At 56.9% G+C, this 57,671-nt stretch carries 50 protein-coding genes (2 of these 50 cut by a window edge); 22 read left to right on the top strand and 28 right to left on the bottom strand.

From position 1 onward, the window contains the following. The 8 genes from FHS27_RS10245 to FHS27_RS10210 form a co-directional block, all read right to left on the bottom strand. Nucleotides 1-520, bottom strand: partial view of an ADP-ribosylglycohydrolase family protein gene (locus FHS27_RS10245; RefSeq protein WP_184304834.1) — the start only. Its footprint begins 635 nt before the window's first position; the window shows 520 of its 1,155 coding nt (coding positions 1-520); it begins with the start codon at nt 518-520; its stop codon lies off the left edge, out of view. Continuing rightward, nucleotides 517-1,179 (bottom strand): dual specificity protein phosphatase family protein, encoded by a 663-nt coding sequence (locus FHS27_RS10240; RefSeq protein ID WP_184304832.1) that lies wholly within the window; start codon nt 1,177-1,179, stop codon nt 517-519. Before FHS27_RS10240 ends, FHS27_RS10245 begins: the two co-directional genes overlap by 4 nt. Further along, a complete protein-coding gene (locus FHS27_RS10235) occupies nt 1,176-2,570 on the bottom strand; it encodes a reverse transcriptase family protein (RefSeq protein ID WP_184304830.1) in 1,395 nt (464 codons plus the stop codon). The genes FHS27_RS10240 and FHS27_RS10235 overlap by 4 nt, the downstream gene beginning before the upstream one ends. A 344-nt stretch (nt 2,571-2,914) precedes the next feature. Then, on the bottom strand, nt 2,915-3,232 hold the full coding sequence (locus tag FHS27_RS10230) for a carboxymuconolactone decarboxylase family protein (protein WP_246419403.1): 318 nt from the start codon (nt 3,230-3,232) through the stop codon (nt 2,915-2,917). Between the two features lie 70 nt (nt 3,233-3,302). Further along, nucleotides 3,303-4,166 (bottom strand): branched-chain-amino-acid transaminase, encoded by an 864-nt coding sequence (gene ilvE, locus FHS27_RS10225; protein WP_184304828.1) that lies wholly within the window; start codon nt 4,164-4,166, stop codon nt 3,303-3,305. 61 nt (nt 4,167-4,227) lie between these two features. Further along, nucleotides 4,228-5,037 carry an enoyl-ACP reductase FabI gene (locus FHS27_RS10220; RefSeq protein ID WP_184305022.1) on the bottom strand — a complete coding sequence of 270 codons (810 nt, stop codon included), beginning with the start codon at nt 5,035-5,037 and terminating at the stop codon, nt 4,228-4,230. A gap of 26 nt (nt 5,038-5,063) precedes the next feature. Next, the gene (locus FHS27_RS10215; protein ID WP_044253472.1) at nt 5,064-5,555 is read right to left on the bottom strand and encodes a 3-hydroxyacyl-ACP dehydratase FabZ family protein; all 492 of its coding nucleotides are present in this window, start codon (nt 5,553-5,555) and stop codon (nt 5,064-5,066) included. Nucleotides 5,556-5,998: 443 nt separating this feature from the next. Then, on the bottom strand, nt 5,999-6,949 hold the full coding sequence (locus tag FHS27_RS10210) for a ThuA domain-containing protein (RefSeq protein WP_184304826.1): 951 nt from the start codon (nt 6,947-6,949) through the stop codon (nt 5,999-6,001). A 389-nt stretch (nt 6,950-7,338) separates the two neighbouring features. Between FHS27_RS10210 and FHS27_RS10205 the strand changes: the two genes are divergently transcribed. Further along, nucleotides 7,339-8,517 (top strand): DUF1571 domain-containing protein, encoded by a 1,179-nt coding sequence (locus tag FHS27_RS10205; protein WP_315854516.1) that lies wholly within the window; start codon nt 7,339-7,341, stop codon nt 8,515-8,517. 16 nt (nt 8,518-8,533) lie between these two features. Beyond that, nucleotides 8,534-9,562 (top strand): hypothetical protein, encoded by a 1,029-nt coding sequence (locus FHS27_RS10200; protein ID WP_184304824.1) that lies wholly within the window; start codon nt 8,534-8,536, stop codon nt 9,560-9,562. Between the two features lie 64 nt (nt 9,563-9,626). On the opposite strand, the gene FHS27_RS10195 is transcribed toward FHS27_RS10200, so the two are convergent. After that, nucleotides 9,627-10,055, bottom strand: a complete 429-nt coding sequence (locus tag FHS27_RS10195; RefSeq protein ID WP_184304822.1) for a hypothetical protein — start codon at nt 10,053-10,055, stop codon at nt 9,627-9,629. Next, nucleotides 10,052-10,654 carry an HNH endonuclease gene (locus FHS27_RS10190; protein WP_184304820.1) on the bottom strand — a complete coding sequence of 201 codons (603 nt, stop codon included), beginning with the start codon at nt 10,652-10,654 and terminating at the stop codon, nt 10,052-10,054. The genes FHS27_RS10195 and FHS27_RS10190 overlap by 4 nt, the downstream gene beginning before the upstream one ends. 190 nt (nt 10,655-10,844) lie before the next feature. On the opposite strand from FHS27_RS10190, the gene FHS27_RS10185 reads away from it, so the two are divergent. From FHS27_RS10185 to FHS27_RS10165, 5 genes are all read left to right on the top strand, one after another. Beyond that, nucleotides 10,845-11,498 carry a DUF456 domain-containing protein gene (locus FHS27_RS10185; RefSeq protein WP_184304818.1) on the top strand — a complete coding sequence of 218 codons (654 nt, stop codon included), beginning with the start codon at nt 10,845-10,847 and terminating at the stop codon, nt 11,496-11,498. Nucleotides 11,499-11,922: 424 nt separating this feature from the next. Beyond that, nucleotides 11,923-15,501, top strand: coding sequence for a chromosome segregation protein SMC (gene smc / locus FHS27_RS10180; protein ID WP_184304816.1), 3,579 nt, complete (start codon nt 11,923-11,925; stop codon nt 15,499-15,501). Between the two features lie 244 nt (nt 15,502-15,745). Continuing rightward, nucleotides 15,746-16,723 carry a glycerophosphodiester phosphodiesterase gene (glpQ, locus tag FHS27_RS10175; protein ID WP_184304813.1) on the top strand — a complete coding sequence of 326 codons (978 nt, stop codon included), beginning with the start codon at nt 15,746-15,748 and terminating at the stop codon, nt 16,721-16,723. Next, nucleotides 16,720-18,216: a glycerol kinase GlpK gene (gene glpK, locus FHS27_RS10170; protein ID WP_184304811.1), complete on the top strand. Its 1,497-nt coding sequence runs from the start codon at nt 16,720-16,722 to the stop codon at nt 18,214-18,216. The genes glpQ and glpK overlap by 4 nt, the downstream gene beginning before the upstream one ends. After that, nucleotides 18,206-19,771 carry a glycerol-3-phosphate dehydrogenase/oxidase gene (locus FHS27_RS10165; RefSeq protein ID WP_184304809.1) on the top strand — a complete coding sequence of 522 codons (1,566 nt, stop codon included), beginning with the start codon at nt 18,206-18,208 and terminating at the stop codon, nt 19,769-19,771. The genes glpK and FHS27_RS10165 overlap by 11 nt, the downstream gene beginning before the upstream one ends. 127 nt (nt 19,772-19,898) lie before the next feature. Here the strand turns inward: FHS27_RS10165 and FHS27_RS10160 are convergent, their stop codons facing one another. Both FHS27_RS10160 and FHS27_RS10155 read right to left on the bottom strand, forming a co-directional pair. After that, entirely contained in the window at nt 19,899-22,037 is a 2,139-nt protein-coding gene (locus FHS27_RS10160) for a mu-protocadherin (RefSeq protein ID WP_246419400.1), read from the bottom strand. Between the two features lie 296 nt (nt 22,038-22,333). Next, nucleotides 22,334-23,035, bottom strand: coding sequence for a glycine zipper domain-containing protein (locus FHS27_RS10155; RefSeq protein ID WP_246419398.1), 702 nt, complete (start codon nt 23,033-23,035; stop codon nt 22,334-22,336). A 372-nt stretch (nt 23,036-23,407) separates the two neighbouring features. Here FHS27_RS10155 and FHS27_RS10150 point away from each other — a divergent pair, with 372 nt between their 5' ends. Further along, nucleotides 23,408-24,169, top strand: coding sequence for an OB-fold-containig protein (locus tag FHS27_RS10150; RefSeq protein ID WP_221225023.1), 762 nt, complete (start codon nt 23,408-23,410; stop codon nt 24,167-24,169). A gap of 28 nt (nt 24,170-24,197) precedes the next feature. Here FHS27_RS10150 and FHS27_RS10145 read toward each other — a convergent pair whose 3' ends face one another. From FHS27_RS10145 to FHS27_RS10130, 4 genes are all read right to left on the bottom strand, one after another. Next, nucleotides 24,198-24,716, bottom strand: a complete 519-nt coding sequence (locus FHS27_RS10145; protein WP_184304803.1) for a glycine cleavage system protein H — start codon at nt 24,714-24,716, stop codon at nt 24,198-24,200. After that, on the bottom strand, nt 24,709-25,713 hold the full coding sequence (thiL, locus tag FHS27_RS10140; RefSeq protein WP_184304801.1) for a thiamine-phosphate kinase: 1,005 nt from the start codon (nt 25,711-25,713) through the stop codon (nt 24,709-24,711). Before thiL ends, FHS27_RS10145 begins: the two co-directional genes overlap by 8 nt. Before the next feature lie 15 nt (nt 25,714-25,728). After that, entirely contained in the window at nt 25,729-26,178 is a 450-nt protein-coding gene (gene ribH, locus FHS27_RS10135) for a 6,7-dimethyl-8-ribityllumazine synthase (protein WP_184305019.1), read from the bottom strand. Nucleotides 26,179-26,464: 286 nt separating this feature from the next. Beyond that, nucleotides 26,465-27,202: an SDR family NAD(P)-dependent oxidoreductase gene (locus FHS27_RS10130; RefSeq protein WP_184304799.1), complete on the bottom strand. Its 738-nt coding sequence runs from the start codon at nt 27,200-27,202 to the stop codon at nt 26,465-26,467. Nucleotides 27,203-27,456: 254 nt separating this feature from the next. Here FHS27_RS10130 and FHS27_RS10125 point away from each other — a divergent pair, with 254 nt between their 5' ends. The 3 genes from FHS27_RS10125 (at nt 27,457) to FHS27_RS10115 (ending at nt 30,326) form a co-directional block, all read left to right on the top strand. Next, complete coding sequence (locus tag FHS27_RS10125) at nt 27,457-27,783, top strand: hypothetical protein (protein ID WP_009097684.1); 327 nt, start codon at nt 27,457-27,459, stop codon at nt 27,781-27,783. A 435-nt stretch (nt 27,784-28,218) separates the two neighbouring features. Further along, nucleotides 28,219-28,908: a ceramidase domain-containing protein gene (locus tag FHS27_RS10120; protein WP_184304797.1), complete on the top strand. Its 690-nt coding sequence runs from the start codon at nt 28,219-28,221 to the stop codon at nt 28,906-28,908. Between the two features lie 140 nt (nt 28,909-29,048). Then, on the top strand, nt 29,049-30,326 hold the full coding sequence (locus FHS27_RS10115; RefSeq protein ID WP_184304795.1) for an NAD(P)/FAD-dependent oxidoreductase: 1,278 nt from the start codon (nt 29,049-29,051) through the stop codon (nt 30,324-30,326). A 77-nt stretch (nt 30,327-30,403) separates the two neighbouring features. Here FHS27_RS10115 and FHS27_RS10110 read toward each other — a convergent pair whose 3' ends face one another. The 5 genes from FHS27_RS10110 to FHS27_RS10090 form a co-directional block, all read right to left on the bottom strand. Beyond that, complete coding sequence (locus tag FHS27_RS10110; RefSeq protein ID WP_184304793.1) at nt 30,404-32,038, bottom strand: flagellar M-ring protein FliF C-terminal domain-containing protein; 1,635 nt, start codon at nt 32,036-32,038, stop codon at nt 30,404-30,406. Between the two features lie 6 nt (nt 32,039-32,044). Next, nucleotides 32,045-32,365, bottom strand: coding sequence for a flagellar hook-basal body complex protein FliE (fliE, locus tag FHS27_RS10105; protein ID WP_246419396.1), 321 nt, complete (start codon nt 32,363-32,365; stop codon nt 32,045-32,047). Between the two features lie 79 nt (nt 32,366-32,444). Then, on the bottom strand, nt 32,445-32,864 hold the full coding sequence (flgC, locus tag FHS27_RS10100; RefSeq protein ID WP_009097673.1) for a flagellar basal body rod protein FlgC: 420 nt from the start codon (nt 32,862-32,864) through the stop codon (nt 32,445-32,447). Nucleotides 32,865-32,866: 2 nt separating this feature from the next. Then, the gene (locus tag FHS27_RS10095) at nt 32,867-33,397 is read right to left on the bottom strand and encodes a flagellar basal body rod protein FlgB (protein WP_246419394.1); all 531 of its coding nucleotides are present in this window, start codon (nt 33,395-33,397) and stop codon (nt 32,867-32,869) included. 13 nt (nt 33,398-33,410) lie between these two features. After that, nucleotides 33,411-33,833 carry a HAMP domain-containing histidine kinase gene (locus tag FHS27_RS10090; protein WP_184304787.1) on the bottom strand — a complete coding sequence of 141 codons (423 nt, stop codon included), beginning with the start codon at nt 33,831-33,833 and terminating at the stop codon, nt 33,411-33,413. Between the two features lie 189 nt (nt 33,834-34,022). On the opposite strand from FHS27_RS10090, the gene FHS27_RS10085 reads away from it, so the two are divergent. After that, entirely contained in the window at nt 34,023-35,498 is a 1,476-nt protein-coding gene (locus FHS27_RS10085) for a S26 family signal peptidase (protein ID WP_184304785.1), read from the top strand. Nucleotides 35,499-35,698: 200 nt separating this feature from the next. Next, the gene (locus FHS27_RS10080) at nt 35,699-36,577 is read left to right on the top strand and encodes a cysteine peptidase family C39 domain-containing protein (RefSeq protein WP_184304783.1); all 879 of its coding nucleotides are present in this window, start codon (nt 35,699-35,701) and stop codon (nt 36,575-36,577) included. A gap of 137 nt (nt 36,578-36,714) precedes the next feature. On the opposite strand, the gene trpA is transcribed toward FHS27_RS10080, so the two are convergent. From trpA to FHS27_RS10065, 3 genes are all read right to left on the bottom strand, one after another. Next, a complete protein-coding gene (trpA, locus tag FHS27_RS10075; protein WP_184304781.1) occupies nt 36,715-37,566 on the bottom strand; it encodes a tryptophan synthase subunit alpha in 852 nt (283 codons plus the stop codon). A 117-nt stretch (nt 37,567-37,683) separates the two neighbouring features. Next, nucleotides 37,684-38,709, bottom strand: a complete 1,026-nt coding sequence (locus FHS27_RS10070; protein ID WP_184305018.1) for a polysaccharide biosynthesis/export family protein — start codon at nt 38,707-38,709, stop codon at nt 37,684-37,686. Between the two features lie 276 nt (nt 38,710-38,985). Continuing rightward, on the bottom strand, nt 38,986-41,016 hold the full coding sequence (locus FHS27_RS10065; RefSeq protein WP_246419390.1) for a hypothetical protein: 2,031 nt from the start codon (nt 41,014-41,016) through the stop codon (nt 38,986-38,988). A 247-nt stretch (nt 41,017-41,263) separates the two neighbouring features. Between FHS27_RS10065 and FHS27_RS10060 the strand changes: the two genes are divergently transcribed. Then, nucleotides 41,264-41,932: a PilZ domain-containing protein gene (locus FHS27_RS10060; RefSeq protein WP_184304776.1), complete on the top strand. Its 669-nt coding sequence runs from the start codon at nt 41,264-41,266 to the stop codon at nt 41,930-41,932. Nucleotides 41,933-41,984: 52 nt separating this feature from the next. Here FHS27_RS10060 and FHS27_RS10055 read toward each other — a convergent pair whose 3' ends face one another. Next, complete coding sequence (locus FHS27_RS10055) at nt 41,985-43,454, bottom strand: EF-hand domain-containing protein (protein ID WP_184304756.1); 1,470 nt, start codon at nt 43,452-43,454, stop codon at nt 41,985-41,987. Between the two features lie 322 nt (nt 43,455-43,776). On the opposite strand from FHS27_RS10055, the gene thrS reads away from it, so the two are divergent. Together thrS and FHS27_RS10045 are read left to right on the top strand one after the other, a co-directional pair. After that, nucleotides 43,777-45,984, top strand: coding sequence for a threonine--tRNA ligase (gene thrS / locus FHS27_RS10050; protein ID WP_184304754.1), 2,208 nt, complete (start codon nt 43,777-43,779; stop codon nt 45,982-45,984). Between the two features lie 1,172 nt (nt 45,985-47,156). After that, nucleotides 47,157-47,813 (top strand): transposase, encoded by a 657-nt coding sequence (locus tag FHS27_RS10045; RefSeq protein WP_184304752.1) that lies wholly within the window; start codon nt 47,157-47,159, stop codon nt 47,811-47,813. Between the two features lie 463 nt (nt 47,814-48,276). Here FHS27_RS10045 and FHS27_RS10040 read toward each other — a convergent pair whose 3' ends face one another. Beyond that, the gene (locus FHS27_RS10040) at nt 48,277-48,747 is read right to left on the bottom strand and encodes a hypothetical protein (RefSeq protein WP_184304750.1); all 471 of its coding nucleotides are present in this window, start codon (nt 48,745-48,747) and stop codon (nt 48,277-48,279) included. 80 nt (nt 48,748-48,827) lie between these two features. Further along, a complete protein-coding gene (locus FHS27_RS10035; RefSeq protein WP_184304749.1) occupies nt 48,828-49,436 on the bottom strand; it encodes a peptidylprolyl isomerase in 609 nt (202 codons plus the stop codon). A 184-nt stretch (nt 49,437-49,620) separates the two neighbouring features. On the opposite strand from FHS27_RS10035, the gene FHS27_RS10030 reads away from it, so the two are divergent. The 5 genes from FHS27_RS10030 to FHS27_RS10010 are packed head-to-tail and all read left to right on the top strand — an operon-like array spanning nt 49,621 to nt 55,952. Beyond that, on the top strand, nt 49,621-50,628 hold the full coding sequence (locus FHS27_RS10030) for an AAA family ATPase (RefSeq protein WP_184304747.1): 1,008 nt from the start codon (nt 49,621-49,623) through the stop codon (nt 50,626-50,628). Then, nucleotides 50,625-51,560, top strand: coding sequence for a DUF58 domain-containing protein (locus FHS27_RS10025; RefSeq protein ID WP_184304745.1), 936 nt, complete (start codon nt 50,625-50,627; stop codon nt 51,558-51,560). Before FHS27_RS10030 ends, FHS27_RS10025 begins: the two co-directional genes overlap by 4 nt. Further along, nucleotides 51,557-52,594 carry a hypothetical protein gene (locus tag FHS27_RS10020; RefSeq protein ID WP_184304743.1) on the top strand — a complete coding sequence of 346 codons (1,038 nt, stop codon included), beginning with the start codon at nt 51,557-51,559 and terminating at the stop codon, nt 52,592-52,594. Before FHS27_RS10025 ends, FHS27_RS10020 begins: the two co-directional genes overlap by 4 nt. Next, the gene (locus FHS27_RS10015; RefSeq protein WP_184304741.1) at nt 52,594-53,676 is read left to right on the top strand and encodes a VWA domain-containing protein; all 1,083 of its coding nucleotides are present in this window, start codon (nt 52,594-52,596) and stop codon (nt 53,674-53,676) included. The genes FHS27_RS10020 and FHS27_RS10015 overlap by 1 nt, the downstream gene beginning before the upstream one ends. Further along, nucleotides 53,676-55,952, top strand: a complete 2,277-nt coding sequence (locus FHS27_RS10010) for a vWA domain-containing protein (RefSeq protein WP_184304739.1) — start codon at nt 53,676-53,678, stop codon at nt 55,950-55,952. The genes FHS27_RS10015 and FHS27_RS10010 overlap by 1 nt, the downstream gene beginning before the upstream one ends. Before the next feature lie 33 nt (nt 55,953-55,985). Here the strand turns inward: FHS27_RS10010 and FHS27_RS10005 are convergent, their stop codons facing one another. Next, nucleotides 55,986-57,512, bottom strand: a complete 1,527-nt coding sequence (locus FHS27_RS10005) for a DUF58 domain-containing protein (RefSeq protein WP_246419388.1) — start codon at nt 57,510-57,512, stop codon at nt 55,986-55,988. 156 nt (nt 57,513-57,668) lie between these two features. Between FHS27_RS10005 and FHS27_RS10000 the strand changes: the two genes are divergently transcribed. Then, a protein-coding gene (locus tag FHS27_RS10000) for a tRNA pseudouridine synthase A (RefSeq protein WP_184304737.1) crosses the window boundary here: on the top strand, nt 57,669-57,671 show its beginning. Its footprint extends 1,113 nt past the window's final position; only the first 3 of its 1,116 coding nucleotides appear in the window; its start codon is at nt 57,669-57,671; the stop codon falls past the right edge of the window.

Below are 57,671 nucleotides of genomic sequence, written 5' to 3'. Positions count from 1 at the left end.
TTAATCGGGTCGATACTCGGACAAATCGGAGCATCAATTCTAGGTCGTCGAAGGCTGCGCCAAAGATCGCCGCTCGCATGGCGGGACCGTTGCCGGCAGAGAACACACCGCATGACCCTTTCGTCGAACGCGTGGCATCTCGTTGTGGGGAAGCGTCGGTGCCATCGTGCTCTGGATCGATTGGATCGTATGGCAGTTTCGCACCCAGCCAGAGACGCATGCCACTGAGCGCGGTTGCTTTGCCGACGCCTGCGGGAAATGCGAGCATCCACCACCGGATTCTCTTCGCGAATTGACGTGCGAATTCATTGACGTCATTGCCCGATTCAATGAGTGATTGAGCCACCATGCAGGTATGCTCGGTGTCATCGGAAATCATTCCGCGGGTGAAAAAGAAACGGTGGCGACTCGGAGTGCCCAGCATTCGTCGGGCACGTCCGCGTGATAAACCCTCATAGGGAAGCCCCAGCGCGTCACCCACTGCGGTGCCTAAAACGCATCCGATGATTGAGTCCGTCATGCCGCGACTTTTTTGAGGGTTTGCAGTTGCTCGTGATTTAGCTTGACTCCTGGACGGACTGATCTGATAAGAGCAATCGCGTCGGAAGGTGTGACGACGTATTTTGAAACGACCAAAAATGCGGCTGCGACAAGTCCAGTTCGTCCATGCCCTTGAGCACAATGGATCAGAACAGGATTGGGAAGTGACTCGATGGTGATCGCGAGTTCTCGTAATTCCTCTGCAGTTCGGACGGATGCATCTAGCATTGGAAACGAAATGTAGTTTTCGGAGTGACGCAAGCGAATTGGTTCAATGAATTCGCAAGTGAGATCAACCACGCTAGCTACTTCTCGAGGGAGTTCTCGGTTTAAAAGGCGTCGAGATAAAATGAGGTCATCGGTAACTTGGTTCAATTTGGGTTCCGATGAAAACAATCGAACCGTGTGCCAGATTAGCCATGAAACCAAAAGGTAGGGTGCTAAGAGGATAAGGAGCACGAATGACATTTGGCCGTCGCTGCGTTTGCCGAACACGCAGGAGCCTGCACCCAAGTAAGCAAAAGTAACTAACGCGAAACTGATTGCGGGGTAAATCAAGAGCCAGTAAGTGTTGCCACGGAGGAACGCGATTGCGAACAGGCTGATGGTGACGAGTGAGAATAGGAGGCCGTGTTTCATGGGTCAGGCTTGTCTGGAGATGGGCGGCTCGGCTGCGTTTCGTTCCAGGCGATCTCATGGAACAAACGCATCAAACGTTGGCCTCGATTGGGATTGCACTGTAACGTCTGTGCGATCCGTCCGCGGAGATGGTCGGCGAAGTTCGGGTGGTTTTCCCGGTTTTGGGATTCCCATCCGTGTCTAACGCAGTTCGTTAGGATTGCCTTGAGTTGTTCGTACTGCTGACGGTGACTATTGAGTTTTTCGTTAGCGGTCAAACCGAGCAGTTGTTGGCGATGCCCGCTAAACATTTTCCGTGTTTTTCGGTGAGCTACCGTGAAGCCCTCTTCCATCGCGATCACGGCAACCGTGGTGGCGAATCGGTCGATGCGAGATGCGAAGCCACGGTCACCACTGAAGAACAGGTCGTCAGCGTACCGTGTGTAGTTGGCACCGACGGCGTTTGCCAATCCAAGCAGTCGACGGTCCAATTGAAAGGCGATCGCATTGGCCAATGTCGGTGACGTGGGAGCACCTTGTGGGAGATGCGCCGGCATTCGCACCGCATTCAAATTGCCGCCGCTGTTGGCGGACCCACTATTTATGAGATTCACCTGCACGAAGCCCTTGCCCGTCTGGGGTGAGACCACAGAAACCGGTGGCGCGGTGCACAGTCGTCCGAGTGTGAGGGCGATCGGTCGGGGGAATCCGCAGCGTCGGAACTGCGCCGCGATACGGCGGAGCGTGATCGTCCCGAAGAAGTTTTGAAGATCCATCTTCAGCACCGCTTGATGTCCCACGTGCGGGGCGGCACACGTGAAGATGGAGCGTTCGCCGCGGTACGCGTGGGCGACGTCATGGATGACAACGTCAACCAAAACTTCTGAATGGATTAATCGTTGAATGCGTTTGAGTAGAGGGCGTGGTTCTTCAATCAGCCGTGTTGTGCCGTCGCGCCGCCGAAGCACGCGGCGGGTGTAGTGATCGACTTGGGTTTGCCGTCGGAAGTGAGGGACCAGTAACCAATCGAGTACAGTCAGCGATGGCAGTTGTAAGAAATCAACGAGTTGATCGTCGGTCTCGATCGTGGGAAAAAGTGAAGATGTGGGCTGCGTCGTTGACAGGACGGGGACGTTGAACGACTTCTTTTTCTTTCGTGCGTTTCGCAGGTGTGGTTCGTTACGAAGGCTACGCAGCAGTTGGATGCGTGTGGCGTGACCCGTTTTACCGAATTGTTGGGTCACGGACGTCGCCAACGTACGCACCCACTTCGCACGACTGCCCGTCAGTTTGCTGATTTGACGTGTCACTTCGTCGACGTCACCCAACCAACGCGTCGCCAGTTCGCTTGCAATGAGATCTGCCAACTGCGATGCCGTGACAGTGCGTTTGGCGACTGAGGGAGGGGCCATCGCGGGGACCGGCAAGAGAAAAGTCCGGCGAACAATCGGTTCGTCGTTAATCGAAAGAGCTCGAGGCGTGCCGGCACCAACCGGTCCGAGTGTTGCGTGAGCTATTATCCGACGGGAGTCGGATGCTCGCTCATGCTTTCAATGCTCTGATGTGACTATCCCACGAGGTAACCTCGCGTGAGACATCCATCGCCTTTCTCAACAGGTTGAGAGCGAACGAAAGACGTCTGACTTGGTCCATCGGCAACGCCTCGAGCAAAAGGCATGATGATGGGCGAGGTTGCCTGCGTCAAATACTCCGTGCGATGTCGGTCTCACATTGACGCATCGCGACCGTGATCGGATCAAACGTCAGATCGTTTCTGCAAGACATCCTCGACCCAGCTTTTGGCTCGCATCATCGTCGGAAATCCGATGGTGGGTGCGGTCAACATGGCGACGTGTCGCAGGTCATCATCACTGCATCCCGCCGCGAGTGCTTTTCGCGTGTGCGAGTGAGAACCGCCTTCGAGTCCTGCGGTGATGGAGATCGCGAGTTTCACCAATGCGACCTCGCGATCTGAGAGTGGACCCGCTTCTCGGGTTGCCTTTCCCATCGCCTCGTACGCTTGCATGAACTCTGGATAGTTCTCATGCATCTTCTGGTAACTTTTGGGAATCATGGCGTCCTCGCACGGGTGAAAGATGAATGGACGGTGCGTACCATCGTTGCACGCACCGTTTGTCTTCAGTTTAGCCGCCGGCGGAAACGTGTGCGCGGAACAGTTCGTTGAGCTGGCGGGTGATCGGTCCGACTTTCCCGTCCGCGATCAGACGTCCATCGAGCCGTACGGCAGGAATCACCTCGGCGGCACTTCCGGTGAGGAAGCATTCATCGGCAATGAACAGATCGTGACGCGTCAACGTTTCTTCGGCGACTTCGATACCCGCTTCTCGTGCCAGATCCATCACGGTGTTTCGCGTGATGCCTTCGAGAATGCCGGCGTGAATCGGAGGTGTGAGGAGCCGTCCGCGTCGCACGATAAAAAGATTATCTCCGGTGCACTCGGCGACCTCACCTTTGTGGTTAAGCATCACCGCTTCGATGCAGCCGGCTCGGATGGCTTCGATTTTAGCCATGATGTTGTTGAGGTAGTTGAGCGATTTGATTCTCGGACTCAACGCCGCCGGGTGGTTGCGGATTGTCGAGGCGGTGATCAGATCCAAACCTTCGGTGTAGAACTTTTCCGGATACAGCGAAATTTTGTCAACGATGATGATGACTTGAGGATCTTCGCATTTGTACGGATCGAGCCCCAATTGATTTCCGCCACGTGTGCAAACCAAACGCACGTACGCTTCGGCCAATCCGTTCTTTTTGACGGTTTCCTCGACAGCGGTACGCATCGCGTCGATATCGATCGGGATTTCGAGAGCGATCGCGCGAGCCGATTCGTAGAGGCGGACGAGGTGATCTTCGAGTGCGAAGACTTTGCTGTTGTAGATCCGCATGCCTTCAAACACACCGTCGCCGTACAACAGGCCGTGGTCATAAACGCTGATTTTGGCGTCTTCACGAGAGAAGTATTCGCCGTTGATGTAGATCGCTTGAGGCATGAGAACAAAGGAATGGAAAGAGAGACGAAGAAAGAAGTTGCGATGGAAGCAGGAGATACGGTTAATCGACCGAGGCGGCCGTGACCGCGCCGACGATGCCCGCATCAAAGTAGTTGATCGACATGCCAGCATCGACGACCAAAGATTGAGCCGTGATGCCGCTGGAACGGTGCGACAACAAGAACGCCGCCGTGGAGGCGACTTCATCCGTTTCGACGGCACGTCCGCGAGGGATGACTTTCTCGGCATAGAGATACGAATCAACGTAGCCCGGGATACCTGCCGAGGCACTCGTTTTCAACAAACCTGCTGCAACGCTGTTGAAGCGGACTTCGCTGAAACGGCTGAACGATTTCGTTAAGAAAGCGAGCGAGGATTCTAACGCTGCTTTTATCGGAGCCATGAACCCATAGCTTTCGCTGGCCATCCGCGTGGTGCTGATGCCGATGGTGACCACCGAAGCGTCATTGGCGAATCGTTCACGCAGGGCGTTGCAAACCGCCGTCAACGAAAACGCAGAGATGTCGATCGCCTGCAGAAATTGTTTGCGGGTGGTTTCGTGGAACGGTCGCATTCCCTCGCTGTAATCAGCAAACGCGATTGCGTGGACCAATCCGGCGAGTTCGGTTTCGTCTTGGGCGAGGGTTTCGGCGAGTGCATCGATTTGAGATTGGTCTTCGACATCGCACACGATCACGCGTCGACCGGCGAGCAGTTTCGCGGTGCTCTCGCGGCGTGCTTCACTGCGAACGGTGTAGATCACTTCGCCGCCGGAGCTTTCGATCATGCGGGCGATCGCCCACGCGACGCTCTTGCGGTTGGCCACGCCCATGACCAAGTACTTCTTGCCGGAAAATCCGAGAAAATCCATCGTTGGCGTCGTCGTCTCGTTGGCGCTCACGACGCATCACCTCCGGGTTTGGTGATGCTGCATGCGAATTCGAGACGAGTGGTCGTCTTTCCATTGAGCAGCATTTTGCCCGTCAAGAAGAACGCGTTGGCGAGTCGCTCTTTGAGGGTGACGTGAATGTCAACGGTATCGCCAGGGCGAACCATGTTTTTGAACTTCACGCTGTCCATCCGGGTTGCGACGGGAACGAACTCACCGACTTCCGGGGTGTGCTCACGCAACAGAATGGCGCCGGCTTGCAGGCAGCATTCGCACTGGATCACGCCCGGTACCAGTGGGTAGCCCGGGAAATGCCCTTGTACAAAGAAGTCGTCCGCGGCGAACGTTTTTCGAGCATGCAGGGTCGATTCAGTCATCTCAACGACTTCATCGAGCAGCCGCATCGGGGCACGGTGCGGGATCATTGCCTCAATCTGGTCGGCTCCCATAACGGAAGTCGCGGATGGAGGTGTGTCGTTCGGAGACGTTTCTGAAGGCATGTGATCGATGGGATGTCGTAGAAATCGGGCAACCGGCATATGAGACGCCATACCCTCGATTCTCGTCAAGGGAGCCCGCTAGCGAAACGGTGGTGGTCCGGGGGCGTCTACCCTTGGGGCAATCCGTCGGTGAATGTGCCACCAGTTACCTGCCGTCGCTCTGATCGAGGCTGCGGCGGCGGTCGCCGCGATTGACGCCGTTGCCATCAGAGAGCGGCCGACCGGGAGCGAGGTTCCCTGCAAAACAGGCGAACGAGAATCCGATTTTCAAACGTACGCGGATTCCGAGCACTTTCCAAAATGATGGCGCTGATCTCGTCCGTATTCGGTGGCCTGAATGTTGGCCGATCCAGCGATTGTGAGTGGGCACGTCATTATTTGAAATGCTTTCACGGCGGAATTTGAGCGTTCGTCAGTATTCATCAATGGCGAACTGCGTCGGTTTAGGAAGACGCTTTCCGGGCAGGTTTGGGTTCGTCTTGGTTGGCCTCGAGTTCATCCTGAGTCGGATTGGCGGTCGTGACTCCGTTTTCGGGGACCTCACCATGAGCGGTCCAGACGATCGCGTTGAGCATCACCTTGCGAAAGTTTTCATCCGCCCAATTCCAGTGAAAGTGTCCGCCGGTGAACCCGAATCCGCGTCCACCGCCTTCGCGATCGGCGGCCCACGCGAGGTGTTGGATTTCGCCCGCAGCGACCGCTTTTCGAACATGCGGGTTGCCACTGTGTGGACCATCGGCGCGTCGCATGGTCGTTTCGGGTGGGTGAGCGGAGAGGATCGGAGTGACTCCCTTCATCTCGTCGCGGAATCGCATATGAAAGTACCATTCGTCGTTGGTCTTGAAGGGCTGGACTCCACGGCTAACGGGATGGTCAGGAAAGGTTTCAAATTCGGCTTCCCAGTGAGGATTGACGGACCAATCGGCTTCGAAATAGCCGCCCATCCAGTCCAAAAAGGCGTCGCCGGTTTTGCCTTTGGGAGTTTCGACGCCGTAGTGGATGCAGACGAGTCCGGTTCCCGACTTCATCACGGTGTCAAACTCATCGATGTGAGGGTTGAGTAAATGTCGTGGCCCACCGTCGCAGTAAACCACTACCGAATCGGCATCGGAAAGAGCCTCGGCGCCTTCCTCAGGCCATCCGTTCTTAATCACGGTGACGTCGTAACCGGGCATCGATTCCTTCAGCGACTCGGCCAGCAATCGGCAACCGGCGTAATGTTCGTGGGCGCCGTAACCGTGGCTTGGACGACCCGCGATGAAGACGATTTTTTTCGTTTCAGTATCGCTGTCGGTATTCGAGTCAGAGGCAATCGCGAGATCGCCCGCGACCGAGGTGACGATCAGGGTGGCGAGAAGTACGAGTATCTGATGGGCACTGAATCGACGTTTCATTCGAATCTCTTAGGGAAGCAGGATTGGCAATCGCGTTAGACCGATTGTGGGGAAGCTTGGCGAGTCGGCGGAGGCAAACAGGTCGGGTGCGTCGGCGAGCCGAGACGCGTCAGACAAGTCGAAAGCGTCGACCCCGAGTGGACCCCGCGCGGTAGCGATTCGAGGTGGGAGGGGAAGGTGGGTAAGTGGTGCAGGATTATAACCCATTCTTTCCGCAAATTTGGTAGTGTTCGCAAAAACCAACCCGGCGACCTGCGGTGACGAGTCGCTGGACGTGTCCAAGTTAACGGTTTTGCCAGAAGACCCGGTGTTCGCTTGGTTTTGTCGCGATCGGCTCGACGCGGCGCCTTGATCGAATCCCCCGATTAACGACACTAGGAAGGTTCACCGTGTTTCCTCAGCCCGCCCATCTCCACTTGTCCCAGCCCGAGCGAATGATCTCAGCGAATTGTCCTAACGCGAGTAGTGATCCCGCTGCTGACCAAAACACAACCATCGCGGCCATTGGCGGCGACGAAACGCGTCCGTCTGTGCAAACTCGAAGTGGTGTTCACCGATTCAGGTGTGTGGGACTCCGCTCGGTGGCGTTTGCAGTGTTCGCCCATTTGTTCGTAATTGGCGGGCAGGCATTCGTGGGAGGTCTCGCAACCGCGGCGGACGACCGAAACATCGAAGACTCATCGGTGAGCAATTCTGCGAAAGTGAATCCGACAACGAGTCTTTCGGCGAACGTTGATTTGAAGAAGGAGATGGAGGACGAAATTGCGTCGCTCGATGATGACGACGACAGTTCGGTGCAACCGGTCGACTCGATCGGACCGGGGAAGCAACCGCCCGCCTCCCTTCAGCCCCTGATCGAATTGGCCGAACAGGCCAAAAAGAAATTCGAAACTGAAGTGGACGGATACACCTGTTTGCTCGTCAAACGCGAAACGATTGATGGGAAACTGGAGTCGACGAAGTACATTAGATTGAAGATCCGCGAGCGGCGGACCAGCGGGGAGCAGTTGATCCAACCGCAGTGCATTTACGGCAAATTTCTGAAGCCCAAAGACGTTGCGGGCCGCGAAGTGTTGTACGTGGAGAATGAACGTGACGGCGACGTATTGGTACGCCGCGGAGGAACACGCCTGCCTAACCTGACGTTGGAAATTAATCCCGAAGGACGATTGGCGAAACAGGAAAGCAATTATTCGTTCGTCCAAACGGGGATCCGTCCGATGATCGAGCAGATCCTTGATCGCATGCAATCACAGATTGAACCTTCCAACGTGAAGATTCGTTTTTATGCCGATGCCAAAGTCGACGGCAGACCTTGCCAACACATTGAGGTGAATCAGATTGAACGTCGCCCTGATTCGACGTACCAAGTCGCCAAGGTTTATGTCGACGAAGAATTGAAACTGCCGGTCTTCTTTTCTTCCTATGCGTGGCCGGACGAACCCGGTGAAGATCCGGTCTTGCAGGAACAGTATGCGATCACCCAAATCAACCTGACGCCAAAATTGACGGATCTCGATTTCGATCGAACCAACCCCGAATACAAATTCCACAACGAAGAAGAATAACGAAAGAGAAATCACCATGTTCCAGTCGACCCGTTTTCACCGCATCGCTGTTCGACCAGGACAGGTGACCGCATTAAGGTCCAAACTGGTGCTGCTGTTTGCCGTCATTGTCTCGGCAGCGGGCAGTTGCTCGGTCGCGACGGCGCAGTACTTTGGCATGCCAGGATTTGGATACGCACCTCCCGTCTCGGTCACGATCGGACCAGGACCAGGGTTCGGTTGGGCTCGTCCAGGCGCCTATGTCGGTCCCGCGTATTACCCTTCACCGATGGCCGTCATGGCCGATCACATGGCACGCCGCCGTTTTGAAATGGCGGAACGTTTTGCGGCCCGGTATGGATACCCGTATGGTCCGGCCTACGCAGCCGTGGCGCCGATTGTGGAGGTCGCTCCCGTTTTGCCTATGGAGCCCGCCATGCCGCTGGATCCAGCGGACCCGTACGGTGATTACGACGGATCCGGATTGGAACCGCAATACGGTTACGACCCTTCGCTGGACGTCGTGCCAGATTCAGGGGCATTCGCTCGAGCAGCGGAACGCCTCACCTCGGCATTGTCGCAGATGGAAAACGGCGAAGTTTGGATCGAGTATTTGGAATCCAATCTGTTGGCTCAAATGGCCAGTCGTGGGCAATTGTTGAGTGAGTCAGCAATGCGAAATTTGGCCGCACGCTATCAAGGCGTTGTTGCCAATCCGGATCTCAACTGGTTGCGAGACCTCGACGGGTTTGATGACGTGATGGCGGGATTGATTGCCATTACGGGAGGAGGTCAAGAAATCGGTTTCGCTCCTCGCCAACCTGCCCGTGATGATGTGCACTCCTCGCGACGAACCGGACAACCGACCGTTGCACCGGAGGTTGATGCCGCACGAGGCAATTCGCCTGCGGAGATGGAACAGGGGGCGGCAGAATCAACAGAAGCGGATTCGCAGAACGGTACTACGCAAACCGGGCAATCCGACAAAGGCGATTCGGTGTTGACGAACGAGGACGGGGGCGGATCGATCGAAGTGTTGCCGGAACCTGCGACGACCTCGCTGTAGAGCACGGCCTCGCCGTCGTGTGCGTTCACGCAGCGACGCGAGGTGCGGACCCGATTTACGCCGGCTATCGAAGATGTCCGGCGCTGGTTTGGAACATCCGTCGCCGGCGGGTGGCGGACTCCTGTTCGTTGATCATCGCTTGGTTCAAATCGTCATGGTTTGCGTTGCAAACACGACAATCAATTTCGGATAAATGAAAGCGGATGTATTCGGCGCCCTCGCGGTCGAGTTCACCGAGTAAAAACTTCCGCAGGGTTTCCCGGTCTGGGCAACTCAGTCGCTCCTGTCGCCAAATCGCTCCGATTGTGTGCAGGCCCGCGAGATTTTGTCCTCGCAATTGAGTCAGCCGCGCACGCAGCGTCTCGTTATCGCGGATCGCGGCTTCGATCGTTGCCGAAAGTTCAGCGCCGAGTTGCTCGTCTAAGAAGGCGAGCAACTCGACATCGCTGAACTCATTTCGGTCCGCAGTATCGCGTGAATTCGGTACGGTCATGAGGTTTGCAAAAAGGTTTTCCAAGATTCGTACCGAGGGTCATCGATCGAATGCGTCATTAACGGGTTGAATCGAGGTTTTGCCGGATTCGTCAATAACTTCATTCTCGCTTGTTGCGGCGTCCGTCCACCCTTGCGACTGTTGCACCGCAAGCAACTGCAAACGATGTTTTCCCAAGTCGTTGCCCCGCCATGCGAACGCGGAACGACGTGGTCCAAACTGAGCTTGTTCAAGGGTTCGACTTTACCGCAGTACTGACATCGGTATTCGTCACGCGCGAAAAGGTTTCGTCGATTGAAACGGACGGTTTGTGCCGGCATCCGATCAAACCGAGTTAAGCGGGCGATCCGTGGGACTTTGACTTCGAAGTCAACGGCTTTGAGAAACTCTTCACCGGGTTGTTTGTCAGCGGCGGCCAATTGGCTCAACTCGCACCAGGATCCGAAATCGTAGCTGACGTATTGGCCGTCATCGCAGTCGATCACTTCAGCACACTCTCGATAGAGTAGTGTTAAAGCACGACGCACGTTAACCACTCGAATCGGCATGTAGAAGCGATTCAAAACCAACACGTTGGTATCTAAAACCCTCGCGTTCATGGATACTACTGTCCTTTCGCTGAGCGAAGCCGGGGTCAGGTTGTAGGTCGCCTATCTAATGGTAGCGATTTGCGAAGTCTCGTTCTACTTCGATCACCACCATTCTCGGCCGCTTCATCAATGAGATTTCCCTTTTGAGACGGAATTCAGGACACTCGGGTTCACTCAGCAATGGAGACTTCATCAAACCATGATTGAATCTTTGGGGTTATCTGCGATGTTCGCTGACGCATTTGCGACGATTCTCGCCGACGGAGAGGGCTGGTTTGCCGGATTCAAGGAGTCGGCTCAGGCCGTGATGCTGTCCGGGGGGGCGGTCGTGATTGCGGTTCTGTTGGTGCTGGTTTGCGTCGCCGCGTGGTTGTTGAATTTGATCGCCTTGCCAGGCAATTGGTTGGCCATTTTGGCGATGGGGATCTACGCGTGGTTGGGGCCGGAGACGGGGCGAGGGCACGTCGGGGTGGTCGCCGTCGGGGCGGCATTTTTGGCCGGAGTCGTTGGCGAGTTAGTGGAATTTGCCGCCGGGGCGGTCGGCGCCAGTCGTGCCGGAGCGAGTCGCCGAGGGACGATCATGGCGATCGCAGGGTCGGTCGTTGGGGCGATTCTCGGTGGAATCATTGGGTTGCCGATCCCGGTGCTCGGGCCGGTTCTGGCTGCGTTGCTGTTCGGCGGAATCGGAGCTACCGCGGGGGCGATGTTGTCGGAATGGCAGGATGGCAAATCGTGGCGAGAGAATTGGCGAATTGGCCGTGCGGCGTTCTGGGGAAGAACGACCGGCGTCGTCGGCAAGATGATCGCCGGAGTGGTGATCGTGCTGATTTGCGTGATCGCAGTCCTGTTTTAAGTCCCCACAATCAGAGCCAGGGGGGGCGACGCAGGGCCAGCTTTTTAGTTCGTGACCCGGAGGGAAAATGGCAGAGAGCGGGGAAATGCCAGAGAATTGCCGCGGGCGGAAACGGCGAATTTTGTCCGGGGAATCGATTCTGGCATGCTGAATGCAGCCTCCTGAAATGTCCGGGGAGGCCCCTACACTGCCCAAATCGCCACTTTGCCTGCTTTCAAACGCGTTTTGCCGGCCTCGGAGACGGATTCAACTAGGATTTCCCAGGCGTTTTGTCTAATCTTGTAAGTCGAGCGGGCACCCTGCCCTGCCCCGCGTTGTTCGTTTTGACACGACGCGTGTATTCGGTTTATCGCTCGTCGTCTGTTTGACGGGCGATTTTGTTTTCCTGTTCCCATTCCACGTCCGGCCCGCAGCCCAACCCCCTATGCTCAAAGCACTCGAGCTGGCCGGATTCAAAAGCTTTGCGGATCGAACCCGCTTTGATTTTCCCGATGGAATCACGGTGGTGGTCGGTCCCAACGGATCGGGGAAATCCAACATCGTCGACGCGATGAAATGGGTCTTAGGCAGCCAGAGTGCCAAGAGTCTTCGCGGGAAAGACATGTCGGACGTGATCTTCAAAGGATCACAGACCCGGGGGCCCGCCGGCGCGGCCGAAGCCACAATCATCTTTGACAATTCCGAAGGCCAACTGCCTGTCGACGCGCCGGAGGTCCATGTCACCCGCCGTGTCTATCGCAGTGGCGAAGGCGAATACCTGATCAACAATCAGGCCGTGCGGTTGAAGGATGTGAAGGCCTTGATTCGCGGAACAGGGATCGGCATCGACGCCTACAGTTTGATCGAACAGGGCAAAGTCGATCGCATGTTGCAGGCGAATGCGAAAGATCGACGGGCGATTTTCGAAGAGGCAGCCGGCATCAGTCGATTTAAAGCGAAGAAGGTCGAGGCCGAGCGGAGACTCGCACGTGTCCAACAAAACCTGACACGTCTCGGTGACATCGTCGACGAAGTCGCCACGCGATTGAAGACCCTCAAAAGCCAAGCCGGAAAAGCAGAGCGGTATCGCCAAGCGTCGGATCGATTGAAGGAACTGCGGACAGTGGTGGCGTGGAACGATTGGTTCTCGCTATGCACCGAACTCGATTCCGCGCAACAAAAATTGGTGGAAGCGACCGCCTCCCATGAGGCTAGCGAAACGCTACGGGAATCGCTCGAGGAAGAACGCCAAGCCGCCGACATGCGGTTGCAGGCGATCGCCGAAGAGGCTCGCGACGCAGAACGAACTCGCGGGGAATTGTCCGGCGAGGTCGCACGGTTGCAGGGACGACGTGAGTCAGACCAAACCACACTCGCCGAACAACGTCGTACCTTGGCCGGTCACTACCGACGACTGCGCGTCACGCGGACGGCTGCAGGCAGCGCCACGGCGGATTTGCAAAAAGCGATTGCCGATTTGGAAATCGCTCAGGCTCAAGCGGCCGAAGTCGTGCGGCGAAAACAGACGATCACGGAAGACCGAGACCGTCTGCAGAAAGAAGTCAACGCGATTCAAAATCGGCGTGACGAATCGCAGCGTGACCATCTCGCTGCGGTTCGACGTGTCGCCGACCATGAAGCCAACCGGCAACGCGTCGCTCAGCAAATGATCGAGGCGACGCGAGCGATTGCGGAAACCCAGCGAAACCTAGAAACCGCCGAAGCGAATTTATTGACCGCCCGCGGTGAGCACGAAGCCGCGACGACGGAAGTGGCAAGGCTCGAAAGCGAGATCGCGGCGTCACAGAAACTCGTTGAAATCGCAGACGCGAAGTTATCCGAGACACGCCGACTGTTTGAGCGCCGCCGCGAAGAAATCGGATCGTTGAAGATTCGCCTGCAAGGAATTTCCGAGCGTGCCAAGGTGCTCGGCGAACTGGAAAAACGACAAGAAGGGGTCAGTGGTGGTGTTCGTGAAATCCTCCGGCTACCCGACGGCGACCTTCGTAAACAGTTGGTCGGTTTGGTCGCGGAGTGTTTTAACGTCGATCGACAAGTCGCACCGCTGATCGATGCCGCTCTCGGGCCGAGGACTCAGTACGTGATCGTTCGCGGACCGGCGATCGGCGACGCCATCGCGGCCGGCGAAATCAAAATCGCTAGCCGTGTGGGGATCATCCGATTGGACGAACTTCCCGCGCGGCGGCCGGGCGACCGAATTCGGTTAGACGGTCTCGCGGGAGTGATCGGCCGCGCCGACCGGATGGTGGACTGCGACGACCATCTTCAACCGCTGGTACGTCACTTACTCGGCAACACGTGGTTGGTCGATTCACTCGGTACCGCTCTCGGGCTGCGGAAGCTTTCAGGTGCGGGTCTGCGGTTCGTTACCGCATCGGGTGATCTGCTCGACAACGACGGCTCGAGCGTGGTGGGGCCTCCCGGTGGTGAAACCGGATTGGTCAGCCGTCGGAGCGAATTGCAGTCAGCCCGTACGGAGATGGAACACTATGCGTTTCAGATCGCCGAGGCGGAAAAGGAGATCGCTCGTTTAACGGACGAGATCGATCAGAACGCTGCTGAACTCGGACGGCACGAACAAACTCAACGCAGTTGGATCACGGCACACGCGGCCGCGGAAGCACGCAGCCATCACGTCGCGGAACGATTGGCCGCGCGGCAAACCTCCGTCGACGAACTGACCAACGCGGGTGGCGAACACGAACGCATCCTTGCCGACGCAAAAGTGCAAGATGCGGAGTTGGACCAAGCGATTCGCGGCGGAAAGGATTCGATCGCGTTGCTCGAAGAACAACGTCAAGGGATCGAAGCCGAACTCGCCTTGGCTACGGAAAGACTGCAAGCCGTTCAGAGCGAAGCGATGAGCGTCTCGGTCGAATCGGCTCGCTTGGAACAGCAGGTCGAATCGCTCGCCACGGCCGCCGAAGTAGCCCGCCGCGACCAAACTCAACGTGAGGCGGCCAAACAAGAAATCCGTGACGCGATCGCTCACACACGCGAACGACTCACACAAGTCGAAACCCGGATCGTTCAAGCCGACGACCGGTTGGCCGAGTTGATGATCGAAAGTGAAGCGGCTGAGGAAGCATTACGGGCGTTTGCGGTGCGAGCCGAAGCTCAACGTTCGGAAGCTCGCAAAGTTCAAACGCAAACACAAGCCGCGATTAAGGCGGTCGCCGCAGCGTCCGAAGCGGTGTCGTCCATCACGGCGTCACGAGACGCAGCCGAGTTGAAGCGAAACACGTTGGCAGAACGAATCAAGGAAGACTACGAGATCGATCTGCGTGGCGATGATCCGCCGGAAGAGCTCGCCGAGATCGAAGACCGCAGTGCCGTCGATGACGAGATCGCGAAATTGCGATCGCAAGTTCAGAACGTCGGTTCGGTCAACATGGAAGCACTTGAGGAACTCAACGAGTTGCAGGTTCGGTACGACGAGTTGCACGGTCAATACCAAGATCTCACCGCAGCGAAAGATTCACTCCAACGCGTGATCGCGCGGATCAATTCCGACTCGCGACGGTTGTTCTTAGACACCCTCGAAGCGATCCGGCAGAACTTCCAAAAACTGTATCGCAAGTCATTCGGCGGCGGGCATGCTGACTTGATTCTTGAAGAGGCAGACGATCCACTCGAAGCCGGTGTGGAGATCGTCGCCACGCCTCCGGGTAAACCGAGTTTCAGTAACTCGTTGTTGTCCGGTGGTGAGAAGGCGTTGACGGCGGTGGCCCTGTTGATGTCGATCTTCCAATATCGCCCTAGCCCGTTCTGCGTGCTCGACGAAGTGGACGCGCCGTTCGATGAAGCGAATATCGGCCGCTTTGTTACTGTGCTCAGCGAGTTCTTGGATCACTCCAAGTTCGTCGTTGTGACACACAGTAAAAAGACGATGACCGCCGCGACGACGCTCTACGGTGTCACCATGCAAGAGTCCGGCGTTAGCAAGCAAGTCTCGATTCGGTTCGAAGACGTCAGCGAAGACGGCCAAATCAGCGCCGCATAATACCGGGAATGAAATTTCCGGTTCGCATTGGCAGCATAGCGTGAAACGCAGTCAGAAGTTGCCGCCGCGCACGAGCGGGCACGTCATCCATTGAATTGCTGGCCGCATTTCTCTCGCAATCACTGCAGCGGTCTCGCCGATCGGTTCCAATGGAGGCGACGCTTTACATCTCATTGCCTTGGATTTGCCACGTGCACGCCCCGTTGCATTGGGATTGCCAACACGTGGCAGCGACTAACTGGAAATGGCCGACGTGAAAGAACCGATTGTGATCGCGCACCGTGGTGCCAGCGGTTATGTTCCCGAACATACGCTGATCGCCAAAGGGATCGCACACGCCATGGGGGCGGATTTCATCGAGCAAGACGTTGTGTTAAGCAAAGACGGCGTGCCGGTTGTGTTGCACGACGTTCAATTGGACACCGTCACTAACGTGGCGAAGGTTTTCTCGCATCGAAGGCGGAGCGACGGTCGGTATTACGTGATTGATTTCACGGTCCAGGAACTCAAATCGCTTAACGTCTATGAACGTTTTGATCGCGTGACCGGTCGACCCATTTTTCCGAATCGCTATCCCGGTGGCGAGGGCGATTTTCGGATCTCAACGCTCGCCGAAGAGATTCGTTTTATTCAAAACCTTAACCGAACAACCGGACGCGACGTTGGGATCTACCCTGAGATCAAACGACCGGCATGGCATCGTGAACAGGGTATGGAATTGACTCCCGTGGTGCTCGGCGTGCTCGCCGAATTCGGTTATGCGAAACGGCACGACAAGTGTTACATCCAGTGTTTTGACTTTCCCGAAATCAGCTCCATACGTAATCGGTATGGTTACAAGGGGCGGTTGATTCAGTTGATTGATCAGGGACACGATAAGGAATCCGAGACCAACTACGATTGGCTGAAGTCACAGGAAGGGTTGGGTGAAATCGCGAAAATGGTTGAGGGGATTGGACCCTCGTTAGACGATGTTTTGCAGGCGTCGGGCGATTCGCGGGAACCGAAGATTGCAGCGAGTGGATTGACCGAGGCGGCGCACTCGTTCGAGTTGCTCGTTCATCCGTGGACATTCCGTGCCGACGCGTTGCCCTCATGTGTTTCTTCGAGTGATGCGTTTCTAGATGCGTGTTTTCAGATCGCGAAGGTCGATGGGTTGTTTGCTGATCAACCCGATACGGTTGTCCGCTATCTAAGGTCTCAGACGGAGAAGGATTCATGAAATACATTTTGGCACTCGACCAAGGGACCACCAGCAGTCGGGCGATTCTGTTTGATCGCACCGGTCAGATTGCAGGAGTCGCCGCGAAGGAACACACGCAAATCTATCCACGTTCGGGATGGGTGGAGCACGATGCGGTCGAAATTTGGCAGTCGCAGCGTGAGGTAGCTCGGCGGGTATTGAGCGACAACCAAATCGATGCGAAGGAAATCGCGGCGATCGGGATTACCAATCAACGCGAAACAACGGTCGTGTGGGACCGCCAAACTGGCCTCCCCTTGCACAATGCGATCGTTTGGCAAGATCGACGCACGGCTGAATTTTGCGATCATCTACAGCGTGATGGGCATGCCGGCGTCATTGCAAAGAAGACCGGTTTGGTGATTGATGCGTACTTCAGTGGTACCAAATTGCGATGGTTGTTGGACCAGATTCCGGATGCAAGACAGCGTGCGGATCGTGGTGATTTGGCGTTTGGGACGATCGATAGTTGGTTGTTGTGGAATCTGAGTGAGGGGCGATTGCATGTCACGGATTCCAGCAACGCCTCACGCACGATGATGTTCAATCTAGAAACTCTCGCTTGGGATGATGAGTTGTTGGAATTGCTCGATGTGCCTGAGAGCGTGTTGCCGGAGGTGTGTCCATCGAGTTTTGTCCATGGTGATTGTTCCTCTGACTTTTTAGGACATCCGATACCGTTAGCCGGGTGCGCGGGCGATCAACACGCTGCATTGTTCGGGCAGAACTGCACGACGCCTGCGATGGCGAAAAATACATACGGAACCGGTTGTTTTGTCTTGATGAATGTGGGCGAAGAACCGGTTGCATCGAAGAGCAAGCTGTTGACGACGATCGCGTGCAGTGGGCAGTCGGAACCTCATTTTGCACTCGAAGGCAGTATCTTTACGGCCGGTTCGGCGGTGCAGTGGCTGCGTGACGGGTTGGGCGTGATTAAATCGTCGGGCGATGTGACGTCGCTCGCTGCATCGGTTCCTGATACAGGGGATTGTTATTTGGTGCCGGCGTTCGCCGGGCTCGGTGCTCCTCACTGGGATCCGTACGCACGCGGTGTGATTGTCGGTATTTCCGGCGGAACCACGGCCGCGCACATCGCTCGCGCGACGTTGGAAGGCATCGCGTTTCAAGTTGCCGATGTGCTCGACGCGATGGGGGCCGACGCGGGAAGTCCCGTGAAGGAATTGCGGGTGGACGGCGGGGCGAGCGTTAATGATTTGTTGATGCAGTTTCAAGCTGACATCTTACAGGTGCCGGTGGTGCGTCCACGTGTGGTGGAAACCACTGCGATCGGCGCAGCGTTCCTGGCCGGTCTCGCGGTCGGATTCTGGGCGGACATCGACGAAGTGGAATCGATTTGGCAGAGCGAACGGGTCTTCGAACCCGCCATGTCGGAGGCCGACGTGGCCCAGCGTCGCGGGCGTTGGCATCAAGCAGTTCAACGCAGTATGGGATGGCAACAACATGAATCGTGAATCAATCCTTCGTCGACTGTCTGAACACCGGGAACCGTTTGATGTGGTGATTATCGGTGGCGGAGCGACGGGTGCCGGTCTCGCGCTCGACGCGTCGGTGCGAGGTTTGTCGACGTTGTTGTTGGAGCAATCCGACTTCGGCAAAGGCACGTCGAGCCGCAGCACCAAACTGATTCACGGCGGCGTGCGGTATCTGCAACAAGGCAACATCGCATTGGTGCGGGATTCACTCCGCGAGCGTTCTCGGCTGCAGATCAATGCGCCCCATTTGGTTCATCCGCTGCCCTTTATCGTGCCTTGCGAAACGCTGTGGCAACGGTTCATGATGCGAACGGGTTTCTTTCTTTATGACTTTCTCGCCGGACGTAGCCACTTCGCGAGAGCGCGCGGCGAGAATGCGTCGGCGGCCCAACAAATCGTTTCAACGGTTCGTCCCGAACGTCTCCGTTGGGGCGGTGTGGTCTATTACGACGGGCAGTTTGATGACACACGGTTGTTGATCCACATGGCCATGTCGGCGGCCGATCATGGTGCCTCATTGTTAAACTACTGCCGCGTCACGGGACTGCGCAACGATGGCGAGCATCGTGTGACCGGTGTCGACGTTGTTGATCAAGAAACCGGGCGGACGTTCAGCGTGCCGGCAAAGAGCGTAATCAACGCGACCGGCCCATTTTGTGACGCGGTTCGGAGGATGGATGACGAGTCGGCCCCGCAAATCATTGCGCCGAGCCAAGGCGTCCATCTCGTGTTGCCGCGTGAGTTTTTGCCGGGTGATACCGCGGTGATTGTTCCGAAAACTTCCGATGGCCGAGTGCTGTTTTTGATTCCCTGGCACGATCACGTCGTGGTCGGAACAACGGACACGCCGATTGATCACGCAGAATTGGAACCGATGGCTCAGAACGAAGAGATCGAATTCCTGTTAGCCACGGCAGCCGACTATTTGACGAAGGCGCCACGTCGTGAAGACTGTTTGAGTGTTTTCGTTGGGATCCGTCCGCTGGTCAGCCCACCATCGGGGTCGAGCGGCGAGACGAAGTCGTTGTCGCGTGATCACACGATTCTGGTCTCGAAGAACGGACTGATCACGATCACCGGTGGTAAATGGACGACGGTACGAAAGATGGCCGAGGACTGCATCGATCGGGCAATCGAGTTGGCTGATTTGCGGTCCAATGGTCGGTCAACCGAACAATTGAAACTGCACGGTGCGACGGATTCCAAAGACGCGTCGGTCTACGGCACTGATGAGACGAAAATCAATCGGCTCGTTGAGGAGACGCCCGACCTCGGTCGGCGGTTGCACCCCGACTTGCCGATTCGCGCGGCGGAGGTCGTTTGGGCGGTCCGGTCCGAGATGGCACGGATGGTCGACGATGTTCTCGCCCGTCGAACTCGTGCGTTATTTCTGAATCGCAGGGCCGCGTTAGAAATCTCGCCCGAAGTCGCTCGATTGATGGCGGGCGAACTCGAGAAGGACACCGCTTGGCAGGAAGAACAGATTACGGCATTCGCAAACGTGGCCAAGCATTTTGATATGCCACCTCATTGAGCGATGCCGATTGCTCATCAGGCAATGCGGTGAATGTTGCTTGGGGGGAGGTCGGCAGGTGCCGTGCGTTGCACCGGAGGGCTGAGGGGTTTGGTCGCGTGGAACGACCTCACTTGGTCACACTTCGCTAAACACTCGCCGCGAGTGAGTTGCTCGCTTTGTTCGCTCGCTTCGTGGCGACCATATCTCGGAATTGCAACCGCAGGTTTTTCAGCCAGAACAGAAGGTAAACGTTCGCAACGATCGACAGCAGCAACAGGGCATTGAAGATCGGTTGAGCGGCAACTTGTTCAGGCGTGTAGGCGGAGTCGGACGGTCCGTTGGCAAGCGCGGAGTTGGACGTTGCAAAACGATCCGAACGTGAATCGCGATCTGATGGCGAGGGGCGACTGTCTTCGTCGACCGATGAACCGTTTCCTGACGAGGGCATATTCGGTCCGCCTGAGTTGGATGTGTTGCCGGTCAGGCTGGCCAAACGTGGGTCAGGATACTGGGGGTAACCAGGCATTCCGGGAGAGAGCGTGGGGCTCAAACCGGATTGCGGATTGTTCGATCCGTACTGCGACGTCCCTGGATAGGGGGAGGTTGGGTACTGTGACGTTGGATATTGAGTGTTTGCGTATTGTGAAGCCGTGTTCGGATAATTGCCGCCCGCGTAGTTGCCATTGTTCGGGGCCAGCGGCGGTTGAACGAGTTGCGGCGAATTGTTTTGGAAATTGGTATTCGTCGGGTAGTTGTTTCCCTGGTTCGACGCGCTGTTCAGGTTGGGCGGTCCGGCTGTTGCGATGTTCGTGGATCGATTCGGATCGTTGGCGTAGAGGCCCGTGTTCGTTGGATTGCGTGGTTGCCCGTAGTTGTTCGGGGCCGATTGGTTATTGCTGTTTGAGGTTCCGGCATTTTGTCCGCCCATGGTGTCGACGGCAGTCAACAAACGGCCCTGGCGATCGACGCGTCGTCCGTACTGGTCGAGACGATAGCCTTGCCGATCGACGGGATAGTTTTCCGCGTCAAAACTGTAGCCGTTCTTGGGCAGTTGTGCGGCTTGAGCGGGAGTTAGATTGGGATCGTAGTCGACATTCGATGTCGTGCTGGCGGTCCGCTGAGTAGTGTCGGCATACGTCGCGTTGGTGTACTGCGTCCGAGCGGATGTGTCCGATGAACGAGTGCTTCGCGGTGTCGTGTCAGGCTGGAGACCGGCAGGCAGGCGACCAAAGTTGCCACCGGCGAGTCCGCCGCCACTGATTGGATCGTTTGTGGAGTCAACGGGATCCGTTGATGGGCGTCGTCGAGAACCGTTACGTGGGTCGTACCAGTCGTCTGAGCTGGTCGAGGTTTTTCCCGAGCGTGAGGCGGTCGATGTTGGTGAAGTGGACGGCATCCCGGCACGCGATGTTGCGAATGGAGGAGGCGTCGCGGCGGTCTCGTTGCTCGATGTGCTCGGGTAGCCCGAACGGGTGTCGGTGTTGCGGTTGTACGTGTCGGTCGACGGCCGATTGGTCGAGCCGTTCGCCGCGTAGTTGTTCTGCGACAGCCGCGCCCGCGGATCATCGGGATCGCTGGATCCGGTTCGCGTGTTGGTGTTGAAAAGTTGGCTGGCCGAATCACGCAGGTTGTTGGTCGTTGCCTGCATTTGGGCGGAGGCGTTTTCGCCTAAACGATCCGCAGCGGTGTTGAAGGTCTGTTCGACTTGAGTGCGGCTGTTATCGACGGCGCCTTGTACCGCGCCTTGGAACTGGGTAGCCATGTTGTTGGCGGTATCACGGGCGACTTGGCCGAAGTTCGTACTCGGTCCGGCTGCGTTGGTCCCAGTCGCCGGCGTCATTCCGAATCCGCCGGGCAGGTTCATACCACCGCCTTGCGGCGACGGTTTCATGACGGCGGTGGACACCGAACCGTAGCCCGGAATCGGTCTAGGAACGGACGGATCGCCCATCGCGGGGATCGGTACAGGAGTGCGGTCAGCAGCCGCATAAGCGGATGTTTCGGCCGGACTCGCGGCGTCTTGTGCACGCGCAGGAGCGGATCGCGATAAAAAGTTCGGGGTGATCCGGGGAACGCTGCCTTGGCCGATGCGAATGACGACTTCGCTGACGTGCGAGCGGATCTCAGCGGGAATCTGGCTGGAGATTTCTCCGCTACGGACGACTTGGTCAACCTTATCCGGCGGGATTTGAATGATGTACTTTACACCGTTGCCGCCATCCGGAGTCCACCCGTAGGTGATCCCGATCGATACGGCCATCAAAAGCATCACAGCGCCACTCATGGCACAATCCTTTGCTGTGTTGGTTGACTTGGGACCGCAGGGACAATCTCTGCGATTCCGACCGACACGGCCACTCTCGTCATGAGTCAGCGCCGCAGCCGATCACCCGAAAAAACGGGTTTCACGGCATAGCGTATCGCCGAAGGTGAATCCAGGTAAAGCCCGATCGAAGAGGAAAAACGAGCTTTTAGCGAGAAGCTTCTGTACGCCCGGCCACCGGTTTGGGTTTCGTCCGGGGAAACTCAGATGGCGGCGTGAACATCGCCATTGGCCGCAAACGCGGCATGGCTCGATTCTCAATGTCCGTAATGGATATGGAAGTTTGGGCGGGCTCGGTAAGTCGGGCCGTGGTGGCGATGATGGTTGTAAACGGGCACCGGATAGGGCCGTGGCGTGACGTAAACCGGAGTTTCGACGATGGTGGTTGGCGGCCGTGTCACGATCGTGTCATTGCCAATGGGGGCCTGCTGCATCGCGGAGATGACGGTCTCGCTGACACCTTGTTGGTGCAATGAGATGATGTCAGAAACGACGGGCCGGCGCTGAACGCCGCGAGTCGCGATTTGGTTCAGGATCAAGCTTTCGCCCACGCCGCTGCGGCTCATCGCGATCACATCGGTGAAACTGACCGCGCCGGTGGGGACCGGTTGAGCGTAGACGTTCGTCGGTGCGACTTGCTGTGTCGGATACGGTTGCGAGCGATAGTATTGGTATTGATACGCCATGTCTTTGTCTTTGGCGTTGCCGAGCAGTCCGCCGGCGACGACACCGATGGCGCCCCCGATTGCGGCACCCGCTCCGGCTTCGTCGTTATTGTCGCCGATAATCGCGCCGGCGATCGCCCCGGTGATTCCGCCCAGGGTGGCTCCACGCTGGGTGTTGTTTTGTGCACGTGCAGTTGCGGGCATGCCGAGGGCGGCAATCGAAAAAATGGCTAAGACGCAGCCGACACTACGGCCGCGGTTAGAGACGAACCTGTTCAAAGGAAAGCGATTCATTTTCGTGCCTACCACGCAAGGGTGAGAGCGTTATGGGGTGCTTGAGAGGGGGTGAGCCGCCGGGTGGCCGCATTGACCGACGACGGATTTCGACCGTCACGGAAGTCTTCCTTGTAAATCGACGCTTCGCAGGGAATCAACCGCAATTGTTTGTCGAAATTCCTTGATGAAACTACGCTGATGCGTTCGCTCTTTACCGGATGTTCGGGATAGCGGGCATGGAGGGCTCTGCGGTCGGATCTAAAAACCGAGCGACTCGGCGTTGCTATTTGCGCCCGGAACGCCGTTGGTTTCGGCCAATGCTTTATACTCGCCCGTTGGGTGAGTTCCCTTCGCATCTCTCTTTTCTAGGGAATCGGTTCGGTGTCCATCATGTTGTTGTCCGACGGCGTCTCTTGGTCGCAATCGCTGGTCGAGCATTTGTTTGTCGGTCCGGTTTGGCCGGCCAGCATTTTGGCCGCGATCGTCTTATCGTTGGTGATCATCTCCTTGTTGGGAGTGTTCTCGTTCGACTTTGGAATCGACGGTCCTGATTTAGACGTCGATACCGGGTTGGATGTCGACACCGGACTCGATCCCGGCGTCGATGCAGGAGTGGACGCCGATGCCGGGTTAGACACGGGCGCCGACGCTGACGGGCATCACGCTGGCGCGGACGCGATGGGCGGTTTCGCGGCGGCGACCATGAAGGCGGTCCACTTGGATCGTGTGCCGCTGATGGTTTGGCTAACGGTGTTCAGTTTGTTCTTCTGGGTGCTCAGTTACGTGTTGTGGTTCGAATTCGATGTTCGGCGATATCCCGCCACCTTCCTCGCGAGCCTGATGCTGACGGTTCGCAATGGGGTCATCGCGGTCGTGCTGACTCGGTTCATGACCACCCCTCTGCACCGACTTCTCGTACCGCCAACTCACTATCATGCCCACTCGTTGGTCGGTGGCGTTGCAATTGTGGAGACCAGTTCGGTCGACGATACCTTCGGCCGCGCCCGCTACGCCACCAACGCGGCGCCACTCCTGATCGACATCCGCACCACCGGCGAACCGATTTCAAAAGGAACACCCGTACGACTCCTACGCTACGATGCCGATCGCAAGGTCTACCACGTCGAGGCAACCGAGCCCGCGGTTGTGTAAAGCAAGCGGCGTGGCAGTCGGCGGTGGGTTACGTGTTGGCCTGACCTTTAATCGTTCGTTGGGCGACTTGCCAGGCTTCGATCAGGTGTTCGGCGTATTGTTCCGAAGACATTAATTCGGAGGCTTCTTCGGGCGTGGTTTCGATTTCGATCATCCACCCGGCGCCGTATGGATCCGCATTGATCAGGGAGGGGTCTTGCAGGACGTTGTCATTGATCGCGGTGAGTGTGCCGGCGATGGGGGAAAACAGATCACTTTCTGCTTTCTTACTTTCGATCGAACCGATCGTCATGCGAGACGTGAGAGTGGCTGGCGGTTCGACGATCCATTCGAGAAAGTACACGTCTTGCAACAGCCGAACGGCATAGGCGGTCAATCCGAATCGAAACCGCAGCTTTGTTTCGGCTGAGCTCTGAGAGGCATCGCCGGAAATCTCTTGGCCGGGTGCAACCGATGGCAGCGCCCACATGTGGTTCTTGTTGTAAAGAAAATGCGTGGGGAATTCGGCATCGAATTCGCCCATCGCGAACGTGAAGGTTTTACTCATCGGTTTCGCCGTGCACGTAGCCTTGTGGGAAAACTCGTTCGAGTTTGCTGCCGGGGACGCGTTTCCAGAGTCCGGTTCGTCCCACAACGTTGCCGACGCGGGTGACCGTCGTTGTGAGTTCATCGGCGGAGAGTTGTTCGATCTTCGCGGCGTCGGTTTCGTTGACCGTGAAGATTAATTCGAAGTCTTCTCCGTCGCTCCAGGCGTGTTCCAACGGTGAGCGTCCGCTGTCCTTTGACATCGTGTGAGCGGCGTCAGAAATCGGGATCTGTTCGATATCGAGTTCCGCGCCGACACGGCTGGACGCGAGCATCCGGTCGAGGTCCAAACTGAACCCGTCACTGATGTCGATCGCTGCATTGACGGTCGCATACTGACGCAATCGGATTGCCAGTTCGATGCGCGGGACGGGCCGGAGATGTCGCCCCGCGAGGCTGCCACCGAGCGACCCGGTGACGAAGATCACGTCGCCTTCTTGGGCACCGCTGCGGAGCCAAGGACCGGTGACGGTTCCGAGCAACGTGACGCTAATTGAAAGCGGTCCGTCGTAGGTGGAAAGGTCACCGCCAGCAATCGCGACGCCATATTGGCCACACGCTTCCAGAATGCCCTCGTAGACTTCTCCGGCGATTTCGGTGGCGTTGTGGGCGGGCAAGGCGAGCGTAACGAGAGCGGCCGTGGGCGTGGCACCCATGGCGGCGATGTCGCTCAAATTGATGGCGATCGATTTGTAGCCGATCGATGCGAGCGGTTGTGAGTCGCTGCAGAAATCCACTCCGTCGATAATCTGATCGGTGCAGGCGACTTGTTGCAAAGAAGGCGACGCGGGTGTTTCGGAGGCGGATTCGTCCGATGAGGAATCGCGGGGTTTGGATTGGTCGAGAGCGGCAGCGGAGCCGGGAAGGTCGAGCACGGCGGCGTCGTCACCGATGCCGACGGCGACGGAGGGCAAACTGCGGGTTCGACCGCGAAGATATGCGAGAAAGGATTGTTCCACGTCGATTCACCTGATTTAGCGGAGTTTGGGAGCGAGACGCAGCATTTCGAGAACCGCGTCGGCGGCCTCATGTCCTTTGTTGCCGACGCTACCGCCGCTCCGCTGGATCGCTTGTTCGAGCGTGTTGCACGTCAGGAGTCCGAATCCGATTGGCCGACCACTTGTCACCGATTGGCTCATGAGCGAGTCGCTGACGGCGCGGTTGATGTGTTCGTCGTGAGTGGTTTCACCCCGGATCACGCAACCCAACGCAATCGCGCCGACCACATCCGCGTGTTGAAAGGTCTGCTCGACGGCCCAACACAATTCCCACGCACCCGGAACGCGGATGATCCAATGACGTTCGGGGGCGATGCCGGCGTTGGTCAACGATTCGACCGCTGCGTTCAACATCGAGTCGCAAATGGCAGGGTTGTAGCGGCTGACGACGACCGCGATACGGCCCGAGGGGAGTGGGCCAGACATACCGTCGATGGATGGGGACACAGGTCAGGATCTCTCAGAAAGAATCGAGTGGTGACGTATTTTGCCGCAATTGAACATGAATTGACGCGGCGAAACTATCCCCTGTCCCGATGTTCGCCAGCGGTCCCGACGTGCGATCCATCATCGACGCGAACCCTGGGGGATCGAATCGGAGGCTCTCACTCGTTTTTTGAGCTTGGCGTTGCGGTCCACTCGGACACAACTGCGGTTGAAATCTGCAGTGAGAATTCGTAGACGGCGGACCGGTTCTCGTCCGCTCGATCGTTCAACGCGTGGCCGATTTGATGCTGCTCAGCCCGCCATCGACGGCGATGTCCTGGCCGGTGATCCAGGTTTGTTCGGGTGACAGCAACCACGCGATCAGCGATGCGATATCCGCCGGTTCCCCGAGGCGACCGAGTGGATGCATCGCGCGGCTGGCTTCGGCGGAGCGTTCGTTCTGCCAAACGCGGCCCGTCAATTCGGTTTTGACCAAACCGGGGGCGACGGTGTTGATGCGGACACCACCGGCGGCATAGGTCGCCGCGGCCGCACGTGCCATCGCCGCCACACCCGCCTTCGCGGCTGCGATGGCTTCGTGGCTGGTCAAACCGATCGCGGCCCCGCCGCTGGACATCAAGACGATCGAACCGCCGCCGGCTTTTTTTAGTTTTGGGGCAACCGAGCGGATCAGTCCGAAGGCGGTGACGAGGTTCTGTTCGATGACATTTTGCAAGTCCGATTTGCTCGTCAGGTGAGCAGGTTTGAGCAGGATCGATCCGGCGAGATTGACCGCACCGTCGAGCGTGCCGAATTCTTCGATCGCTTGATCGGTGACCTCCGCGAGACGGTCCCAATCCGATGCGTCGCAAACCGCAAAGGGTTGTTTCAATTCATCGGCGAGAGCGGCGAGTTTGGATTCGTCACGTCCGAGCATCATTACCCGATGGTCATCCGCGACGAGCCGACGACACAGACACGAACCGATTCCGCCGGCGGCGCCGACAATGAGATAAAAAGCCATGGGAAACCAACGTGTCGCGGGTGAATAAGAAAACGAGAATAGAGACGAGCGGGCACGGCCACCCGTTGTTTTCTAGCAACCTGTCAACGTTGAGGCGGTCACGTTTGCGCGGTTCTGACGGTTCGATCGGCTGTTCGGTTTTCGGCACGCGAACACGGTTGTGCCGCGGCGAGACGTGTCGCTGATGAACTCATCGTTGTGGTGTCGATGATACAGGAGCACCTCCCAATGCCCTCAATCCAAGAGTTTTCAATATGTCGAAAAAAGACACGTACCGCGTCGTCGCCCGAGGTGGTGATGGATCGTTGCAGATTCGCGATTATCCCTCGATCAACCCATTGCTAGACAGTCACGAGCAAATCGGCATCGACGATTGCAGCACGGATTTGGCACTTCGCGGCATGCCGATCTTTCGTGGTCTGATCGGCCCAATGCCTGAGGGCAAGAACATCGTTCGATACGAAACGCCCGAGGTGTTTGAAATGTTGACGAAGGAATGGGGCATCACCAAACCGAAGAAACGTCGTCGACGTGCTCGCAGCGTCGAGCAAGAGGCCGATGCCGAAGTCGTTGCTTCCTAGGTCACTATCCAAAGAGATCTCGCCATACTTCGGAGGTCCGATTTCTGGCAAATCCAGCGACTGTGACTGGGCACGTCATCATTTGAAATGCTCTTGTCCGAAGCAACACTCTCGAGCGCGGAAACGCCCGCACTCGCGAGTCATCGTCATCCCGGGTGCCGAGTATTTTGTTCTTGGGGGAGATTCTCCGACACGATCCGGTGGCGAACGTGAAGTCGAGCGGCGTAGTCAGAGGTCTCTCGGTTTGGCATCGCACGTGTCCACGTTTTGACTGCATGTCGTGAGACACGATGGCGTGTTTTTCGGATTGCCGGAGCGAATGAAGATTGAGGCGGCGAAGCGATTGGAATCCTTACGCGGAAAAGGTTGAGAGAGTATTCTCATTCCTCGTATCGAGCATTTTCGCTTCTCCTTCGCTCCGACAGTTGACTGTATATGAATTGGCTTTTCGAACCCGCGCGAATGCAGTTTTGCGAGGCAACGCTCGACGGAGCGATCGCGCATCCCGCGGACACATGGACGAACATCGGTCCAATCATCGCGGGCATCGTGATCCTGCTGCATGCGAAACGCCCGTTGGCGAGGTTGCTCGGCGGCGCCTCGTTGTGGACCGGAATCGCATCCGGGTATTTTCACGCCAGCAACACGATCTTGGGCGAAACGCTCGATTTGAGCGGGATGTTCATGTTCATCCTCTCGATTGCGGCCTTGCAACAACAGCGTGCCCGACCGAATCATCCCGGCAGTTCCGTGTTGATGGGGTTGGTCGTTCTCGGCACGTTAATTCTCACGGTGCTGTCGTCGATCTCGACCGCGTTTGCGAGCCCGATGTTTGGGGCGATCGTGGTCGTCGTTGTGATCCGTGGTTTGTACGATCAAAAGCTGACCCCGTGGGCTTACGCGATGGTCGCGACATTCTTGATCGCCTGGGGATTTTGGTGGCTCGATTTTCTACACATCGTTTGCAACCCGAATAACCACATCCTCACTTTGCACGGCATGTGGCACTTGCTCAACGGACTCGTGTTCTGGTTGGCGTATCGCCATTATGAATTGACGATGCGAGACACCGAAATGCCGTCGGCGGCCGAAGCGAAACCAGAGTCTGCACCGGAGATAACTTAGGATTGGAGTTTTCGCTCGCGGAGTTCCCGCCGATGGTGTTTGCAATTAACGCCGTCGGCATGCCCGGTTGGCGATAGGTGTTCACAAGGGATCGGTTTCGTCCGAGTCCATTTTGTCCAATCAATTTTTGGAAAACACAGATGGCTGTGAAGAAAGTCTTGATCATTGGTGGTGGCTTTGCCGGTATCAATGCGGCGAAGAAACTCGGCAACGCACCGGATTGTTCGGTGACGATCATTGATCGACGCAACCATCATTTGTTTCAGCCGCTGCTGTATCAGGTGGCGATGGCGGGTTTAGATCCATCGGACATCGCCTCGCCGATTCGGTCGATGCTCAATCGATACGACAATATCTCGACTCTTTTGGGCACGGTCGATCGAGTGGATGTGGATCGACGCGTGCTTATCACCGAGGTCGGCGAGTTGGCGTACGATTATCTCGTCGTGGCCTGTGGCGCGACGCATGACTACTTCGGCCGTGACGAGTGGGAAGACTACGCACCGGGTTTGAAAACGATCCCTCAGGCGACAGAGATACGACGTCGTGTTTTGATGGCGTTCGAGTCGGCCGAGCGGACCGACGATCTCGAGGAGCAGACCAAGTGCATGACGTTTGTGTTGGTCGGTGGCGGCCCGACGGGGGTTGAGTTGGCGGGGGCGATCGCGGAGATGGCTCGCAATACGCTCAAACGCGATTTTAAGACGATCGACGCGACTCACGCGAAGGTGATCCTGGTCCAGAGCGGTGATCGGATATTGAAACAGTTTCCTGATGCGCTTTCGCAATACAGCAAAGCGGCGTTGGAAGATCTCGGTGTCGAAGTTCGATTGGGTGACCGCGTCACGGACATCAACGCCGAAGGGGTGCAGGTTGGTGATGACTTCATCCATGCCCGTACCGTTATTTGGGCGGCCGGGGTGAAGGCCAATCCGATCGGCAAGACGCTCGGCGTGGAAACGGACCGGGCGGGACGGGTGCAGGTGGGCGAGGACCTCTCGATCGCCGGGCATCCCGAGGTGTTTGTGATCGGCGACCTCGCGGCGGCGAAAGACAAAGAGGGGAACCCCTTGCCCGGTCTCGCGCCGGTAGCGATTCAACAAGGGCACTATGTCGGCAAACTGATCCGATCCGAAGTAGCGGGCAAGACGTCGATGAAAACTCGTCGTCCTTTTCATTACCTGGATAAGGGGCAGGTCGCGACGATCGGACGCCGGCGGGCGGTCATGCAGAGCGGTCGGTTGCGTCTCAAAGGCACGCTCGCTTGGTTGGGATGGTTACTGATTCACATCCTCTACCTCAACGGATTCCGGAACCGATTCTTTGTCTTCCTGTCCTGGGCATGGTCCTACGTCACGTTCGGCCGCGGTGCGAGATTGATCGTCGCCAAACAATGGAAGAACAACGCCACTGAGTAGAGCCACTGAGTAGTCGCACCGAGTATCGCCGGCGATGGTTGTGTGGGCCACGCCTGGTCGCGGATGAGGCGGTGGCGTTAGGCCGCGTCTCCGACCCAACTGCGGATCACGTTGGCGGCGACTTCGGGGTTGTCTTCGACGAGATCCACCAATTCGGACTTGAGTGATCCGCCGGTGATTTCCATCTGGTCGTGCTTGCCCTCGGCTTCCTCAACCGGAGCCGGGGGAGCGGGCAATTCGAGACCGAAGCCTTCGGAGAACCCAGCCGGATCGGAATCACCGCCGAGCGACTTCATGGCACCGCGAGCGACCAGCAACGCCGTCACGGCCAGCAACAGCATCGCGATCGACTGCCAAGAATCGGCCAGCCACGTTAGTGCGGCTTGACCTGTTCCTGATGACGCGACAGTGCGCTCGGGCAGGTCGGGGTAATCCCATACTTCGACGAGTGGAAAACGGTCTTCGCCCGCTGAGACTTCGGGCAACAACGGAGTGACGGCCGACTGAATCGCTAGTTTCGTTGAGTCACGCAGTTTTTGCAGTGCGTCGTCGCCCAACGCTTCGACGTCATCGGCGGTTTTTTCAGGATTGTCTTGCAAGAAATTATGCACGTGGACTTGGCGGTAATAGCTCATCGGCAAACCGATCGACACGCGAATGCGTTTTACCGTGAGAGCCGCCGTGCGGGTCGTCTCGTATTCTTGACCCGCGACGCGGTTGCTCGACGTTTGGTCTTCTTTGGTTTTAGTCGTTTGCGTCGTCGCGTCGATTTTGACCGGGCGATTGCTTAATGCGTTGGCTTGGGTTCCGGGCACGCCGCCGGGCATCGGACGTGACGACTCGTTTTCGAATTTGCGACGTGTTTCCGATAACGTTGTGGGTTGAGCGTCGAATTTGAGGCTGGCTTTTTCGATGCCCATCGTGGGATCGATGTCGGCAAACGTCTTGACGTGAATTTGTCCGTAACCGGCGAGTTGCGAGCGAATTTTTTGTTCGTAGTACGACTCTTCCTCGCGACGTTTTTTCGATAGAGGGTCGTCGTTTTCGGAGTCACCGGGCATCGCCGAGGCGTTCGTATCGGTGACCTGAACGTCATCGATAGACATGCCTGCGAAGGACGCGCGGATCATTTCTTTGATCATTTGAATTCGGGCACGCGGCAACGGGTCGAGCCCTTCGGGTTGCACGACGACACTCGCGGATTGTTTCCGGCCGCGAGAAAGCCCCATGCGTTCGCCGAGGTCATACGTGACACTGGCCGAACGGATGTCGGAAAATTTGGTGATGTTGTCGCTGAGGTCGCGTTCTTTCGCGTGGCCCACACGCGCGAGTCGTTGTTCGCTAGATTCGAACGGAGTCGATGAGTCGATCGCTGCCTGGATGTGTGATCGCAGGGACATCGGAAGGGCGGCCGACGCGTTCAAGGCGGCGAGAAATTCGCTGCGTTGGGCCGAGGGGATTTCCATCCGGCGGCCTTCACGTTTCCATCCGGTCAGGCCCGCGCTACCGAACGCCATCTCGGCGGCATCGAGGTCCTTCTCATCGAGCAATTTGCCGCCGAGGAGGAACTCGGTTTGCGGAGAGCTGTTTCCGCGAACCAAGAAACCGAGCGCGATCACGATGACCGTGACGAGTAGCCCCGCGATGACTCGCGAGGGTACCGGCATGGCCAGGAAGACGTTGCGGAATTGGTCGAGAAGGTTTTGGAGCATGGGGGCTTAGATTTGAATCTGTTGGACTTCGCGGTAGGCGTCCATCAACTTATTACGAATTTGCATCAACATTCGGAATGCCAAGTCGGCTTTTTGCACGGCCGTCAGCACTTCGGCTTCGTTCACGTCGCCGCCGGTCAGCAATGAGTTCATCATCGAATCGGCGCCGGTCTGCATCGAGTTCACCCCTTTGACCTGGTCCATCAAGGCACCCGTCAAACCGCCGCCGGACGATGCCGTGTTCGTTGCGGCGTCGGGGGAGAGATTGGCGGGAGAAAGGTTGAGCGAGAAACCCGGTGAGTTGGCGGTCTGGGATGAGCCCGGCATCGTGCCCGGTCGCGGCTGCGCATAGGAGGGCAGCGGCGGGGGCGCAATCGGCGGTAATCGCATCGGACCAGACATTCAATTACGCCAAAATCGCAAGGCGTTGGCGGCTCATGTCCTTACTGATTTCGATGACACCAATGTTCGCCTCGTACGCACGCGTGGTTTCCATCGCGTCGACCATTTGAGTGGTGAGGTCGATGTTGGGGTACGCGACGTAACCTTCCCATTCGCCTTCTTTGATCGCGAGCGGATGGTCGGGCTGATAGCGATAGAGTGGTTCGGATTGATCGATCATGACTTCCGAGACTTTCACGCCCGCGGCTTCGCCACTGCCGGTTGATTCATCGGTTTGAAAGACGACCTGCCGGGCTTTGTAGGGACTCGGGTTGCCGTTTTCGTCGACCAGCGACGAAATGTTGGCGATGTTGCCCGAGATCGCGTTAAGACGTGTCCGCTGGGCAACGAGAGCCGAGGTGCTGATGTCAAGAGAACTCATCATGCTTATGCCCTTTCAGTGATGGCGGCGCGGAGGAGGTCGAATTGGTTTCGCATCGTTGAGATGGCGAGATTGTGAAGGTGTTTGTTCTTCGAGATTTTGTTGACTTGTTCTTCGAGTGACACGTCGCTGCCGTCGTGGTAGACGATCGACTCCATGGCCGATCGCGGTCCACTCCAACGGTCATCTCGCGTGACCGCTTCGGTCGGGCCGATGTGTTGTATTTGTGGGTCTTTGGCTTGCGAGCCGACACCCGATGCTGCTGCGGCTTCGGCCGATAGGATCGGATGGCCTAACATCCCGGGAAGGACGCCTGACCAATCCGGCATCACGGGGCTGGTGTTTTCGATCGCCCGGTTCGAGGGTTCAGGATCTCGAATGGAGCGGGCCAGTGCGGTCTGAAATTCGTCAACGTCGAGGTCGCGACTGCGGTAATCGGGCGTGCTCAGGTTGGCAATATTGCCAGCGAGTAACTCGTGACGACGTTCGGTAAACGCGATCGTCTGTTCGAGTGCGCCGATTGTGGTCGCAGCCAACGGGTTGAACATCTCAGGCGGCTCGCCGTTGGGCTTGGTGATAAATTGGCAATCTTGCCGTCACCGCGCCGCCGCCTTGCGGGCAATTTTGCCAGGTGAGTTCGGCGGCCATCGCGGCAGCGATCATCGGCAATTTGCAGGCTCGGGTTTCGACGTCACAACCGGTGTCGGCGATCTCAATATCGACACCCGTTGCGGTTTCGCACGCGGTGATGGTGAGTTCACCGCCGTCTGCCATTTCTAAGATCGCTTGGCGGACGAGGCTGTCGATGAGTTGGCTGAGCGACGACGAGTCGACGGGCAGACGAAGGCTCAAATCGATGTCGACTTCGAGGTGAATCGGAGCGGGGTGTTTCATCAGAAGCTGAGAAGCCACCGATTCGACTACAATTGCTAAAGGATGGTTGGCTTCGTTGCCGATCAAACGATGTGACATGGTAGGATTCCGTTTCCTCAGGGTTCCCCGGCGGCAGAGCCGGAGAAGGTTCTGGCGGGCGACAAAAATCCGGCGAACGGATCTTTCAAAGCCCAACATTTCAACGCGTCCGTACGTTGCATCTTGGCTGTTAGCGTTTTTGTCGCGGCCACCGCAAGACCGGTTTCAAAACCACGCGTTGCATGTCTGATGACTCCTGAGCCACTGAACCGGTACTCACGCCGCGAATTAGCGAGCCGATCGGTCTTAACCGCGACCGTCGGTGCGTTGACGACAGGCGCCGCTGGAATGTTTGGCCTCTCCGGTTGTTCGTCGGATTCAAACTCGTCGGCACGAACGCAGCGATATCGTGTGTCGGGGCCGTCGATGATCCCGACGCTGTGGGACGCGTCGGATGAAATCGCGTGTCCGCACTGCGAAGTCGTGACACGCGTCGATCGGCAGATTCTAAAAGCCGCACTGGAGCGATCGGTGAGTGAGCCGCGGAAGGGTTCAGCGATTGTTTGCTGGCATTGTGGAACCGACTGGGATGGAGACTATCTGAGCAGCGTGCTCACTAAACGGGCGTTACAACCCGACCTGATCGAGGTGGTTGCCTGTGACACTGGCAGACTGCGAACGGGAGACGTGGCCTTGATTCGACGCGAAAGTGAACCGTCGATGACCCACGTCAAACGCGTCCTTGCAACACCAGGACAAACGGTTTCCTGCGATGAGTTCGGACGGTTGCTCGTCGACGGTGAGCGTGCCAGGCTACCTTCGGCGGTCACGATTCCGGTCGATTTTGACTCTTACCGTGTGTCATCGCGATGGCAAAATGTGCCGCGAGACGCAGGTGGCGATGTTGGCGATTGGACGCGTCAACACGATCGCAGTTGGACGTCGTGGCGGGGTGGCACACTCATCTATGGCCACCGCACCGTTTACCGAGGCGACCGTCCGGTGAGGGTTCTCGACGATTACCCCTCAAACCTGGGCATTGACCGGCGATTGTTTCCGGCGGACGGTTTGTCAGTGCGTTTTCGGCTGTCGGTCGAATCGAACACGGAGAATTCGAATTCCATAGAGCCCGGCTCCATGCAGGAGAACGATGAGAAGACCAATCCTGTGGGAATGAACATTGCAGGAATGGACTTCGCGGTAGGGATCGGCTTTTGGACTCCCGATGGGATCAAGATTCAGAGCCAATCACACCGGTTCGGTCTCAACGAGAGTCTGGATCTGCGTTTTCACGCCGGGCTCGCTTCTCTACCCGATGTGGCGGTCAAGCCCGCGAATGGGGTCGCGATCGGCGACGCATTCAATGACCAATTGTCGCCAACGCAACCGATTGGGCTGATGTTGGAACGACGTTTGCTTGACTTCGACACCGTCAAATTCCGGGGAGTCAGCTCGCCGAACCCCAGCGAATCGGAGTCGATTCTTCGGATTCGCGATCTGCGGGTTGAGCGAGATGTCTTGTATCGGGAAGACCGAAACTCAGGCGGCACGCGTCAACTCGCCAATCAATCGACGTCCCCGGGGGCCTGTTGGCGTCTCGGAGCGGACGAGTGGTTCGTTGTCGGCGACAACGTTCCGCTGTCGATCGACAGCCGCCGTTGGGGTGGCATCCGATCACGAGAAATCGTGGGGCTCGTGAATCGCACCGATCGGTCGGGTCTCTAGCGGTAGGAACTTCGGTGGTTGAGTCTCTCGCCGCTGGGGTTTGCTGCAGATTGGTTGGCGAAATGAATACGTTTTTGACGAAACATTAGTATTACCGTGGGCTTCCCACACTGTTAATATATTCTTAACGTGAAATTCACGCGCCTTCGCATGTAAAACACACGAGCCGAACAAACGTAACCCGTTCGGAGGGGCTACCGATGATTTTAGGAATGTCAGCGACCGATTTCGAATTGGCTCTAGCAGTCGTTGCGATGACGGTCTTGACCCTCCTAGCCTACCGGCTCGGGCATCGTTGGACACTCAAATCACAGTGGGTTGAGACGGGCGTCCTGGCTGTGTCGATCGGATTGGCGTTTGTGTTGGCCTGGAGTTATTTCGGGCGATTGGTTTGGGCGGAAGCGATTTCGTCCAGTTCGGTCCTCTACTGGTCCAATGTGACGCCGATCGCATTGGGGTTTACGAGCGGTTTGGTGGGGCACACTCGCGGCCTACGCCGAGCGTTTCGCCCCGTGGTGACCGCGTGCTTGATGGTCTTGGCGATCGGATACGTGGTGACACCGATTGCCCGTCCGGTTTTATTTCCGTTGACGTTGGACGCCGTTCCGAAATGGAACCGCGGCGTTTGCATGCAGTCTCATGCGGCCAGTTGTGCACCGGCGGCGGCCGTCACGCTGTTAAAGCATCACGGCATCAACACGAGTGAGCATTCGATGGCCGATGCGTGTTTGAGCAGTACGTTGGGGACGGCCCCACTGGGGCTTTACCGCGGGCTCAAGACGACCGCCGAAGATCACGGTTACGAAGCCCGTGTGGCCAAACGTGATCCGTCGGAGTGGCTGGATTCGGATCAGTTGCCCAATGTGGCATTGGTGAGTTTTGAAGCGATGCCGGGGATGCCGATGGACAACCGCTTTCTAGGGAGTCGGTTCTCGGGCCATGTCATCACGGTCTTGGGCAGAACCGATGGAGGCCGATGGCTGATCGGCGATCCGGCGGTAGGCAAAATTTCGTGGTCGGACGAAGAGTTGCGGCGACGCATCACCGGCGAGGCGATTTACCTTTCACCGCAAAAGTAGACACAGGCCATCGTCACAGTCGTCGCGAAACGTTGCTGTTGTCTCGAAAGTAGATGGCTGCGTGTGCGTCAAAAATTGGACGCTTTCTGATTCACACCGGCTCGCTATCTGTCTTGCCACCAACCATTCTGTCACGCTTAGGATTTGACCAACGCACCGTCGATGGCTTTGCGTAATTCGCCGCAGAATTCTTCAACAATTTTGGCTGCCGCTTCGCTCGCATCGGCGCCTGTCTGTTTGGCTTTGTTTGTCGCTTCGGCAATCCGACGTACGATCGCCGAGCCGACGATCAACCCGTCCGCGATCGGTGCGAGTTGTGCGGCTGTTTCAGGGCTGCTGATTCCGAAGCCGATGCACACCGGCAATTCGGTTTGTTCTCTCAGCCACGACACGCTGTCAACGATGTCCGAAGGCAATGCCGAACGTTCTCCCGTGATTCCCGTCACCGATACGTAGTACAGAAAACCGGTCGTCAGGTCCGCGATCCGGCGTTGGCGGTCGCGAGTGGTGGTCGGTGTGACGAGTTGGATCAGGTCAAACCCGGCCGCCTGGCAGACTTTGCTCAGTGGTTCGGCCTCTTCGACGAGGAGGTCGGGAACGATCGCTCCGCAATAGCCCGCCTCCATTGCTTGCTCAACATATTTCGCCATCCCGGTGCGGTAGATGATCGAGTAGCTGACCATGGTGACTCGCGGCATGGTGACGGGAGTCGGTTTCGATTGGCTGAGGTCTTTGCCTAGGTCAAAGATGTGTTTGAGTCGAAAACCCGCATCAAGTGCCCGTTGATAAGACGCTTGGATGACCGGCCCGTCAGCAATCGGGTCGCTGTAGGGGACACCGATTTCACAGAGATCGGCACCCGCGTTCTGGGCCGCTCGGATCACGGCCGCGGTCGTAGCAATGTCCGGGTCGCCCGCCGTGACGAATGGCATCAATGCTTTGCGGTTGTTCTTGGCGAGCGTTTCAAAGAGTTGTTTCAGTTCCGACATGCCATGAACTCAGGCGTGAAAGTGTTTGGGTATCAACAAAGGTGGCACGCGTGATCTGATTCGAAAAATTGTTCGAAGAGCAGACCGAGCGGTGATCGGCCGTGCATCCGGCGAGCGTTAGAGGCCTTCGCGAGAAACCGAAAAGCCGCCGAAGGGAATGATACCGTAGATGCCTTCGGTGAACACCTGATTGACAAAGTTGTTGAATACCTGGATCGGCCGTTCGGGCACGATCACGACGTCACCATCGCGGAGCCATATTTCATCCGCGGGAGTGGGGCGTTTTCCCCGGATCGCGCCATTGAGGTCCAGCATCGTGGAGACCAATCGCCAATCTTCGGCGCGGCGGAAGATCACGACTTGCCGCAAATTCCCGCCTGGCAGGTGTCCGCCTGCCGAGGCGATCGCACCCAGGACGGTGGTCGGCGCGGTCAATTCTTGACGACCGGGAAGGCTGACCTGACCGAGGATGTAGACGAAGTGCGGTGCCTGTTGGGTGAGGATCGGTTCGACCTCGAGTCCCACGACCACTTCGGCGTATCGCAGATTGATTTCTCGTTTGAGCTGTTCGAGAGTGAAGCCTTGCACGTTGACGCCCCCGATACCGGGCAAGCGGATGTGCCCGTCGGGCATCACGGTGACCGTGATCGCCTGAGCGGTGAACCCGCCGAGACCACCGACGGCGGCGCGGATGTCTTCGGCGAGCGTGTTGGTCCGAACGGGAGTCACGTCGATCGCGGGATCGTCATAGAAGGCTTCGTATTCTCGTTCGAGCAACGCTCGCAATCCTTCCACGGTGAGACCGGCCGCTTGGATTTGCCCGAGCAGACGTACCGTGATCGTCCCGTCGGGTTGGATCAATAGCCCGTTCTGCAACGTGCCCCGATCCAAGTCTTCGTCGGCGATCGACTCGATCGACACTTCGTCACCGGGCATCAGTCGGTATTGCCCGTTGTCTTGCCGGCGGGTGACCAAGTACACGATTTGTATTTCGTCACCGGGCCGCACGTGGTACTTGGCGAGGTGTTGCAAACGCGATGGACCGGCATACCCGCCGGGACCGTAGGCGTCGAATCGCATCGGACGCATGTCCTGCCATCGCGCCTCGCTGCCGCAGGCGGTTGCGCAGTCGACGCCCATCATGCACTTCGGACAACCGTAACCCTGCGGGCCCGCGATAAGAGTGGTGCCGCAGGCGGTGCAACCATTCGTGGATGTCACGGTCGCATAACCAGGCCCAACGATCCGAGATTCACTCAGATACGTTTGTGCCGTCAGGTCGAGTGCTGACAGGAACTGGATGCCGATGACGGCGCAGATCATCAGCAAAGGTTTCAGTAAGCGATGAGGCATGGGGATCATGGTGGGGCGTCGCGAAAAGGTAAGACGGCGTTGTGGCAAATGATTCGGTTTCATTCGTTACCACCACTTCTTGATGCCGGGCAGCAATCGTGAACTGATTCGCCCTTCGCGTTCTTCCGGTTCGGTTGGTGCTGCCTGGTTGCCGTTCGCGACGGTGGTGCCACCAGAGGCTGGGTTGCTGCCATAGGCTGGGGTGCCGCCATAAGGTTGTGCGATGGAATTCGCCGCTAATTGGTTTGATGGCAATTGGTTGGGCACGTTTGGTGGCAACGCGGTCGGTGGTTCAACGCGGGCTGTCGGTGACTTAAACGAAGCCGTCATTGCGCGGAAGAACGATCGAGGTGACGGAGCCTTGGGGCTCGAGGTTGTCGCAGAGGCGTTCTGATATTGCATTTCGTTTTGAAATGGCACTTCGGTCGGATTGTCTGTCGGTTGCGTCTGGTTTGGCCTCGCCTGATTGAGTGACTGTGACGCCATCTCGGGCCGTTCGGGAGAACCCGGGATGACGCTGTGTGAGATCGCGGCGAACTGCTGCGGCGATACCGTGGTGATCTCCGGTACACGATTTGGTTGCTGCTGAGGCATTCGCGGACGCGTCGCCGCGAGAATTGATGAGCCGTGCGACGACATCGAATTGGCACGAGTGGCCGTCGCATTGAGGCTCGCTAGTCGTGCCGCGTTAGTCGGGTTGTGTTGCAACGTCAGTGAATGGCCCAACGCCCAGCGGGCTTCGTCGATCAATCCGATATCGGCGAGATGATGGCCGAGCTTGGCAACCAAGTCAGCATTGTCGCTTTGTCCCTGGACCGCCGCCCGTCGCAGGCAGATCGCCGTCGGACCGGGCAGTTGAGTCGGTTGGGCTCGCCCGAGGCGGATCGCGGCGAGCAAATCCATCGTCTGTGCGGCGAGCAAACTTTGGCCGGCGATCACGCTGAATTTGGTGCGTGCGAAATCGAGATAGCGGTCGACCGCTTCACTCGCGGTGGGTAGATCGGCGGAGTCGTTTGCAGCCGCGGGGGTTTTTCCAAACCGGGCTAACGCTTCGGCCGAATACCGCGCCGTCATCGGCGGCAACGTTTCACGAACGATGGGGGTTTGGTGCGCACGTGCTAATCGAGAGATCGCTTGCCGGTTCTCTTGGGCGAACGGGCCGACGAAGTCTTGCGCCTCGATGATCGCCCGGCGGCCTTGGTGAAGTCGCTCGAGGCAACTCTCCTGAGTGTTGTCCCCAAACGCATTCTGTGCGGATCGAGGATTCGATGCGGCGGACAAGTCGATCGCCTGTGCGGCTTTCTCCAGTGCGTCCCAAGCCGATGTTTCTGCCGATGCGTACGCGGCGCAGTCGTATTCCAAACTGGCTTGTCGGAACAGCTTCGCGGCTTCGTCAATTTGAGATTGAGCGGTCTGCGAAGCGAGATAAACGGCGGCTCCGCTGGTCGGCGGCGTTCGCGTGGCGGCGACGAAACGCGAACGTTGCTGCGCGGCGCTGGCCAGAGAGGCCTGTGTCGTTGCAAGGTGAGGTGCGACCTCGACAGGAAGGTTGCTCGAGTAATCTCCGCTGTCTGCAGCGGGTAAACGTGATGGACGCATCGCCACCTGCGGCGTTGCCGAAATGTCTCGAGGCGTCGGTGCGGCGGTGGGCGTTTGCAGGACGGTTTTCGGTGTCGAAGAGGCCAACGTCGGCTGTGGCTGTGGGGTGACAGAATCAGCAGAGAAAGACTGCGGCGTGAACGCAGCCCAATCCGGGCCCACATGAACCGGACGGGCATGGCCGATTGCGGCGGTGGCGGGTGTTTCACGAGGTGTGTTGAGTGTCGGTGTCACGCCAGAAAGAGCGACTGCGTTATTCGCGCCGACCTGCGGCATCTGGAGTCGCGCCTGGGCAACGGGCGTGTTCGCCTGGTGCGGCATTCCCGCGGGGACGCTGGCGAAACCGCGATCGAGGTTCTGTTTCACAAAAGGATTGGTTTGTTGAGCGGACACCTCTGCGCCGCTGATCACGAGACTCGTGGCACCGACCAGGGCTGCGGAGAGCAGCGTACGCTTTGCACGACGGCATTCGACGACAGAGAGTGGTGAATGATTCATGGCGTGCTCTTTAATGACGGCGCGAGGCATCGATCGTGATCTCGTTCTCTCGTCTCATCGGAACGCGGTAGTGGCGGAATGTGCTGATTCTGTGGGTCGATTGGGCCGAACGTTCACTACACGTAGAACAACCGGAAGAACCGTCACAAATTACCAGCCACTCAGAGCGAAGATTTTCTTCGGGGGGGCCGTTTCGTGTTGTAGAGTTGTCCGATCCACGTCTTCGCCTCTTGCTCAATTTGCAACCATGACTACCACTCCGTCGACTCCCGGCTCTGCACAAAATCGGAATGGTGATCGTTTTCACGCACGAAACACGGCAAATTTGAATGCCGAGTTACTGGTGTTACAGGAAGACGAGGTTGTTCGGCATCCGTGCCAAATGGCCGACATCAGCGTTGGAGGCTGCGCGGTGCGAGTGTCGCTCGCGCATCCTGAGGAGATGGCCGTTGCGGTCTTGCGAGTCACCGACACGACCGGTGAAGTCGACCTCGAAGTTGCTGGCCGGTTGTGTTGGAATCAGCAGACGTCTGTCGGTAGTAACACATTTGGCTTCCGATTCCGTCGGTTGATGGACGCCAAGGTGATCGACCACATGGTCGCGGCCGGATTAGTGACACGGCGTCAAGAAGCGAGAACTCTCGCGGGCACCAACATCCAGCTTCGCCGGGCTCACGGCAAACTCGCGGTCGAGCACGCGACGTTGGAAGATTTTTCGACAACCGGCGTCCGGATTCATTCCAACAAAGAACTCGAGGTTGCCGAACGGTTGTTGCTCACCACGCCGTCAGGAGCCAGCGGCAGCGTTTCGGTGAAGTGGATCAAACCGAGCGGCGAGTTGTTCGAATGCGGCTGTATCTTTCAAAATCTGAATTCCGCCCGCGCGATCAACGACGCGTTAGCCGCTCGCAATTGAATTCGAGCGTCTGAACAGTGGCAGTCGTCAACACGGAAGCAACCATCGCAGGTTAGTTCCGTTTGTTTGACTTCGCGGTCATGTAGCCGGCGTATTCAATAATGGTGATCCGGCCGTCGCCGTCGAAGTCAGCCGCAGCAGGGCTGATCAACATTTTGCTCCACTCAGTAGCGGACAACGCCAAGTCTTTGTTCTCATCGTATTTGACTACGATTTTCTTGGCATAGGCCATGACTTTGTCGCTCGGCGGTTCGCTCGGCATTTCCAGTTTTTCAGCCGGTGGAACGATCGGACCGGAACTGGATGAAGCCGATGACGTTGCCGAGCGGGATGATGACGATGGGTTTGAAGTCGTCGATGCCATCGCGGTCGCACGTGGCGAAATGCCAGGTTTGGTATCGCTGGCCCGGAATCCCTGGTTCACGCCTGATTGAACTTCGGACGCCGTGATCACGCCGTCTTGGTTTTGGTCCCATTGGTAGTATTCGGCAATGATCGCGTTGTTCCAATCGGATGTGTATTCGCTCATGGAGACTTGTCCGTCACCGTCGAGATCGCGTTCGGTGTAGAACCGTGGCATCCCTTCGGGCGTGCCAGCGGGATACACGCGGTAAGACCGCCGTCCTTCGAAATCTTCAATTTCGGGTTCACGACTCCGAGTCTCATCTCGTCTTCGGTCGTTTCGTCCGTCATCGCGGCTGTTTTCTTTGCCTCCGCGTTCCACCGCCTCTCGTGTGGCGAGTTCTGATTCCGACAATTTGCCGTTCCCGTTGCGATCGAAATCGAGCGGCGTGCCCCAAAAGCGACCGCGTCCGAGTTCTTCCTTGCTGAGTTGTCCGTCTCGGTCGCGATCGTATCGACGCAGCATTTCGCGTGCTTCAGTAAGGTCCGCTTCCGTCGGAACGACAGCCATGATCTCGGCCGTTGGGCCGAACCCGAGCAACGGGAGCATTACATCTTCCTGTCCGAATCCTGGGACGAGTGGCTCGACTTCTGTCGGATCCGAATCGGAACTTGACGAGCGGCTGCGGTCCTCGCGATCTCCCCTGCCTCGGTCGTCACCTCCTCGTTCGCCTCGCATTTTTTCAAACGCGCTGCTCACCTTTTTGATCGAGATCGGTTGGCCCGGCTTGATACTCGAGTCCATCGACTGCAAACGCTGAATCATAAAGCCAGCGGGGCCTTCTTGTTCGTCGGGATCGATCTGGCCGTTGCCGTTTCGGTCTAGGCGTGACAAAAACCCGCTCGGATCAAATCCACCGCGACCTCCGCCGGGCCCTCCCGGACCTCCGAATCCACCACGGCTGCCGCCCGGTCCACCAAATCCACCTCGGTCGCCACCTCGGTCGCCGCCTCGGTCACCACCACGATCCCCTCCCCGGTCGCCGCGGTCTCCTCCCCGGTCCCCTCGATCGCCACCGCCGCGCTGCGCGAAAACGTCACCGGTCATCATTCCAACGACGCTGAAGGCGATTAGGAACATGGAAATACGTGCAGATGCGTTCGAAAACAGCGTCGACATGGTTTTGCAGGGAAAAGCGGGATGAGGGAAGCGAAACGCGTTCAATTCGCGAACTCGATTTGAAGAGTCAACGGTGATTGAAACCCCGGTGGGGGAGCCTGAGTTTCGCGCCGTTTGGAGCATTTATTGTATCCAAAGAATCGATTTCGCCGAAAAAACGTCGTATCCGGCCTGAAATCGACTCGGGAATTAGAGGCGAACCGAGGTTTCTCTTTCCCTGTCAAAACCGCTATCCTGCCTTCTCAGCCGGGTTCGCGATCCGAATGAGTTGATCGCGTGTCCCCGATTTCATTTTCTACCTACGAAATTCACCCCCGCATCCATGTCTACCGCTTCGATTCAAAACGTTGAAGTTCGCCTTCCCGACGGCACCACTCAAAAACATCCTGGCGATGCCACCCCGATGGACGTCGCACGCGGAATCAGTGAGGGGCTCGCTCGAGCCGTTGTCGCGGCCGAAGTCGATGGGAAAATCGTGGATTCGTTTCGCCCCCTCGGCGAGTTGGTGACCGATGACGGGTCGGTGCCGCTGAAGTTACTGACCACTCGCGATGCCCCGGCGCTTGATGTGTTACGCCACTCGGCCGCTCACGTGATGGCCCGCGCTATCATGCGTGTCTACAAAGGCGTTTCACTCGCGTTCGGTCCGACCACTTCGGGCGGTTTCTATTACGACTTTGACCTGCCGGAGAAAATCAGCGAAGACGATTTTCCAAAGATCGAAGCTGAAATCAAAAAGATCATCAAAGACAAAGAACCCTTCGAACGCTTCATCCTCGATCGAGAAGAAGCCCGCAAACTCTGCGACGACCTTGATCAAGATCTCAAAGTCGAACACATCGAAACCGGGCTGGGCGATCAACCGACCGTCAGCTTCTATCGTCAAGGCGAGTTCGTCGACCTGTGCCGAGGGCCGCACATTCCGCACGCGGGAATGATCAAGGCGATCAAACTCTTGTCCGTTGCAGGTGCGTATTGGAAGGGCGACGCTTCGGGACACCAGCTGCAACGTGTTTACGGCACCGCGTTCTTCGACAAGAAAGAACTCGCCGCGTACCTCGAGCAACTCGAAGAAGCCCGTCGTCGGGATCACCGCGTGCTCGGCAAACAGCACGGCCTGTTCGCGATCAACCCGGAAGTCGGCCAAGGACTCTGTTTGTGGTTGCCCAAGGGCGCCCGCGTTCGCGTCGCGCTCGAGGATTTCCTCCGCAAGGAATTGCTATCACGCGGTTACGACCCGGTCTACAGCCCACACATCGGACGCGTCGAACTTTATGAAACCAGCGGTCACTTCCCGTACTATCGCGACAGCCAATTTGCACCGTTGTTCGGCAGTGAAGTCGGTGGATTGCTCGATGCGTGGAACACCCGACTCAGCGAAGGAAAGCTCAGCGGTGATGACGAGGATAAACTGATCGCAGCGGCAGAGGTCTTCGGCGTCAAGCTGAAGGACTACAAACCGTCCGCGTCCGTTGAAGCAAAGCAGAAGGTTCTGCATGACTGGCAACTCGTCAATGAGCGTTATCTGCTCAAGCCGATGAATTGCCCTCACCACTGCCAAATTTTTGCCGCTCAACCGCGCTCGTATCGTCAATTGCCGTTGCGGTTGTTTGAATTCGGAACCGTATATCGTCACGAACAAACCGGCGAACTCAACGGCATGATGCGAGTGCGTGGATTGACCCAAGATGACGCGCATATCTTCTGCACCGCTGACCAAGTCGAAGAGGAATTCCGTGCGACGATCGAACTGACTCAGTTCGTTTTGAAATCCGTCGGCCTGGACGACTACCGTGTGCAGTTGTCGTTGCGTGATCCAGACAGCAGCAAGTATGTCGGCAGCGAAGAAAATTGGGACCATGCCGAAAGTGCTCTTCGCGGCGTGTTAGAGCATTCGGGAATGGAGTTCAATGAGGAGCCCGGCGAAGCAGCGTTCTACGGGCCGAAGGCGGACTTCATGGTTCGCGATTGCATCGGACGCTCCTGGCAACTCGGAACGGTCCAGTTGGACTACAACCTGCCGCAACGGTTCAAGTTGGAATACAAGGGCAACGACAACTCAACGCATCAACCGGTGATGATTCACCGTGCCCCGTTTGGATCGCTCGAACGGTTCACCGGAATGTTGATCGAACACTTCGCCGGTGCGTTCCCGATGTGGCTCGCTCCGGAACAGATCCGCGTCTTGCCACTGAGTGATAAGTCGTTGGACTATGCCGTCGCGGTTGCCAAACAACTCGATGAGGCAGGTCTGAAAGTGACCGTGGACTCGAGTGACGGCAAGGTGCAAGCGAAGATTCGCAACGCACAATTGGAACTCGTCAACTACATGGCTGTTGTCGGACCCAAGGAAGCCGAAATGGGACATCTCGCACTTCGCGACCGTATCGACGGCGACCTCGGATCCATGCCTGTCGCCCAAGCGATCGCACGTCTGACCGATGAGATCAAAAACCGAACCGTCCGCCAAGCAGTCAGTTCGTCCACCGTCTCAATCGCCGAGTCCAGCGAAACCTCGCACGAGTATTGAGCGATCCAAAGCGATTTGCTTTTAACCAGGTTGCAATGCAAACACGCCAGCGTTCATCTCACCACGAGATGAACGAGAGCTAGAATCCGTTGAATAGTCGCCAAATTGCTCCGCAATTTGTCCCCTGGATCCGAACCGCTCCGCGGTGAGTACGCACCAAGATCCAACTCACATTACGGTAAACGCATCACAGTGGATCCATTTGCGGAGCAAATGGTCGACTATAGGCGGTGCATTCAAACGGCCCCGTAGTGAATCCGGAAAACCGTTCATTTCACTTCTCGTTGTCAAACGCAGGGGCTGTTGATAGTCGCTAAATTGCTCCGCAATTTGTCCCCTGGATCCGAACCGCCCCGCGGTGAGTACGCACCAAGATCCAACTCACATTACGGTAAACGCATCACAGTGGATCCATTTGCGGAGCAAATGGTCGACTATAGGCGGTGCATTCAAACGGCCCCGTAGTGAATCTGGAAAAACGTTCATTTCACTTCTCGGTGTCAAACGCAGGGGCTGTTGATAGTCGCCAAATTGCTCCGCAATTTGTCCCCTGGATCCGAACCGCCCCGCGGTGAGTGCGCACCAAATTCCAACTCACTTCACGGTAAACGCATCACAGTGGAACCATTTGCGGAGCAAATGGTCGACTATAGGCGGTGCATTCAAACGGCCCCGTAGTGAATCCGGAAAACCGTTCATTTCACTTCTCGTTGTCAAACGCAGGGGCTGTTGATAGTCGCCAAATTGCTCCGCAATTTGTCCCCCTGATCCGAACCGCTCCGCGGTGAGTACGCACCAAGATCCAGCTCACATTACGGTAAACGCATCACAGTGGATTCATTTGCGGAGCAAATGGTCGACTATAGGCCGTGCATTCAAACGGCCCCGTAGTGAATCCGGAAAACCGTTCATTTCACTTCTCGTTGTCAAACGCAGGGGCTGTTGATAGTCGCCAAATTGCTCCGCAATTTGTCCCCCTGATCCGAACCGCTCCGCGGTGAGTACGCACCAACGTCCCACTCACTTCACGGTGAACGCATCGCAGTGGATTCATTTGCGGAGCAAATGGTCGACTATTTGTCGCGAGTTCAAACGGCCCCGGAGTGAATTCGGAAAATCGTTTCGCTCACTCCGTAGCGCACGTTGTCTGAGGATTTGTTACAGTCAATCAGATGATTGGTGAGCTCTTTGACCCAAAGGCGGATTTTTCAATTCGCGAAACTTGCAAGCCACATTGGTCGCAGTCGGGTGCGGTCGTCTTCATTACTTTTCGGACGCGTGACTCGATTCCCGCTGAGGTCATTGGTCGGTGGGAACGTGAACGTTGTGATTGGTTGATACGCTCAGGCGTAATGCCTCACGATGCGATTCAGTGGAGTGAATACGTGGACGGGCTTGGACCGGAGGCACGCGAAGCGTTTTCGGAGCAATTCTATTTGCAACAGGAACGGTACCTCGACGATTGTCGTGGCGATTGTGTTCTGCGATCGCCGAAGATGTCGAAAATTGTTCACGATGCCTTGATGCATTTTGACGGCGATCGATATCGAATGGGTGATTTCATTGTCATGCCCAATCACGTGCATTTGCTCGCCTCGTTTTCGAGCGGCGACTCGATGGGAAAGCAGTGTCGCTCGTGGACGCATTACACTGCGGTACAGATTAACCGGTTGAGTGGGAAGAAGGGGGCGTTCTGGCAGACTGATCCCTTCGATCATCTCGTCCGCAGCCCAGAACAATATGACTATCTGAGGCAATACATTGCCGACAATCCGAAGAAAGCACGACTAAGCGAAGGTGAATATCTCCATCGGAAATCAGCAAGCTAGTTCATTCTCGAATCTGATTGCCTATAGTCGCTAAATTTGTCCCCTGAACCCGAACCGCTCTGGGGTGAGCGTGCCCCACAGGTCAACTTGCTTTGGAGTGAGCGGTTAGCCATGGATCCATTTGCGGAGCAAATGGTCGACTATGTTGCCTCGCGTTGATGATAGTTGCCAAATTGCTCCGCAATTTGTCCCCTGAATCCGAACCGCTCTGGGGTGAGTGTGCATCACAGGTCAACTTATTTTGGTTTGAGCAGTTAGCCGTGGATCCATTTGCAGAGCAAATGGTCGACTATGTTGCCTCGCGGTGGATAATAGTCGCCAAATTGCTCCGCAATTTGTCCCCTGAACCCGAGCCGCTCTACGGTGAGTGTGCCCCACAGGTTAACTTGCTTTGGTGTGAGCGGTTAGCTGTGGATCCATTTGCGGTGCAAATGGTCGACTATGTTACTTCGCTAACACAAAATCACACATACTCATCCAACCCGATCATTTGTTCTCGGAAGTCGAATTGGAGGTCGGGGTGTACTTTTTCGAGTGCTTTTTCGATCTTTTTGATTTGCGCCAAATACATGTTGGCGCTTACGCGGCAACGGCCGAAATAGATTTTTCGTTCGACGATTTGGCGACAGAAGTGAATCCGAATTTGCAGTTCGGTTTCCTTGTTGTCGGAATACCGAATGCACTTGTCCATGGTGCGAACAATTTTTCGCAGCGTTTTTTTATGGACCGTTCGGGTTGCCGGTAAGTACTCGCTAATTTCGGCGCACACGTCGTCGACGTAAGCGTCCTCGTCATCCGATTTCAGAAGAAGGTAGGTCAACAACTCTTTGTTATCGACCTTGAACCGGGCCAAACGCACGCAGGCGTCGAGAAGCTCTTCACGCGGCAACGGTGCGAGTGCTTTTTTGAGTTCGCTGATCGTTGCTGGCTTCATGATGGCAATGCGTCAGCCATTTGTGGCTGACGTCAAAATGGATCGATGAGGGCGGAATCGCCCGAAGGCTCGAGAGAGACCTACTTCAGCTCACCGGCTTCTTTGATCTTAACGAGCGTTTGGGTCCGACCGCTGCTCGAGCCCACCGATTCGATCTTTTTGACCACGTCCATGCCTTCGATCACCCGACCGAAGATGACGTGCATGCCGTCAAGGTGTGGCGTGGGGACCGTTGTGATGAAGAACTGCGACCCGTTTGTGTTGCGTCCGGCGTTGGCCATGCTGAGCAAGCCAGGAACCGAATGACGAAATTTGAAGTTTTCGTCGTCGAAGTCGCGACCGTAGATGCTTTCGCCACCGGTTCCGTTACCGCGTGTGAAGTCGCCGCCCTGTAACATGAAGCCAGGGATGACGCGGTGGAACGCACTGCCTTCGTAATCCAAAGGCACGCCGGCCTTGCCATCACCTTTTTCTCCTGTGCACAAAGCACGGAAGTTCTCGACTGTTTTGGGGACGTCTTTGCCAAACAATCCCATCACGATTCGCCCTGCAGGTTCGCCACCGATGGTGACATCGAAATAAACCTTGTTGGTGACTTCCGCTTTGGTCGCGTCTTGAGCCGAAGCCGACGACAACGACATCGAAGCGAACAAAGTGACGAGCATGAGCGTGAAAGTGCGGTGAACCATCGTTGGGGAGGACTCCAGTGGGGGTGGGAAGAGCGGCCGATCGTCCTGGCCTGCTCGGTGAGAATGGTGTATTTAACCAAATCCGTCGATCGGGTTCCAACCCAACCTACGAACCGAACCCGGTTTGCGGTCGAATAGATTATTCGCATTCCCAGTCATTTAGTTTTCAAACGAACCCTTCGAAATGCCTTTATCTCAACCATTTTCACCGCAAGAGGGCCATGCCGGCAGTGATTTTTCCCAAGCGAGCGAGCCGTTTCGTCGAATTGCGGTCGAAATCGGGCATGTCCTCGTAGGGCAAGAGGCACTCGTTCATCGGATGCTGATCGGTTTGCTCACCGGAGGACACTTGCTCATCGAGGGCGTTCCAGGCCTCGCTAAAACGACGGCAGTCGCGAGTTTGGCGAAATCGATCAGTACCCAGTTTCAGCGATTGCAGTTCACGCCCGATCTCTTGCCCGCCGACCTGATCGGCACGCAAGTCTATCGGCCGCAGGACCAGAGCTTCGTCGTTCAGAAGGGGCCGATTTTTTCAAACCTCATCCTGGCCGACGAAATCAACCGAGCCCCGGCGAAGGTGCAAAGTGCGTTGCTCGAAGCGATGCAGGAACGGCAGGTGACGATCGGCGGCGAGACATTCCCGCTCGAGGAACCCTTCCTCGTGATGGCGACGCAAAACCCGGTCGAACAAGAGGGCACTTACCCGTTGCCCGAAGCCCAAATGGATCGCTTTCTGCTGAAGGTCATCGTCGACTATCCGGGACGCGACGAGGAATTATTGATCCTGCGGCGGATGAGCAAAACGGCGCCAAAGTTCGAGATTTCCGGAGTGACCTCTCCCGAGGAAATCATGGCCGCTCGCGCGAACGTCGACGAGGTCTTCATCGATCCGAAAATCGAAGGGTATATCGTCGACCTCGTCATGGCGACGCGCCGTCCGGCCGCCTACGGGCTCAGCCTCGAGGGGCTGATCCAGTTCGGAGCTTCACCGCGTGCGTCGATCAATCTGGCTCTCGCCGCCCGAGCGAACGCGTTCCTGGACGGTCGCGGATATGTGATGCCCGAAGACGTTCAGAATCTCGCTCTCGATGTGCTCCGTCACCGAGTGATGATCACTTACGAAGCCGAGGCGGAAGAACGTACGAGCGAATCCATCATTCGTGAAATTATGGACCACGTGGCGGTACCATGATTCCGAGCGAGGTGCTGAAGAAAATCAAACGCATCCAACTTCGAACTTCCCACCGCGTCGACGAACTGCTCACCGGCAGTTGGCATTCGGCATTCAAAGGTCGGGGAATCGAGTTCGAGGAAGTGCGTCCCTACCAAGTCGGCGACGATGTTCGCACGATCGATTGGAACGTGACTGCGCGCAGTGACACGCCGTTCGTCAAACTGTTCCGCGAGGAACGCGAACTCGCGGTCATGCTGCTCGTCGATTTGAGTCCGTCGATCGGATTCGGGACTCAGCACCAAACCAAACGAGAACTCGTCACCGAACTCGGTGCGACATTGGCGATGTCGGCGATCAAGAACAACGACAAAGTCGGACTGACGCTGTTTACCGACCAAATTGAAAAACACATTCCGCCTCGAAAAGGATCACGCCATGTTCTGCGGCTAATCCGGGAAATGCTGTACTGCGATCCGGTCGGAACGCGGACGGACTTAGTCGCCGCAATCGACCACTTCAATCGCACCACGCATCGTCGCAGCGTCGTTTTTTGGATCAGTGATTTTTTACTCGGAAGTGTGCCGCAGTCCGGTTCGCCACAATCTGAGACTCAGCGAGCCAATGCTGAGAAATCGCTCGAACGTTCTATGCGGGTACTCAGTCGGCGGCACGATGTGATTCCGATCATTGTGGGCGACGAACGCGAGATGCGATTGCCCCGTGTAGGATTGATTCGGCTGCGGGACAGCGAAACGGGACGTGTGCAGTTGGTCGATACGGGCAGCCGCCGTGTGCGGCAGCAGTACGAGGCAATCTCACAGCAACGAATGAACGCTCGCGATGCGATGTTCGCTCGTTTGAAATGGATGCCACTGCACCTGCAGACCGGCGACGACATTGTCGAACCGCTCCAGCGTTATTTTCACCGACGTGAACGGCAGGGTAAATGACGGTTCAAAAAACTCTGGCCTGTGCTCTGATGCTAGGGATCGTTCTGTCCGCCAATGGATTGTCCGCGGAGGATCAATCTTCCGACACAGGTGATTCCGCAAATCAGATTGTCGTTCCTCGCGATGATGTGACGGAATTGAATGCGCCACGTGTGATCGTTTCGAAAAAGAGAGTTGCGATCGCAGAACCGTTTATGATGCGGATTGAAGTGGTCGCGCCCGCTGGAAGTCAGGTTCGATTCCAATCGATGGAGCAAACCCTCGGGGCGTTCAACGTATTGAATGTCACGGATACCCCTGACGTGCCCGTGCAAACTGCGGATTCCGATGATCGCCTGTGGGTGCGCACGATCGATCTCGAAACGTTGCAATTCGGTACCCAAACGATTCCATCGATCGAAGTGATGGTGCAAGCGAGTGATGATGGCGCGGAAGAACGAACCCGCAACTCAGAGCCGGTTGCGATCGAAGTCGTAAGCGTATTGGATCCGGAAGAGCAAACAAAGCCAGACGTGTTTCGCGACATCGAGGGGGAAATCTCGCTGCAGGATGAGTCAAGTTCAGCCTCGGGATTCGGCACACTGTGGTGGTCGGCTCTCGCAGTTGTTGCGGGAGTTTTAGGGGGCGTCGCCGTGGTGTGGTCACGTCGGCGTGATCGTTCGATGAGGTGGTGTCGCAAACAGTTAAACGAGCTCAAAGATCGGTCACTGAATGCTCCGACAGAATACGTCGATGCGGCTGATTCATTGAAACGTGTTTTGCAAGTCAGCGTGGTCGGAGCATCGGGAATGTCCGCACCCGCGATATCCGGGACGCGATTGATCGAAATGCTGAGCGAACAAGGTTACGGAGAGACGGAGTTGGAAAGCCTGCGTCTCGCGTTCGTCGGTGCCGACCGATTGAAATTCGATTCGCGTCGCGATCAAAACGTTCCGGATGAAGTCGTCGATGCGTTTCGTGATGCGGTGGACGACGCGGTGCGACGCGTGGCTACCCGACGTGAACCGAGTTCCCCTGCGAAGGAGAACGCGTGATGCTATCGCTCTTTCATTCGCCGGCGTACTTGTGGTTGTTGTTGCTGATTCCGGTTCTGGTATGGCGACGTTTTTTGGTTTTTCAAGATCAAGGATCGATCCCGTTTAGCAATGTCGATGCGGCGATTCAGTTGCCACGCACACTGCGTCAACGTTTGATCTGGCTGCCCGATGTGTTGTTGTTGCTCGCGTTGGTTGGGCTGATTATCGCCCTCGCACGCCCACGCGACGGAAGGCAGCGAACCGTTTCGAGCAGCGAGGGCATTGCCATCGAGTTGGTCGTCGACCGCAGCGGCAGCATGCAAGCGATGGACTTTCGCATTGACGGCGAAAGGGTTGATCGGTTGAGGGCGATCAAGAATGTGGTGTCCGAATTTGTTCTCGGGGGAGATGAGTTGGAGGGCCGGTTTAATGATCTCGTGGGGTTGGCCACCTTCGCCGGTTACGCCGACGCGATCACCCCGCCGACACTCGATCATGGGTTTCTCGTCGCGATGTTGAATCAGACGCAGATCGTCAATCAACGTACCGAAGACGGAACGGCGATCGGGGATGCGATCGCGTTGGCGACTGAAAAACTCAATGCTCTCGACGCGAGAGAAGAGAGCAAAATCAAGAGCAAGATCATCATCCTATTGACCGACGGTGAGAGCAACGCCGGATCACTCGAACCGATTCAAGCGGCAGAGCTCGCCGAAACGCTCGGCATCAAGATTTATACGATTGGGGTGGGAACCAAAGGGGAAGCTCCGTTTCCCGTTCGTGATCCCTTTTCCGGTCGTGAGGTGCTGCGGGCGATGGAGGTGAACATTGATGAGGCGACTTTGACGGCGATCGCGGAGAAGACAGGTGGGAAATACTTCCGTGCGACCGACACGGATTCTCTCGAGGCGATTTATCGCGAAATCGATGAACTCGAAAAAACGAAAGTCGAATCCAAACAATTCGTTGAATATCGGGAACTCGCCGTCGAAGAATATCCGACGAGTTGGGCGACCTTGCCGCCGATTTTGTCCCTCGTGCTGTGTTTGCTGTTTCTTCGCGTTGTGTTGCAAACGTTTTGGTTGAGGGAGCTAACGTGATGAGTACCAGTGATTGGGTGAATTGGTTGCCCGACGACGGCATGATCGGGAATCCCACGGCGGCGTGGTGGATGATCGCTGCCCTGATCGCGGGCATGATGTGTTTGGTCGTGGTCGGACTTCGTCGCCGAGCCCAGCGTCGTTTCGCAACGGAAGATCGGCTCGATGACTTCTTCGATACGTCATCGTTCGGTGCGCGACATCGTGTGCTGGGCGGGATTGTTTCCGCAGCGGTTGCGTGTGTTTCATTCGGGTTGTTGTCGATCGCGTTGATGGATATTCGATGGGGGAAATCAGAACAGGAAGTGCCTCAAAAGGGCATCGAAATCATGTTCTTGCTCGATGTATCACGCAGCATGTTGGCCGAAGACGTTGCACCCAACCGTCTCGAACGGGCCAAGCAAATGATTCGCGATATGGTTCAGCGGATGGCGGGGGATCGCGTTGGGCTGCTAGTCTTTGCCGGCGAAACACGGCAAACGATTCCGTTGACGAACCACTACGAGGATTTCAGTCAATTGCTCGAGGACGTGAGCCCGAGTTCGGTCCGGCGAGGCGGTTCGCTGCTCGGTGATGCGATTGAGTCGGGAGGTCGGGCGTTTCTGAGTAAAACGAATTCACATCGCATCATTGTCGTGTTGACCGATGGTGAAGACCAAGAAAGTGAGCCCGTAAAAATGGCGAAAAGGCTGCATGCAGATGAGAACATTCGAATCTTCACCGTCGGGCTCGGCGATATGAGTTCCGGAGCACGGATCCCCGATGTGGATCGTGACCGACCCCAGCATGAAAGTGGTCGTTATGTCAAATACCAAGGACAACCCGTGTGGTCAAAAATGAACGGAGAGATTCTTCGTGAGATCGCAACGGAAACCCAAGGTGCGTATATCCCGGCGGGAACCAAACAAGTTGACATGGGTGAAATCTACGACCGGTACATTGCCGGCATGCAGGCGACCGAATTCGAAACGGCCAAGGTCGATGCGTACGTGGCTCGGTTTCAGTGGTTCGCGTTGCCCGCGTTCGTATTGTTACTGATTGATTTTGCGAGCAGACTTTTCTGGAGACATTCGACGCCGGGGCCCACTAGGTCTGTTGCACCTTTGACCATGCTATTCGCTCTAGCAATGGTTGCCTCACCGGTCACCGCGTCTGCTCAAACGATCGCGGAAACGTCGATTGCGGAACAAGCGAATGGGCAGCCCGCGACTGCGGAACAGCCAGCGGTCGTCCAACCCGCGCAAGCGTACAACCACGGCGTCGAACTGTATCGTCAAGGCGATTTCGCCGCAGCAGCAGATGAATTCTCGCGAGCGGTCGGAGCATCCGACGACGAGGTCGCCGCCTCTGCGCGATATAACTTGGGCACCACCTGCTACGCTCACGCGGTGCAAATGCTCGCGTCAAAAGATTCGGAATCGAACGGGCCGCCGCTGCCAACGCAGTCGACTGAGGCGGTGCAACCGGATCAAGTGAAAGAGTTACTCAACCGGGGCATTGATGCGTTGCGTTCGGCACTGCGATTGAAGCCCAGTTGGGTGAACGCACGCGTGAATCTGGAAAAGTCACTTCGCCTACTCGCGGCGATTGAACAACAAGAGCAACAACAGCAAAACGAGGATCAGCAACAGCAACAAAACTCGGATCAGAAGGATTCTGAAAAACAAAATTCGGAACAACAGGACGCAGAACGCGAGAATTCGGATCAGCAGAGTTCTCAGCAATCAAACCAGAGCGAAGGCGAAGACGACCAAGAGGATCAGGAATCACAACAGGACGCGGGGGACTCTGATTCGCAATCACAACAATCAGAATCCGATGAGCAGTCTCAATCAGGTGAAGAGTCTGGTGGAGAACCGTCTGAGCAGCAATCACAGGAATCTGGCGAGCAAGATTCCCCGTCCGAATCACAGTCCGAACCGAGCGAAAATGAGTCCCCGGATTCGAGTCCGTCGACGGATCAAAACGGAGAGACTCAACAGGATATGCCGCAGAATGACGAGTCTGCGGAGCCGGAATCTCAAGACGAAGAAACATCGCCCGAAGACGTCAGCGGGGAGTTGTCGAGCGACAGCGGTGCGGAGGATTCAAAATCGCAGAAAGCAGTTCCGCCGGTTGCGGGGCAAACGGGTGAGCCAGGGCAGGATGACCGACCAATGACGGCTGAGGAGGCGATGAAAATGCTGCAAGCGATTCGCGACCGAGACATGATTCGACGATTTCGATTGCAGCAGATGCAGCAACAACGTCAGATCCCGGTCGAAAGAGATTGGTAACCGAGCGAGCATGCGTCGATCAATTCCCGGTCGCTAGAGCAAGTGCTTCGCTTTCACTTCGAGATATTGGTTCACCAACGGCGCCGTTAGTTCGTCCGGGAAGGCGTCGACCACGAGCACGCCTCGATGTCGCAGCCCGGTGAGAACTTGCTCTCGCCACAGCAAGATGTCAGAGGCCGCGGCGGCGCGGTACATGGTGAAGTCGTCAATCGTTTCGGTGTACGGGCGAGGCGGCTCACCGGCGACTTGCGAGGCAGTCGCAGCCAGGGCCGCATTGTGAGGAGCGTCGGCTGCGTCAAACATCTCGCGGTCGCGAAGGAGGACGCCCAGCGGCAGGTGGGTGCCCGTGAGGTTTGACAGATAGTCTCCGACCACCGCCGAGTTGACTTCGTCGACCACGTTCGTGATTAGCGTAACGAGTGAACGACGTTTGCAGCGCGAACTCAAATGCAAGAATGCCTGATCGTATCGAGACTCCACCATTCTCGGAAATTGATCGAAACCCGCTTGCAGCAACCGGTTCATTTGGCTGGCGCCACCGCGCGGTGGGATGTACGCGTGGATCTTGTTGCTGAAACAAATCATCCCGACGGAGTCGCCTTGTTGCAGCGCGACGTACGCCATCATCAATGACGCGTTGAGGGCGTGATCGAGCAGTGAGTATCCGTCGCGTTGGTTGGTCATCATGCGTCCACAGTCGAGCATGAAGATCAGCCGTTGGCTTTGATCGCTTTGGAATTGCCGAACGGTGAGTTTGTTCCGCCGCGCCGTGCTACGCCAATCAATGTGTCGATAATTGTCGTCACGTGTGTAGTCGCGTAGACGTTCGAAATCGCTGTCCTGGCCAATCCGTCGCGTCCGCCGAACCCCAATCAGGCTGAGACGATTCGTGCGAGCGAGCATTGCGTAGTCCGACAATTGTTTCATGTCGGGATAGACATTTACGCGGTCATGAACGGCGATCGTGATCTGACGCTGCCACAATCGCAGCGGGCTGTTGATCCGCAGATAGCAACGTTCGAGATTGAAGGCGCCGCGGCGATGGGCGGTGAGTTGGCTGCGGGCGGTCGTTTCCATCCCCGGTGCCAAATCAAGATCGTGCATCATCGGTTCAGACGTAAATTGCTCGGGCAGGTCGTCACAAAATTCGCCAATCAGACGCATCGATGTCCTGTTGCGGATTGTCAGTGTGCTGTCGAGAGGCACTCTCAGCGATCCGGTGCGAGGCAGTTCTCGCGAGACGTCGATTCCGTTTGCATGTCGCCGCCCACTGCCCCACCAGAGCAGCAGAAAGTCGATCAGCGTGACGACGAAGATCAGCCCGTCCACCATCGCGAGAACGACGAGCCATTGAGGCGAAAACACAAACAGCACGCTGATGACGATCGACACTCCGAGCAGGCTCGCCCACAGACCGGTCGGGAACACTCGCGTTCGATATGCGGCAATGATCAACGGCAGGCTCAGCAAAAAAAGCAGCAACCACGGCAATCCACTGAGCCACTGAAGTTCGTCACCGACTTCGCTTGTGATGGTCGATTGAGCTAGATCGAAGAGCATGGAGGCGCGTCGTGGGCACGGGAACAGAAGTCCGAGCGAATCGTGAAAGATCGGATTCGCATGTCAAAGAGGATCGCCGGGGAGTCGCTATCTTAGCAGAAGATCGCCGTTCTCTGACACGTTATCGGAATGGCTTCGATCCGATAAGATTTGACGATG

Origin of the sequence: Aporhodopirellula rubra (assembly GCF_014192335.1) — a bacterium.
Classification (GTDB): domain Bacteria; phylum Planctomycetota; class Planctomycetia; order Pirellulales; family Pirellulaceae; genus Rhodopirellula; species Rhodopirellula rubra.
This window is presented reverse-complemented; position numbering and strand designations above follow the sequence as displayed.

Bases quoted from the DNA above. Each gene is read 5' to 3' on its own strand.
- FHS27_RS10070 (WP_184305018.1), bottom strand. From the start codon at position 38,709: ATGATGGGCGTCGACTGCGCAACCGCCTGCGGCAGCGAGGCGCGATGG.
- fliE (WP_246419396.1), bottom strand. From the start codon at position 32,365: ATGCCGGGCTCATCCCAGACCGCCAACTCACCGGGTTTCTCGCTCAAC.
- smc (WP_184304816.1), top strand. From the start codon at position 11,923: ATGCTCAAAGCACTCGAGCTGGCCGGATTCAAAAGCTTTGCGGATCGA.
- FHS27_RS10030 (WP_184304747.1), top strand. From the start codon at position 49,621: ATGCCTTTATCTCAACCATTTTCACCGCAAGAGGGCCATGCCGGCAGT.
- thrS (WP_184304754.1), top strand. From the start codon at position 43,777: ATGTCTACCGCTTCGATTCAAAACGTTGAAGTTCGCCTTCCCGACGGC.
- ilvE (WP_184304828.1), bottom strand. From the start codon at position 4,166: ATGCCTCAAGCGATCTACATCAACGGCGAATACTTCTCTCGTGAAGAC.
- FHS27_RS10020 (WP_184304743.1), top strand. From the start codon at position 51,557: ATGACGGTTCAAAAAACTCTGGCCTGTGCTCTGATGCTAGGGATCGTT.
- FHS27_RS10085 (WP_184304785.1), top strand. From the start codon at position 34,023: ATGACTCCTGAGCCACTGAACCGGTACTCACGCCGCGAATTAGCGAGC.
- FHS27_RS10210 (WP_184304826.1), bottom strand. From the start codon at position 6,949: ATGAAACGTCGATTCAGTGCCCATCAGATACTCGTACTTCTCGCCACC.
- FHS27_RS10155 (WP_246419398.1), bottom strand. From the start codon at position 23,035: ATGAATCGCTTTCCTTTGAACAGGTTCGTCTCTAACCGCGGCCGTAGT.
- FHS27_RS10240 (WP_184304832.1), bottom strand. From the start codon at position 1,179: ATGAAACACGGCCTCCTATTCTCACTCGTCACCATCAGCCTGTTCGCA.
- glpQ (WP_184304813.1), top strand. From the start codon at position 15,746: ATGGCCGACGTGAAAGAACCGATTGTGATCGCGCACCGTGGTGCCAGC.
- FHS27_RS10110 (WP_184304793.1), bottom strand. From the start codon at position 32,038: ATGCTCCAAAACCTTCTCGACCAATTCCGCAACGTCTTCCTGGCCATG.
- FHS27_RS10145 (WP_184304803.1), bottom strand. From the start codon at position 24,716: ATGAGTAAAACCTTCACGTTCGCGATGGGCGAATTCGATGCCGAATTC.
- FHS27_RS10060 (WP_184304776.1), top strand. From the start codon at position 41,264: ATGACTACCACTCCGTCGACTCCCGGCTCTGCACAAAATCGGAATGGT.
- FHS27_RS10200 (WP_184304824.1), top strand. From the start codon at position 8,534: ATGTTCCAGTCGACCCGTTTTCACCGCATCGCTGTTCGACCAGGACAG.
- FHS27_RS10215 (WP_044253472.1), bottom strand. From the start codon at position 5,555: ATGCCTTCAGAAACGTCTCCGAACGACACACCTCCATCCGCGACTTCC.
- FHS27_RS10015 (WP_184304741.1), top strand. From the start codon at position 52,594: ATGCTATCGCTCTTTCATTCGCCGGCGTACTTGTGGTTGTTGTTGCTG.
- FHS27_RS10235 (WP_184304830.1), bottom strand. From the start codon at position 2,570: ATGGCCCCTCCCTCAGTCGCCAAACGCACTGTCACGGCATCGCAGTTG.
- trpA (WP_184304781.1), bottom strand. From the start codon at position 37,566: ATGTCGGAACTGAAACAACTCTTTGAAACGCTCGCCAAGAACAACCGC.
- FHS27_RS10190 (WP_184304820.1), bottom strand. From the start codon at position 10,654: ATGAACGCGAGGGTTTTAGATACCAACGTGTTGGTTTTGAATCGCTTC.
- FHS27_RS10045 (WP_184304752.1), top strand. From the start codon at position 47,157: ATGATTGGTGAGCTCTTTGACCCAAAGGCGGATTTTTCAATTCGCGAA.
- FHS27_RS10150 (WP_221225023.1), top strand. From the start codon at position 23,408: ATGTTGTTGTCCGACGGCGTCTCTTGGTCGCAATCGCTGGTCGAGCAT.
- FHS27_RS10115 (WP_184304795.1), top strand. From the start codon at position 29,049: ATGGCTGTGAAGAAAGTCTTGATCATTGGTGGTGGCTTTGCCGGTATC.
- FHS27_RS10055 (WP_184304756.1), bottom strand. From the start codon at position 43,454: ATGTCGACGCTGTTTTCGAACGCATCTGCACGTATTTCCATGTTCCTA.
- FHS27_RS10010 (WP_184304739.1), top strand. From the start codon at position 53,676: ATGAGTACCAGTGATTGGGTGAATTGGTTGCCCGACGACGGCATGATC.
- FHS27_RS10080 (WP_184304783.1), top strand. From the start codon at position 35,699: ATGATTTTAGGAATGTCAGCGACCGATTTCGAATTGGCTCTAGCAGTC.
- FHS27_RS10165 (WP_184304809.1), top strand. From the start codon at position 18,206: ATGAATCGTGAATCAATCCTTCGTCGACTGTCTGAACACCGGGAACCG.
- FHS27_RS10160 (WP_246419400.1), bottom strand. From the start codon at position 22,037: ATGAGTGGCGCTGTGATGCTTTTGATGGCCGTATCGATCGGGATCACC.
- FHS27_RS10005 (WP_246419388.1), bottom strand. From the start codon at position 57,512: ATGCTCTTCGATCTAGCTCAATCGACCATCACAAGCGAAGTCGGTGAC.
- flgC (WP_009097673.1), bottom strand. From the start codon at position 32,864: ATGATGAGTTCTCTTGACATCAGCACCTCGGCTCTCGTTGCCCAGCGG.
- FHS27_RS10185 (WP_184304818.1), top strand. From the start codon at position 10,845: ATGATTGAATCTTTGGGGTTATCTGCGATGTTCGCTGACGCATTTGCG.
- FHS27_RS10035 (WP_184304749.1), bottom strand. From the start codon at position 49,436: ATGGTTCACCGCACTTTCACGCTCATGCTCGTCACTTTGTTCGCTTCG.
- FHS27_RS10195 (WP_184304822.1), bottom strand. From the start codon at position 10,055: ATGACCGTACCGAATTCACGCGATACTGCGGACCGAAATGAGTTCAGC.
- glpK (WP_184304811.1), top strand. From the start codon at position 16,720: ATGAAATACATTTTGGCACTCGACCAAGGGACCACCAGCAGTCGGGCG.
- FHS27_RS10025 (WP_184304745.1), top strand. From the start codon at position 50,625: ATGATTCCGAGCGAGGTGCTGAAGAAAATCAAACGCATCCAACTTCGA.
- FHS27_RS10130 (WP_184304799.1), bottom strand. From the start codon at position 27,202: ATGGCTTTTTATCTCATTGTCGGCGCCGCCGGCGGAATCGGTTCGTGT.
- FHS27_RS10220 (WP_184305022.1), bottom strand. From the start codon at position 5,037: ATGGATTTTCTCGGATTTTCCGGCAAGAAGTACTTGGTCATGGGCGTG.
- FHS27_RS10040 (WP_184304750.1), bottom strand. From the start codon at position 48,747: ATGAAGCCAGCAACGATCAGCGAACTCAAAAAAGCACTCGCACCGTTG.
- FHS27_RS10090 (WP_184304787.1), bottom strand. From the start codon at position 33,833: ATGTCACATCGTTTGATCGGCAACGAAGCCAACCATCCTTTAGCAATT.
- FHS27_RS10230 (WP_246419403.1), bottom strand. From the start codon at position 3,232: ATGATTCCCAAAAGTTACCAGAAGATGCATGAGAACTATCCAGAGTTC.
- ribH (WP_184305019.1), bottom strand. From the start codon at position 26,178: ATGTCTGGCCCACTCCCCTCGGGCCGTATCGCGGTCGTCGTCAGCCGC.
- FHS27_RS10065 (WP_246419390.1), bottom strand. From the start codon at position 41,016: ATGAATCATTCACCACTCTCTGTCGTCGAATGCCGTCGTGCAAAGCGT.
- FHS27_RS10125 (WP_009097684.1), top strand. From the start codon at position 27,457: ATGTCGAAAAAAGACACGTACCGCGTCGTCGCCCGAGGTGGTGATGGA.
- FHS27_RS10120 (WP_184304797.1), top strand. From the start codon at position 28,219: ATGAATTGGCTTTTCGAACCCGCGCGAATGCAGTTTTGCGAGGCAACG.